Origin of the sequence: Limnohabitans sp., from assembly GCF_030158565.1 — a bacterium.
GTDB lineage: Bacteria > Pseudomonadota > Gammaproteobacteria > Burkholderiales > Burkholderiaceae_C > Limnohabitans_A.
The window spans coordinates 1-55,533 of the sequence record NZ_JAOASQ010000024.1 but is presented as its reverse complement, the minus strand read 5'-3'; the positions used below and the strand labels follow the sequence as shown (position 1 = coordinate 55,533).

General features: G+C 62.1%; 52 protein-coding genes and 2 pseudogenes (1 of these 54 only partly in view). 34 read left to right on the top strand and 20 right to left on the bottom strand.

Translation table 11 applies throughout. From position 1 onward, the window contains the following. On the bottom strand, positions 1–108 hold the 5' portion of the coding sequence (locus Q1W40_RS04935) for a MerR family transcriptional regulator (RefSeq protein WP_300709495.1). 894 nt of this gene lie to the left of the window's left edge; 108 of the gene's 1,002 nt are visible here — the first part of the coding sequence; the start codon lies at positions 106–108; its stop codon lies off the left edge, out of view. Positions 109–221: 113 nt separating this feature from the next. Between Q1W40_RS04935 and Q1W40_RS04930 the strand changes: the two genes are divergently transcribed. The 3 genes from Q1W40_RS04930 to Q1W40_RS04920 are packed head-to-tail and all read left to right on the top strand — an operon-like array spanning position 222 to position 1,297. Beyond that, the gene (locus Q1W40_RS04930) at positions 222–746 is read left to right on the top strand and encodes an Rrf2 family transcriptional regulator (RefSeq protein ID WP_300709493.1); all 525 of its coding nucleotides are present in this window, start codon (positions 222–224) and stop codon (positions 744–746) included. A 10-nt stretch (positions 747–756) separates the two neighbouring features. Then, entirely contained in the window at positions 757–927 is a 171-nt protein-coding gene (locus Q1W40_RS04925; protein WP_300709492.1) for a DUF2256 domain-containing protein, read from the top strand. Between the two features lie 22 nt (positions 928–949). After that, entirely contained in the window at positions 950–1,297 is a 348-nt protein-coding gene (locus Q1W40_RS04920) for an HNH endonuclease signature motif containing protein (RefSeq protein ID WP_315169507.1), read from the top strand. Between the two features lie 67 nt (positions 1,298–1,364). Here Q1W40_RS04920 and actP read toward each other — a convergent pair. Both actP and Q1W40_RS04910 read right to left on the bottom strand, forming a co-directional pair. Continuing rightward, positions 1,365–1,751: pseudogene (gene actP, locus Q1W40_RS04915) on the bottom strand (cation acetate symporter); the annotation flags it as partial. Between the two features lie 106 nt (positions 1,752–1,857). Continuing rightward, a complete protein-coding gene (locus Q1W40_RS04910) occupies positions 1,858–2,874 on the bottom strand; it encodes an AraC family transcriptional regulator (RefSeq protein ID WP_300709491.1) in 1,017 nt (338 codons plus the stop codon). A gap of 100 nt (positions 2,875–2,974) precedes the next feature. Here Q1W40_RS04910 and Q1W40_RS04905 point away from each other — a divergent pair, with 100 nt between their 5' ends. The 12 genes from Q1W40_RS04905 to Q1W40_RS04850 all read left to right on the top strand — a co-directional run bounded on the left by Q1W40_RS04905 (position 2,975) and on the right by Q1W40_RS04850 (position 14,057). Then, entirely contained in the window at positions 2,975–4,582 is a 1,608-nt protein-coding gene (locus tag Q1W40_RS04905) for a carboxyl transferase domain-containing protein (RefSeq protein WP_300709490.1), read from the top strand. 44 nt (positions 4,583–4,626) lie between these two features. Continuing rightward, positions 4,627–4,950 carry a type II toxin-antitoxin system VapB family antitoxin gene (locus Q1W40_RS04900; RefSeq protein WP_300709488.1) on the top strand — a complete coding sequence of 108 codons (324 nt, stop codon included), beginning with the start codon at positions 4,627–4,629 and terminating at the stop codon, positions 4,948–4,950. Then, on the top strand, positions 4,947–5,357 hold the full coding sequence (locus Q1W40_RS04895; RefSeq protein WP_108326724.1) for a PIN domain nuclease: 411 nt from the start codon (positions 4,947–4,949) through the stop codon (positions 5,355–5,357). Before Q1W40_RS04900 ends, Q1W40_RS04895 begins: the two co-directional genes overlap by 4 nt. Before the next feature lie 27 nt (positions 5,358–5,384). Continuing rightward, positions 5,385–6,167, top strand: a complete 783-nt coding sequence (locus Q1W40_RS04890; RefSeq protein ID WP_300709484.1) for an enoyl-CoA hydratase/isomerase family protein — start codon at positions 5,385–5,387, stop codon at positions 6,165–6,167. 97 nt (positions 6,168–6,264) lie between these two features. Beyond that, entirely contained in the window at positions 6,265–8,262 is a 1,998-nt protein-coding gene (locus Q1W40_RS04885; RefSeq protein ID WP_300709481.1) for an acetyl/propionyl/methylcrotonyl-CoA carboxylase subunit alpha, read from the top strand. A gap of 204 nt (positions 8,263–8,466) precedes the next feature. Beyond that, positions 8,467–9,387, top strand: a complete 921-nt coding sequence (locus tag Q1W40_RS04880) for a glyoxylate/hydroxypyruvate reductase A (RefSeq protein ID WP_300709479.1) — start codon at positions 8,467–8,469, stop codon at positions 9,385–9,387. 9 nt (positions 9,388–9,396) lie between these two features. Further along, the gene (locus Q1W40_RS04875) at positions 9,397–10,305 is read left to right on the top strand and encodes a hydroxymethylglutaryl-CoA lyase (RefSeq protein WP_300709477.1); all 909 of its coding nucleotides are present in this window, start codon (positions 9,397–9,399) and stop codon (positions 10,303–10,305) included. Positions 10,306–10,308: 3 nt separating this feature from the next. After that, entirely contained in the window at positions 10,309–10,821 is a 513-nt protein-coding gene (locus Q1W40_RS04870) for a YbaK/EbsC family protein (protein WP_300709475.1), read from the top strand. Then, positions 10,818–11,075 (top strand): DUF1289 domain-containing protein, encoded by a 258-nt coding sequence (locus tag Q1W40_RS04865; protein WP_300709472.1) that lies wholly within the window; start codon positions 10,818–10,820, stop codon positions 11,073–11,075. Before Q1W40_RS04870 ends, Q1W40_RS04865 begins: the two co-directional genes overlap by 4 nt. A 2-nt stretch (positions 11,076–11,077) precedes the next feature. After that, on the top strand, positions 11,078–11,719 hold the full coding sequence (locus Q1W40_RS04860) for a 2-hydroxychromene-2-carboxylate isomerase (RefSeq protein WP_300709470.1): 642 nt from the start codon (positions 11,078–11,080) through the stop codon (positions 11,717–11,719). A 140-nt stretch (positions 11,720–11,859) separates the two neighbouring features. After that, complete coding sequence (locus Q1W40_RS04855) at positions 11,860–12,615, top strand: metallophosphoesterase family protein (RefSeq protein ID WP_300709468.1); 756 nt, start codon at positions 11,860–11,862, stop codon at positions 12,613–12,615. Then, complete coding sequence (locus tag Q1W40_RS04850; RefSeq protein WP_300709466.1) at positions 12,612–14,057, top strand: bifunctional serine/threonine-protein kinase/universal stress protein; 1,446 nt, start codon at positions 12,612–12,614, stop codon at positions 14,055–14,057. Before Q1W40_RS04855 ends, Q1W40_RS04850 begins: the two co-directional genes overlap by 4 nt. Positions 14,058–14,063: 6 nt before the next feature. On the opposite strand, the gene Q1W40_RS04845 is transcribed toward Q1W40_RS04850, so the two are convergent. After that, on the bottom strand, positions 14,064–14,336 hold the full coding sequence (locus Q1W40_RS04845; protein WP_300709464.1) for a sodium/substrate symporter small subunit: 273 nt from the start codon (positions 14,334–14,336) through the stop codon (positions 14,064–14,066). A gap of 225 nt (positions 14,337–14,561) precedes the next feature. Between Q1W40_RS04845 and Q1W40_RS04840 the strand changes: the two genes are divergently transcribed. The 3 genes from Q1W40_RS04840 (at position 14,562) to uvrA (ending at position 22,627) form a co-directional block, all read left to right on the top strand. Then, positions 14,562–16,322, top strand: coding sequence for an MFS transporter (locus Q1W40_RS04840; RefSeq protein WP_300709462.1), 1,761 nt, complete (start codon positions 14,562–14,564; stop codon positions 16,320–16,322). A gap of 90 nt (positions 16,323–16,412) precedes the next feature. Then, entirely contained in the window at positions 16,413–16,622 is a 210-nt protein-coding gene (locus Q1W40_RS04835) for a hypothetical protein (RefSeq protein ID WP_300709460.1), read from the top strand. 131 nt (positions 16,623–16,753) lie between these two features. Beyond that, positions 16,754–22,627: an excinuclease ABC subunit UvrA gene (uvrA, locus tag Q1W40_RS04830; protein WP_300709458.1), complete on the top strand. Its 5,874-nt coding sequence runs from the start codon at positions 16,754–16,756 to the stop codon at positions 22,625–22,627. Positions 22,628–23,032: 405 nt separating this feature from the next. On the opposite strand, the gene Q1W40_RS04825 is transcribed toward uvrA, so the two are convergent. From Q1W40_RS04825 to Q1W40_RS04815, 3 genes are all read right to left on the bottom strand, one after another. Beyond that, positions 23,033–24,190 (bottom strand): class I SAM-dependent methyltransferase, encoded by a 1,158-nt coding sequence (locus Q1W40_RS04825; RefSeq protein ID WP_300709454.1) that lies wholly within the window; start codon positions 24,188–24,190, stop codon positions 23,033–23,035. Next, entirely contained in the window at positions 24,187–24,981 is a 795-nt protein-coding gene (locus tag Q1W40_RS04820; RefSeq protein ID WP_300709452.1) for an HAD-IIB family hydrolase, read from the bottom strand. The genes Q1W40_RS04825 and Q1W40_RS04820 overlap by 4 nt, the downstream gene beginning before the upstream one ends. Before the next feature lie 92 nt (positions 24,982–25,073). Then, on the bottom strand, positions 25,074–26,270 hold the full coding sequence (locus tag Q1W40_RS04815) for an SPOR domain-containing protein (RefSeq protein ID WP_300709451.1): 1,197 nt from the start codon (positions 26,268–26,270) through the stop codon (positions 25,074–25,076). Positions 26,271–26,459: 189 nt separating this feature from the next. Here Q1W40_RS04815 and Q1W40_RS04810 point away from each other — a divergent pair, with 189 nt between their 5' ends. The 6 genes from Q1W40_RS04810 to Q1W40_RS04785 all read left to right on the top strand — a co-directional run bounded on the left by Q1W40_RS04810 (position 26,460) and on the right by Q1W40_RS04785 (position 32,248). Then, positions 26,460–27,461, top strand: coding sequence for a tripartite tricarboxylate transporter substrate binding protein (locus Q1W40_RS04810; RefSeq protein WP_300709449.1), 1,002 nt, complete (start codon positions 26,460–26,462; stop codon positions 27,459–27,461). Between the two features lie 429 nt (positions 27,462–27,890). Further along, the gene (locus Q1W40_RS04805; protein ID WP_300709447.1) at positions 27,891–28,172 is read left to right on the top strand and encodes a type II toxin-antitoxin system RelE/ParE family toxin; all 282 of its coding nucleotides are present in this window, start codon (positions 27,891–27,893) and stop codon (positions 28,170–28,172) included. 59 nt (positions 28,173–28,231) lie between these two features. Further along, positions 28,232–28,570 carry an XRE family transcriptional regulator gene (locus Q1W40_RS04800; protein WP_300709445.1) on the top strand — a complete coding sequence of 113 codons (339 nt, stop codon included), beginning with the start codon at positions 28,232–28,234 and terminating at the stop codon, positions 28,568–28,570. A gap of 392 nt (positions 28,571–28,962) precedes the next feature. Further along, a complete protein-coding gene (locus Q1W40_RS04795) occupies positions 28,963–29,247 on the top strand; it encodes a GIY-YIG nuclease family protein (protein ID WP_108326743.1) in 285 nt (94 codons plus the stop codon). 464 nt (positions 29,248–29,711) lie between these two features. Further along, entirely contained in the window at positions 29,712–30,701 is a 990-nt protein-coding gene (locus tag Q1W40_RS04790) for an SLBB domain-containing protein (RefSeq protein ID WP_300709443.1), read from the top strand. A gap of 158 nt (positions 30,702–30,859) precedes the next feature. Beyond that, positions 30,860–32,248 carry an RNA-binding domain-containing protein gene (locus Q1W40_RS04785; RefSeq protein WP_300709441.1) on the top strand — a complete coding sequence of 463 codons (1,389 nt, stop codon included), beginning with the start codon at positions 30,860–30,862 and terminating at the stop codon, positions 32,246–32,248. On the opposite strand, the gene Q1W40_RS04780 is transcribed toward Q1W40_RS04785, so the two are convergent. From Q1W40_RS04780 to argS, 11 genes are all read right to left on the bottom strand, one after another. After that, complete coding sequence (locus Q1W40_RS04780; RefSeq protein WP_300709439.1) at positions 32,245–33,621, bottom strand: ABC transporter transmembrane domain-containing protein; 1,377 nt, start codon at positions 33,619–33,621, stop codon at positions 32,245–32,247. The genes Q1W40_RS04785 and Q1W40_RS04780 overlap by 4 nt on opposite strands. A 19-nt stretch (positions 33,622–33,640) precedes the next feature. Next, a complete protein-coding gene (locus tag Q1W40_RS04775; RefSeq protein WP_300709437.1) occupies positions 33,641–34,915 on the bottom strand; it encodes a TolC family protein in 1,275 nt (424 codons plus the stop codon). 615 nt (positions 34,916–35,530) lie between these two features. Next, complete coding sequence (locus Q1W40_RS04770) at positions 35,531–36,304, bottom strand: YecA family protein (RefSeq protein WP_108326773.1); 774 nt, start codon at positions 36,302–36,304, stop codon at positions 35,531–35,533. A gap of 15 nt (positions 36,305–36,319) precedes the next feature. Beyond that, positions 36,320–36,727 carry a PIN domain-containing protein gene (locus Q1W40_RS04765; protein ID WP_300709433.1) on the bottom strand — a complete coding sequence of 136 codons (408 nt, stop codon included), beginning with the start codon at positions 36,725–36,727 and terminating at the stop codon, positions 36,320–36,322. Beyond that, a complete protein-coding gene (locus tag Q1W40_RS04760) occupies positions 36,724–37,998 on the bottom strand; it encodes a THUMP domain-containing protein (protein ID WP_300709431.1) in 1,275 nt (424 codons plus the stop codon). The genes Q1W40_RS04765 and Q1W40_RS04760 overlap by 4 nt, the downstream gene beginning before the upstream one ends. Before the next feature lie 10 nt (positions 37,999–38,008). After that, complete coding sequence (locus Q1W40_RS04755) at positions 38,009–39,547, bottom strand: RNA polymerase factor sigma-54 (RefSeq protein ID WP_300709429.1); 1,539 nt, start codon at positions 39,545–39,547, stop codon at positions 38,009–38,011. 37 nt (positions 39,548–39,584) lie between these two features. Next, positions 39,585–40,340 (bottom strand): LPS export ABC transporter ATP-binding protein, encoded by a 756-nt coding sequence (gene lptB / locus Q1W40_RS04750; RefSeq protein WP_300709427.1) that lies wholly within the window; start codon positions 40,338–40,340, stop codon positions 39,585–39,587. Further along, complete coding sequence (lptA, locus tag Q1W40_RS04745) at positions 40,337–40,960, bottom strand: lipopolysaccharide transport periplasmic protein LptA (protein WP_300709425.1); 624 nt, start codon at positions 40,958–40,960, stop codon at positions 40,337–40,339. Before lptA ends, lptB begins: the two co-directional genes overlap by 4 nt. Positions 40,961–41,098: 138 nt before the next feature. Then, the gene (locus Q1W40_RS04740; protein ID WP_300709423.1) at positions 41,099–41,740 is read right to left on the bottom strand and encodes a thiol:disulfide interchange protein DsbA/DsbL; all 642 of its coding nucleotides are present in this window, start codon (positions 41,738–41,740) and stop codon (positions 41,099–41,101) included. Positions 41,741–41,777: 37 nt separating this feature from the next. After that, on the bottom strand, positions 41,778–42,422 hold the full coding sequence (locus tag Q1W40_RS04735) for an SPOR domain-containing protein (protein ID WP_300709420.1): 645 nt from the start codon (positions 42,420–42,422) through the stop codon (positions 41,778–41,780). Positions 42,423–42,428: 6 nt separating this feature from the next. Then, positions 42,429–44,102 (bottom strand): arginine--tRNA ligase, encoded by a 1,674-nt coding sequence (gene argS, locus Q1W40_RS04730; RefSeq protein ID WP_300709418.1) that lies wholly within the window; start codon positions 44,100–44,102, stop codon positions 42,429–42,431. 178 nt (positions 44,103–44,280) lie between these two features. Here argS and Q1W40_RS04725 point away from each other — a divergent pair, with 178 nt between their 5' ends. Further along, entirely contained in the window at positions 44,281–44,568 is a 288-nt protein-coding gene (locus Q1W40_RS04725) for a PsiF family protein (protein ID WP_300709505.1), read from the top strand. 84 nt (positions 44,569–44,652) lie between these two features. On the opposite strand, the gene Q1W40_RS04720 is transcribed toward Q1W40_RS04725, so the two are convergent. Then, positions 44,653–45,576: a LysR family transcriptional regulator gene (locus Q1W40_RS04720; protein WP_300709416.1), complete on the bottom strand. Its 924-nt coding sequence runs from the start codon at positions 45,574–45,576 to the stop codon at positions 44,653–44,655. Between the two features lie 183 nt (positions 45,577–45,759). On the opposite strand from Q1W40_RS04720, the gene Q1W40_RS04715 reads away from it, so the two are divergent. The 8 genes from Q1W40_RS04715 to Q1W40_RS04680 all read left to right on the top strand — a co-directional run bounded on the left by Q1W40_RS04715 (position 45,760) and on the right by Q1W40_RS04680 (position 54,161). Next, positions 45,760–47,991 (top strand): malate synthase G, encoded by a 2,232-nt coding sequence (locus Q1W40_RS04715; RefSeq protein WP_300709414.1) that lies wholly within the window; start codon positions 45,760–45,762, stop codon positions 47,989–47,991. A gap of 141 nt (positions 47,992–48,132) precedes the next feature. Next, on the top strand, positions 48,133–49,776 hold the full coding sequence (locus Q1W40_RS04710) for an acyl-CoA dehydrogenase family protein (RefSeq protein WP_300709412.1): 1,644 nt from the start codon (positions 48,133–48,135) through the stop codon (positions 49,774–49,776). Between the two features lie 10 nt (positions 49,777–49,786). Then, positions 49,787–50,590 (top strand): crotonase/enoyl-CoA hydratase family protein, encoded by an 804-nt coding sequence (locus Q1W40_RS04705; protein WP_300709410.1) that lies wholly within the window; start codon positions 49,787–49,789, stop codon positions 50,588–50,590. A gap of 61 nt (positions 50,591–50,651) precedes the next feature. Next, entirely contained in the window at positions 50,652–50,915 is a 264-nt protein-coding gene (locus Q1W40_RS04700) for a hypothetical protein (protein WP_300709408.1), read from the top strand. A gap of 30 nt (positions 50,916–50,945) precedes the next feature. Further along, on the top strand, positions 50,946–51,161 hold the full coding sequence (locus Q1W40_RS04695; RefSeq protein ID WP_300709406.1) for a cysteine-rich CWC family protein: 216 nt from the start codon (positions 50,946–50,948) through the stop codon (positions 51,159–51,161). Then, positions 51,158–52,642, top strand: coding sequence for a DHA2 family efflux MFS transporter permease subunit (locus Q1W40_RS04690; RefSeq protein WP_300709404.1), 1,485 nt, complete (start codon positions 51,158–51,160; stop codon positions 52,640–52,642). Before Q1W40_RS04695 ends, Q1W40_RS04690 begins: the two co-directional genes overlap by 4 nt. 3 nt (positions 52,643–52,645) lie before the next feature. Next, positions 52,646–53,413, top strand: a complete 768-nt coding sequence (locus Q1W40_RS04685; RefSeq protein WP_300709402.1) for a class II glutamine amidotransferase — start codon at positions 52,646–52,648, stop codon at positions 53,411–53,413. 43 nt (positions 53,414–53,456) lie between these two features. Beyond that, positions 53,457–54,161, top strand: coding sequence for a hypothetical protein (locus Q1W40_RS04680; protein WP_300709400.1), 705 nt, complete (start codon positions 53,457–53,459; stop codon positions 54,159–54,161). A gap of 1 nt (position 54,162) precedes the next feature. Here Q1W40_RS04680 and gshB read toward each other — a convergent pair whose 3' ends face one another. Continuing rightward, entirely contained in the window at positions 54,163–55,110 is a 948-nt protein-coding gene (gene gshB / locus Q1W40_RS04675; RefSeq protein ID WP_300709397.1) for a glutathione synthase, read from the bottom strand. 194 nt (positions 55,111–55,304) lie between these two features. Here gshB and Q1W40_RS04670 point away from each other — a divergent pair. Further along, a pseudogene (locus Q1W40_RS04670) lies at positions 55,305–55,533 on the top strand (MBL fold metallo-hydrolase); the annotation flags it as partial.

Here is a 55,533-nt window from a genome sequence, read left to right as displayed (position 1 = left end):
CGGTGTGAATGCGCCGTGCCGCACCTCCCAAACCCGAAGTGTGGAGACAGGCACACCGCTGAGTGCCGAGATGGCGCCGATGCGGTGGTTGGCAATGGGTGAGCTCATGGCGGATGTTTTGAGTAGATATTGAACTGAATTTTATGTATAAATTAAAAATTGAGTAGATATTGGGGTGATGGGTGGTAGATTCAGCACCCAGAAGTGGAGGACATCCCTGTATGTTGAGCAAAAAAGTGTTTCATGCCGTCAATGCCCTGGTGGTCATGGCGGGGCTGCCCACAGGCAACACCATCACCACCGCCGATTTGGCTGCTCAGGTGGGCTTGTCGGTGTCCTACGTAGAAAGCCTGCTCAAAGCGCTGCGTGAGCATGGTTTTGTCCGTGCCACCCGTGGGCCTGGCGGCGGCTACGACCTGGCCCACAGTGCCGAGAGCATGAGCGTCTGGTCGGTGGTGGCGGCGCTGGACCCTTACCAAGAGCCAGCAGCTGTGCAGGGCGACTTGCAAATCGATCTGGAGCAAGCCATCGGCCAGTCTCTGGAGCGCGAATTGCAAGCCTTTTTGAGCGCCACCTTCATCGCCGATCATGTGAGCGAGGCCACCACCTTGTCGCTGCCCCGCAAAGCCAAGGTCTGGGACTTCGGCTTCAAGCCGATGGCGCCCCCATGGCGACCCGAAGCCCCCAACTCGGTGTTCCAGTTGTCGCAATTCATCGCCGAGCCTGTGGCAGCCTGGCGCACTTGACTTTCACGGTATGCGCAGCGGATTCAAAGGCAACAAGGCAAGCCTGCCCAGCAAGCCTTGCCATGTCTGTCAGCGCGACATGACCTGGCGCAAGGCCTGGGCCAAGAATTGGGACGAGGTCAAATACTGCTGCGACGCCTGCCGCAGCGCGGCCAAGCGTCGGCAGCCGCCTGCGGCCTGATCCCTGCCGCAAAGCGCTGCTTGTGTTGGGCAAGATCAAACGACAGCAACGATGGGCGCTGGATTTGGCACGCCAGCCCGTCGCGCTGCCGGTCTGCCCTTTGTGCGGCCGCGAGATTCCGCCTGCCGAGCAAGACGCGCATCACTTTGTACCCAAGTCCAAAGGCGGGCGCGAGACCCAGCTGCTGCACCGCATCTGCCACCGGCAAATCCATGCGCTCTTGTCCGAGAACGAACTGGCGCGGCAGTTCAACACCCCGCAAGCTTTGCTGGCGCACCCGGATGTGCTCAAGTTTGTGACCTGGGTCCAGCGCAAGCCGCCTGATTTTTTTGAGAAAAGCCGAAAAAGCGCCCAACGGCGACGTGCGTGAACATCCCGATCGACCATGAAAAAGGGCGCCGAAGCGCCCTTTGGGTTTTTCAATCGAAACTGAAAAATCAGTGGTCCGAAGCCGCGGCAGCGCCGTAGCCGGTTTCAGAGCGCACTTGCTGAGCCGGGAAGGCCGCGCGTTCTTTTTGGGCTTGTTCGCTCTTGTCCAAAATCGAGAACAACCAGATGCCCACGAAACCGATGGTCATCGAGAACAAAGCGGGCGAGCTGTACTGGAACCAGGCTGAGCCCTTGGGGTTGCCCAAGGTCACTTCCCACACCGCAGGCGACACCACCGTGAGGCCCACCGAATAAATCAGGCCCAGGAAGCCGCCAATCACCGCGCCACGTGTCGTGCAGTCTTTCCACAGCACCGACAAGAACAGCACCGGGAAGTTGGCCGAAGCCGCGATCGCAAAAGCCAGCGACACCATGAAGGCGATGATCTGCTTTTGCGCATCTTTCACGTTCTATGCCGGGGCCATCTTTTGCGTGATTGCAGGGCTGGGCTTGCTGCTTCAACCGCGATCCGCGTTGACAACGCCGCAAGAAACTTGACCGTCATCGTCCGGAGCGGAATTCATCGGGCGTTAGCCCCGTCCAGCTTTTGAAGGCCCGCATGAAGCTCTTCTCATTTTGAAACCCCACTTCGGCGGCCACTTGCTTGATGGGCCGCGTGCTGCGCAACAGTAAATCGCTGGCCATATCGCGGCGCACCGCATCCTTGAGTGCTTGCAGGCTTGCGCCTTCTTCTTTGAGTTGCCGGTGGAGTGTGCGCGGTGACAAGTTGAGCCATGCCGCCAGATCGTCGGCATTGCGGTTGTGCTCGGGGTGCTCGGCCAGTGACTGGCGCACTTTTTCGACCAGCAGGCGGTCGCGTCGGTAGGGGCGCACCGTCAGCAGCAGGGCGCGTTGCAGCATGCGTTGCAGGGCCGCTTCGTCGCGTCGAATGGGCAGCTGAAGGTAGCCCGCGTCAAAGCTCAGCTGGCTGTGCGGAGCCTCAAAGCGCACCGGCCCGTCAAACAGCACGCGGTAGCTGTCGGCATGGCGCGGTGGCGCAAATTGCAGGTCGGTGGCGCTCAGCGGGATGCGCGAGTCGGTCAGCCAGCAGGCCACGCCCAGTGCGTTGCGCAGCACCGACACGGTGCAGAACTCGCGCAGGTCTTTCAGGTCGTGCTCTTCGTGCAGCTCGATGTGAGCTTTCCCGTTCGATGTGCTCAGGGTCAGACGGATGTCATCGGTCAACAGGTTGTGGTGGCGGCACCAGCGGGCCAGCGCCACGCCCAGGTTGGGGGCTGTCAGCGAGGCGCGCACCAGCATGCCGTAGCTGCCCCAGGGCAGGCGGCGGCGAAACCAGCCCAGCGCCTCGTCGTCCAGCTCGCGCATGGCGGCCTCACTCATCCACTCCATCTGCAGTGCGGTCACGCGGGCGTTGGCCTGGCGCAGTAAGTTTGGCGCAATTTGTGCCGTTTTCAAGGCGCCTGACGGGTCCATGCCGCGGGCCTCATAGGCCGAAACCATCGCCTGAATGAAGGCAATCGGGGTCTCGGCGCGTGAGGAGCGGGTGTTGGGGCTCATGTTGTGGTGTATTTTGGCAGGATTTGCAACCTGTCTGGCATGCCGACCTTGGGGCAGGGACTTATGCTGGCGACTGCCCGTGTTTCCACCGGAAGACCCCATGACCGTTTTGCAAACCCAACTCAATTCCCGCTCGGCCGAATTTGTGGCCAACGCCGCCGCCATGCAGGCCGTGGTCGATGACCTGCGCACCCACCTGGAGCGTGTGGCCCAGGGCGGTGGCGAAGCCGCCCGCGCCAAGCACACCGCCCGCGGCAAGCTGTTGCCGCGTGACCGCGTGCAGATGCTGCTCGATCCCGGCACACCTTTCCTTGAAGTCGCGCCGCTGGCGGCTCTGAACATGTACAACAACGACGCGCCCAGCTCGGGCGTGATCGTGGGCATTGGGCGTGTGAACGGTGTGGACTGCATGATCGTCTGCAACGACGCCACCGTGAAGGGCGGCACCTACTACCCCATGACTGTCAAGAAGCACCTGCGCGCGCAAGAGATCGCACAGCAAAACCGCTTGCCCTGCATCTACCTGGTGGACTCGGGCGGTGCCAACCTGCCGAATCAGGACGAGGTCTTCCCCGACCGCGACCACTTCGGCCGCATCTTCTTCAACCAGGCCAACATGAGCGCGCAGGGTATCGCGCAGATCGCGGTGGTCATGGGCAGTTGCACAGCGGGCGGCGCTTATGTGCCCGCCATGAGCGACGAGACCATCATCGTCAAGAACCAGGGCACCATCTTTTTGGGTGGGCCGCCCTTGGTGAAGGCCGCCACCGGCGAGGTGGTGAGCGCCGAAGACTTGGGCGGCGGCGATGTGCACACGCGCCTCTCGGGCGTGGCCGATCACCTCGCGCAAAACGATTTGCATGCGCTGTCTTTGGCGCGTCAGGCGGTCAAGAACCTGAACGCGCAAAAGGCCCCCAACATCGCGACGCATGCGCCCGTGCTACCCAAGTACGAGGCCAAAGAGCTGTACGGTGTGATCCCGACCGACACGCGCAAGCCCTTCGATGTGCGCGAGATCATCGCTCGCATCGTCGACGGCTCCGAGTTCGATGAATTCAAATCGCGCTTTGGCACCACCCTGGTCTGCGGCTTTGCCCGCATCGAAGGCATGCCGGTGGGCATCATCGCCAACAACGGCATCCTGTTCAGCGAGTCGGCGCTCAAGGGCGCGCACTTCATCGAGCTGTGCTGCCAGCGCAAGATCCCGCTGGTGTTTTTGCAGAACATCACCGGCTTCATGGTGGGCCGCAAATACGAAAACGAAGGCATCGCCCGCAACGGCGCCAAGATGGTCACGGCTGTGGCCACGGCCGCTGTGCCCAAGTTCACCATCATCATTGGCGGCAGCTTTGGCGCGGGTAACTACGGCATGTGCGGCCGTGCTTACTCGCCACGTTTCTTGTGGATGTGGCCCAACGCCCGCATCTCCGTCATGGGCGGCGAGCAGGCCGCCAGTGTGCTGGCCACGGTCAAGCGCGACGGCATCGAAGCCAAGGGCGGCCAGTGGAGCGCCGACGAAGAAGCCGCTTTCAAGGCCCCCATCAAAGAGCAATACGAAGTACAAGGCCACCCTTACTACGCCACCGCCCGCCTGTGGGACGACGGCGTGATCGACCCCGCCGACACCCGCCGCGTGCTGGCGCTGGGCCTGAGCGCATCGCTCAATGCGCCGATCCCCGAGACGAAATTTGGACTTTTCCGCATGTGATGTGTATGATTTTATAAATTCATACACATTAAGAGGCCAAGACCATGCGAACCAACATTGAAATCGACGACGACTTGATGGCCGCAGCCATGGAAGCGGGCGGCTTCAAGACCAAGAAAGAAGCGGTCGAAGAGGGCTTGCGCTTGGTGCGTCGCCGTCAGGTCTACAACGGTTTGTTGGCCTTGCGCGGCAAGTTGCAATGGGACGATACGGACGCGGCATGGGCACAGGCCCACACTGAAGAAACGCCTGCGATGGCCGTGCAGGAGCCCAAAGCCGCCTATTCGGTGCCCAAAAAGGCGGCTGCCAAAGCGCGCACCACCCAAGCCAAAAAGCCTGCGAAAGCAGCACGGAGCAAAGCCAAATGATCCTGGTGGACTCCAGCGTCTGGATCGACTTCTTCCGTGATGGACGAAGCGCGCAAAGCCAGACCTTGGCCCGATGCCTGGGCGACTCCAGCATCGAAGTCGGCATGGCCGATTTGGTGCTGTTCGAGGTGATGCGTGGCTTTCGTGAGGGCACATTGATGCGACAAGCCCAAACACTGCTCAGCGCATTGCCCCAGGTCGAGATCGGAGGCACAGCCCCTGCGCTCAAGGCTGCCGAGCGCTACCGGAAGCTGCGTCAATCAGGCCGTACCGTGCGCAGCCCCATCGACGTGCTGCTGGCCAGCTACTGCATCACGAACGGCCACACTTTGCTGCACCGCGATGCGGACTTTGAATCACTCCAAACATTGGGCGGGCTGCACACCTGGCCACACCCAACCACCTGAAAAAACCTTCAACCGAGCCCAAGCACCATGTACCAAACCCTCGAAATTGAACGCCACAACCGCGTTGCCACCGTGTGGATGAACCGCCCCGATGTGCACAACGCTTTTGACGAAGCTCTGATCGCCGAACTCACGGCCGCTTGCGAAGCCTTGGATGCCGACGACAGCGTGCGCGTGGTGGTGCTGGCCGGTCGCGGCAAGAGCTTTTCGGCCGGCGCTGACCTGAACTGGATGAAGCGCGCCGCACAAAACGGCGTGGACGACAACCTGCGCGACGCCCGGGCTCTAGCCCGCATGCTGCGCGTGTTGGCTGAGATGAAGAAGCCCACCATTGCCCGCGTGCAAGGCGCTGCGCTGGGTGGCGGCACCGGACTCACGGCCGCGTGCGACATCGCCGTTGCTTCAACCAAGGCGGTGTTTGCCACATCCGAAGTGAAGTTCGGCATCATCCCTGCCGCCATCAGCCCCTATGTGGTGCGGGCCATCGGCGCACGTCAGAGCTACCGTTACTTTCAGTCGGCCGAGCGCATCGACGCCGTGCGCGCCCGTGAGCTGGGTCTGGTGCACGAAGCGGTGGAGCCCGAGCAGCTGGATGCCAAGGTACAGGACATCGTGGACGCGCTGATTCAAGGCGGCCCGCTCTCGCAAGCCGCCGCCAAAGATTTGATCCGCGCCGTCGACAACAAGCCGATCAACGACGTCGTGGTGGAAGACACCGCCCAGCGCATCGCAGGTCTGCGCGCCACGCCTGAAGCGCAGGATGGCCTGTCGGCCTTTTTGGATAAGCGTCAGCCGGGTTGGATGCTGTGATGCTTTTTTTGGAGTCGTCATCGCCAGCGTTGCGTGGTGACCCATGGACTGCCGCGTCGCTGCGCTCCTCGCAGTGACGGCTTAACAGGAGTTGAGGATGTTTACAAAAATTTTGATCGCCAACCGTGGCGAAATTGCTTGCCGCGTGGCAGCCACTGCACGCCGCATGGGCATCCAAACCGTGGCGGTTTATTCCGATGCCGACGCCGGTGCCAAGCACGTGCAAGCCTGCGACGAAGCCGTGCACGTGGGCGGCTCTGCGCCCAAGGACAGCTATCTGCGCTGGGAGCGGATTCTGGAAGCCGCCAAGGCCACAGGCGCCGAGGCGGTGCACCCGGGCTATGGCTTTTTGAGCGAGAACGAAGACTTCGCCAAAGCCTGCGCTGCTGCGGGCTTGGTGTTCATCGGCCCGCCTGCCTCGGCCATTTTGGCGATGGGACTCAAAGCCGAGTCCAAGCGCTTGATGGAATCTGCTGGCGTGCCGCTGGTGCCTGGTTACCACGGGGCTGACCAAGACCCGGCGCTGTTGCAGCGCGAAGCCGACCGCATCGGTTATCCCGCCCTCATCAAGGCCAGCGCGGGTGGCGGCGGCAAAGGCATGCGCGTGGTCGAGAAGCCCGAAGATTTTGCTGCGGCGCTCGCATCGTGCAAACGCGAGGCCATCAACAGCTTTGGCAGCGACGCGGTGCTGATCGAAAAGTATTTGCAGCGCCCTCGCCACATCGAGATCCAGGTGTTTGGCGACACGCAAGGCAACTGCGTGTATTTGTTCGAGCGCGACTGCTCGGTGCAGCGCCGCCACCAAAAAGTGCTCGAAGAAGCCCCAGCCCCCGGCATGACCGAAAGCCTGCGTGCACAGATGGGCGCAGCCGCTGTGGCCGCTGCCAAGGCGGTGAACTACGTGGGTGCGGGCACGGTGGAATTCATCGTCGAGCAAACGGCCTACGATCAGCCCGAGTCCATGAAGTTCTTCTTCATGGAGATGAACACCCGACTGCAGGTGGAGCACCCCGTGACCGAAGCCATCACTGGTTTGGACCTGGTGGAGTGGCAACTGCGCGTCGCCAGCGGCGAGCCGCTGCCTTTGGCGCAAGACCAGATCCGCATTCAGGGTCATGCCATCGAAGCGCGCATTTGCGCCGAGAACCCCGACAACAACTTCTTGCCCGCCACCGGCACTTTGCAGGTTTACCGCAAGCCGCAAGCCAGCAGCTTTGAGCGCAACACCGTGCGCATCGACGATGGCGTGCGCGAGGGCGACACCATCAGCCCGTTTTACGACTCCATGGTGGCCAAGCTGATCGTGCACGGCGACACCCGCGAGCAAGCGCTGGCGCGCCTGGACACCGCGCTGGCCCAAACCCATATCGTCGGCCTGAACACCAACGTGCAGTTCTTGCGCCATGTGGTGCGCTCGCCCGCGTTTGCCAAGGCCCAGCTCGACACCGCGCTCATTCAGCGAGAAAGCGCCGTGCTGTTCAAGCAAGACCCGGTCGGTCTGGAGCCCGCAGCCGCTGCCGTGATCGCCGATGCCCTGCAATCGGAAGCCGCGGTGCAGGGCGCTGACCCCTTCAGCCGCCGCGACGGCTGGCAGTCGCACGGCACCACACGCCGCCGCTTTGAACTCGAATACGACGGCCAGCCCGTGCGTGCGGTGCTGACCTATGGCTCGCAGCTGTTGTTGCAAGTGGGCGAGGGCGCAGAAAGCGCTCTGCAGTTCACGCCCCAAGGCGATGGCTTGTGGGTGCAGTTCAATGGCCAGCGCATCCACAGCACAGTCCACGCGCAAGGCGAAACCCGCCATGTGTTTACCCCGCAAGGCGCGGCCCGCATCAGCCTGCTTGACCCACTGGCCCACGCTGGCGAAGCCGCCCAAGAGGGCGGGCGCCTCACGGCCCCCATGCCCGGCAAAGTCGTGTCCTTTGCCGTCAAGGCGGGTGACAATGTCAAGGCCGGTCAGCCGCTGGCGGTCATGGAAGCCATGAAGATGGAACACACCATCAGTGCCCCCAAAGACGGCACCGTGGCCGAGCTGCTGTACGCGCCTGGCGACCAAGTGACCGAAGGGGCCGAGCTGCTCAAGCTCGCGGCGTGATGGGCATGTTGGCGCAAGTCAAGCGCCTCTGCCGTCATCGCGAGCGCAGCGTGGCTATCCAGTGCCTGCATGGGCATCGTTGCTGGATGGTCACGTCACTTCGTTCCTCGCCATGACGCAAGTGGCTCCAATGGGCGCCATGTCATGACTTCTTGGCACCCTGAGTGACAGCAGGGGCTTGGCCTTGCTGACAAAATCGCCTTCATGAACATCACCATCTGCTTTGAAAAGCTCGATCCGACGCCTTGGGTGCAGGGCTTGCAACAAGCTTTCCCTGAGGCCGCTGTTTCCGCCTGGACGCCGGGCGCGCCGCAGGCCGACCACGCCATCGTCTGGGCGCCGCCCCAGCAGTTCATCGACGAGCAGCCTGGCCTGCAAACCCTGTTCAACATCGGTGCGGGCGTCGATGCCTTGTTGCAGCTGAAGCTGCCGTCCAGCCTCAAGGTGGTACGGCTTGACGATGCCGGCATGTCGGTGCAGATGGCCGAATACGTGTGCCACGCGGTGATCCGCCACTTCCGCGAATTCGACGGCTACGACGCCGACACCGGGGCGGGCAAATGGTCCTACCGCAAGCCGCGCAGCCGCGCCGACTTTGCTGTGGGCGTCATGGGTCTGGGCGTGCTGGGTGAGCGCGTGGCCAAAGCGCTGCAGGTGTTTGAGTTCCCGGTCAACGGCTACAGCCGCAGCGCGAAAGATCTGCCCGGCATCCGCTGTTTCAGCGGAGCACAAGGCCTGCCCGGGTTTCTGGCCGCTTCGCGCGTGCTGGTCAACCTCATGCCGCTCACGCCCGAGACCGAAAACATCCTGAACCACGCCACCTTGTCGCAGCTGCCCCAAGGCGGCTACCTCATCAACGTGGCACGCGGCAAACATTTGGTCGAAGAAGCCCTGATCACCCTGATCGACAGCGGCCACATGGCCGGTGCCACGCTCGACGTGTTCCGCACCGAGCCGCTGCCCGCCGATCACCCTTTCTGGCAACACCCGAAAATCACCGTCACCCCGCACACCTCGGCCCGCACCTTGCGTGAAGAAAGCATCGCGCAAATCGTGGGCAAAATTCAGGCTTTGCAGCGCGGTGATGCGATCAATGGTGTGGTCGACCACCAGCGCGGTTATTGAAAGCAAACCATGTCCCTTCCCTCACGCGTTCAACTCATCGACGTCGGCCCCCGCGACGGCTTGCAAAACGAAAAGCAGCCGGTGCCTGCCTCGGTCAAGATCGAGCTGGTGCACCGCCTGCAAGCCGCAGGCCTGACCGAAATCGAAGTCACCAGCTTTGTGAGCCCCAAATGGGTGCCGCAAATGGCCGACAACGCCGAGGTCATGAACGGCATCCAGCGCCAAGCCGGTGTGCGCTATTCGGTGCTCACGCCCAACGCGCAGGGCTTTGAAGCCGCCCGCGTGACGAAGCCCGACGAGATCGTTGTCTTTGGCGCCGCCAGCGAAGCCTTCAGCCAGAAGAACATCAACTGCTCCATTGCTGAGAGCATCGAGCGCTTTGCCCCGGTGGTGCAGGCCGCGCTGGCCGCTGGCATCGCGGTGCGCGGCGCCATGAGCTGCACCGTGGGCTGCCCTTACGAGGGCGACATCGCGCCCGAGCGCGTGGCGTATCTGGCGGGTCTGATGAAGCAGATCGGCGTGCAGCGCGTGGATGTGGCTGACACGATTGGTGCCGGCACCCCGCTCAAGGTGCAAAAGGCCATCGAGGCCACGTTGCCGTACTTCGATGTGGACCACATCTGCGGGCATTTCCATGACACCTACGGTCAGGCCCTCGCCAACACGCTGGCTTCGCTGCAAATGGGCGTGTGGAACTTTCAGTCCTCGGTGGCGGGTCTGGGCGGCTGCCCTTATGCCAAGGGCGCCACCGGCAACGTGTCCACCGAAGACGTGGTCTACATGTTGCACGGCATGGGCATCGCCACAGGCATTGATCTGGACAAGCTGGTCGATGCGGGTGCCTTCATCAGCGACTTTCTGGGCCGCAAGCCCAACTCCAACGTGGCCAAAGCCATCCTCAACAAGCGGGCAGGCTGAGCCATGTGCGGCGCTGAACTTCACACCCTGCCCGAAGGCGTGCAACGCGTGGCGCGTGCGCTGCAAGATGCGGCACATCCGCACACGCCGGTCATGCTCGACGGCGCTGCCCGTACCGCGCAAGAGGCCGCTGACGGCCTGGGCGTGCAGCTTGGCCAGATCGCCAAGAGCGTGATCTTCAAGCGCAAGCAAGACGGCGTGGCCGTGTTGGTGGTGGCCTCGGGCGACCGCCGCGTGGACGAGAAAAAAGTCTCGGCGCTTGTCGGCAAGATCGGCCGCGCTGATGCCGACTTCGTCAAAGCGCAAACGGGCTTTGCGATCGGCGGCGTCTCGCCCGTGGCGCACCTGAATGCGCCTGTGACCCTGCTTGACCAAGACCTCTGGCGCTTTGATGACGTCTGGGCCGCAGCCGGGCACCCGCATGGCGTGTTCCAGTTGAAACCTGACGATCTAAAGCACCTCACCGGTGCACCTGTGGCCGATGTGGCCCAGGCCATGCAAGAGGTGTCCGCATGAGCCAGTTTTATTGGAAGAAATTGGCCGAGCGCGCAGCGCAGGTGTTGGCCGAGCCCACGCCGCCTGCGCCCAATTCGGTGCCGTCACCCTGTGTGTCGCTGTGCCTGATGCACCCCAGCGCTGGCTGGTGCGACGGTTGCCTGCGCACACTGCCCGAGATCGGCAGCTGGAGCCGCGCCACCGACGAAGAAAAACGACGCGTATGGGAACTCATCCCCGAGCGCCTGCGCCAACGCCAAGCCCTGGAAGGCTGAACATGAAAACCATCCACTTTTATCTGGACTTCATCTCGCCTTATGCCTGGCTGGCCTTTGACGCCCTGCCCAAGGCCTTGGAAGGCATCAGCCACCGCGTGGTGCACAAACCGGTGGTGTTTGGCGCCATGCTCAAACACCATGGGCAGTTGGGCCCCGCTGAGATCCCGTCCAAGCGCGACTGGACTTACCGGCAGGTGCAGTGGCAGGCGCGTGCGCAAGGCACGCCCTTGCAATTGCCCGCCAGCCACCCGTTCAATTCGCTCGCTTTGTTGCGGCTGGCCACCGCCTGCGATGCCGAGGGCACGCCCAATCGCTTCGTGTGCGAAAAAATCTTCCGCCATGTTTGGTGCAGCGGCCAAGACGCGGCAGATACAGAGCGTTTGGCGGCATTGAGTGCAGACCTCCAACCGGTGGCCGATGTGACCAGCGCTGAAGTCAAACAACAACTCAAGGCCCACACCGACGAGGCCATCGCCCTGAACCTGTTCGGCGTGCCCAGCTTTGTGGTCGACGGTCAGGCTTTTTGGGGCAACGATGCGCTGCCCATGTTACGCGCTTATCTGCAAGGCGATCCGTGGTTCCAGTCGCCCGACTGGACGGGTGTGGCCCAGCTGCCCGTGGGCGTGCAGCGCAAGGCCTGATGCTTGAATGGCTGCAAAGCAGCCAACCGCGATATTTCGACTTTTTTGTCATCGCGAGCAAAGCGTGGCGATCCCGTGAAGTTTGATCTACTGCAAGCTGCGCATCAGCCAGTCCTGCCATCATGGTGCAGGAGACAAACATGCGACTGGCCCTGATTTCGGACATCCACGCCAACCGGCAGGCTTTGCAGGCCTGCTTGGCACACGCGCGCCAGCAGGGGGTGGACCAGTGGGCTTTTTTGGGCGATCTGGTGGGCTATGGCGGTGAGCCTGTGGCGGTGCTCGACCAGGTGATGGATTTGGCCGCGCAAGGGGCTTGGGTCCTGAAAGGCAACCACGACGCGATGGCCCTCAACCCGCCCGCACCAGGCGGTGAAGCGACACAAGGCGCTCAGGGCGCGCAGTGGACGCACGACCAACTCAGCACGGCGCACCGCACGTTTTTGGCGGCATTGCCTGTGACGATCCAGCGCGAAGCCTTGCTGCTGGTGCATGCCAGCGCCGACAAGCCCGAGGCCTGGCGTTATGTCGACAGCGAGCGTGCCGCCGGCCATTGCCTGGATGCCGCGCAGGCACAAGGCGCGTCGCATGTGTTGGTGGGGCATGTGCACCATCAGACCTTGTATTACCAGGGGGCTGGCCGTTTGCTGATGAGGTTCGAGCCCAAGCCCGGCATGGCCGTGCCCATGTCACTGCACAGGCCGTTGGTGGCCTGTGTGGGTTCGTGTGGCCAGCCCCGAGATGGCGACCCCCGCGCCATGTACACGGTGTATGACGGGGGGGCACGAAAAATCACTTTTCACCGTGTGCCCTACAACCATTCAGAAGCGGCTGCAGCCATCCGACAGGCTGCGCTGCCCGAATCATTTGCCCAACGATTGGAGCGTGGACGTTGAAACTGCTGGACCCTGGTCACGAGATCGATGGTTTCGAAATCGAAGCGTGCTTGCATGCCGGCGGCATGGCGCATATCTACAAGGTGGTTTACGCCGCTGCCGAAGACGGCACGCGCAGGACCAGCGAGTTCCCCATGGCCATGAAAATTCCGCGCATGACGGCGGGCGACGGTGCTGAAAACATCATCAGCTTTGAAGTCGAGCAGCAGATCCTGAGCGAACTCAAAGGGACACACGTGCCCCGCTTTGTTGCTGCGGGTGATTTGTTGCGCGTGCCCTACCTGGTCATGGAGTATGTGACCGGACAAACCTTGCAGCATTGGCTGGATCGTCGAGAAAGCCTGACTTTCAACGAGGTGGCCCGTTTGGGCGAAGCCATGGCCCGTGCCGCGCACAGCTTGCATCAGCAAAACGTGTGTCACCTCGATCTCAAGCCCGCCAACGTGCTGATTCGCCCCGATGGCAGTGCGGTGATGCTGGATTTTGGCTTGTCTTGCCACGCCAACTATCCCGACTTGCTGGCCGAAGAGTTGCGCAAGGCGGTGGGTTCACCGGTCTGGATTTCACCGGAGCAGGTGGTGGGCGTGCGGGGCGATCCTCGCAGCGATATTTTTGCCATGGGGGTCATGCTCTATGAGTTGGTAACCGGCGAATTGCCATTTGGTGAGCCGGCCACGGCAGGCGGCTTGCGGCAGCGTTTGTGGATGGATCCAGTCCCGCCGCGCCAACACAGGGCCGACGTGCCCGAATGGCTGCAGGAAGTGATCTTGCGCTGCCTGGAGGCGGTCGCTGACCAGCGCTATCCGTCGGCCTCGCATTTGGCGTTTGACCTCAGCCACCCTGATCAGGTCAAGGTGACTGCGCGCGGGCGAAGGACGGTGGGGACGGGTTTTTGGGCACATTTCAAGCGCTGGGTTCGAGCCGCAGGCATGTCCTACCAGCCCAGCCCAGTGCCTTCGCAGCAAATTGAGCAAGTGCCCATCATCATGGTGGCGGTGCCGCATCACGATGTGAGCGATGCCACGTTGTACTCATTGCGCGAAGCCGTGGCGCGATCGCTGGGGATCCGGCCGGGTGCACGCCTGGCCTGCGTCACCGTGATTTCACCCAGCCAGACCAGCAGCACCGAGTCTGAAAAAAGTGAAACCCGTGTCCACAGCTGGCATCTGAGCCGCCTGCAGCAATGGGCGCAGCCTTTGGATCTGGCAGACCACCAGACCTCCTTCCATGTGCTGGAGTCGGGTGACGTGGCCAGTGCCTTGCTCGCCTATGCCCAGGGCAATCAGGTCAATATGGTCATCATGGGCGCGGCCACGCATGGTGTGCAGATGCAGCGCTTTGTGGCCACGGTGCCGATCAAGGTGGCGATGGAGGCTTCTTGCACGGTGATTTTGGTCAAGCAAGCTTTGCCGTTTGAGCACTTGGCGGCTGTGACCGTCTGACGCGTGTCAGCTCTCGGGCGAGTCGGTTGTTTCTTCCAAGGTGGCCAGTTCTTTTTCCCAGTGGTTCATCAGCCAGGCATTCACAACGGTCATCAGCAGAAATATCAAAACACTGCCTTGTGCGGCCATCCAGAAATTGAACTTCCAAGCGAAGAAATTGAAGTTCAAATCGCGCGCAAAAGGCAGCCAGGCAAAACTCACCAATCCCCACACCGACATGAGCACCCAGGTGCTGTGTCGGATTCTTTGACGCAAAACGAGGGCTCGGCGGGTGTTCACGGTGGTTTGGCGTGCTTCAGGCGTATGTGGTGAAAAGATTATCCGTGGAAAGATCGCTAGGGATTACCCGTGGAAAAGCGTCATTTCTCACCATGCGAGATGAAAACAAAGGGTTTGCCCCCGGGTTGTAAGCCTTTGTTGGCAAGTTGTCAGAACACGGAAAGTGGGACCTCCAAGAATCGCGACAAGTTTCCGTGTCGGAGACTCTTTTTTGGAGACAGCTTTATGGCTACAGCAGCACCCCGTCCGATGTCGGCGGAAGAGAAGAAGGTGATTTTTGCCTCTTCTCTGGGTACCGTTTTCGAATGGTATGACTTCTACTTGTACGGTTCTTTGGCAGCGATCATTGCCAAGCAATTCTTCAGCGGTCTGGACGAAGGCTCTGCTTTCATCTTCGCGCTGTTGGCGTTTGCTGCCGGTTTCATCGTGCGTCCTTTCGGCGCGCTGGTGTTCGGTCGTCTGGGTGACATGATCGGTCGCAAGTACACCTTCCTGGTGACCATCCTGATCATGGGCGCATCGACTTTCATCGTCGGTATCTTGCCCAACTACGCCAGCATTGGCGTGGCCGCTCCCGTCATCCTGATCTGCCTGCGCTTGTTGCAAGGTTTGGCTTTGGGTGGTGAGTACGGTGGTGCAGCCACTTACGTGGCCGAGCACGCTCCTCACGGCAAGCGCGGTGCCTACACCGCCTGGATCCAGACCACCGCGACTTTGGGCTTGTTCCTGTCGCTGATGGTGATTCTGGGTACACGTACCGCCATCGGTGAAGAAGCCTTCGCTGATTGGGGCTGGCGCGTGCCGTTCATCGTCTCCATCATCATGTTGATCATCTCGGTCTACATCCGTTTGAGCATGAACGAATCGCCTGCTTTCGTGAAAATGAAAGCCGAAGGCAAGACCTCCAAGGCCCCTCTGACCGAAGCTTTCGGCCAGTGGAAAAACCTGAAGATCGTGATCTTGGCCCTGATCGGTTTGACCGCTGGTCAAGCCGTGGTCTGGTACTCCGGTCAGTTCTACGCCCTGTTCTTCCTGACCCAAGCGTTGAAAGTGGACGGCGCCACCGCCAACATCATGGTGGCCGTGTCCCTGATCATCGGTACACCGTTCTTCATCGTGTTCGGTTCGCTGTCTGACAAGATTGGCCGCAAGCCAATCATCCTGGCTGGTTGCTTGCTGGCTGTGGTGACTTACTTCCCCGTGTTCAAGGCCTTGACCAAGGCTGCCAACCCCGAGTTGGCCGCTGCTCAAGCCACATCCAAAGTGGTGGTGATTGCTGATCCAGCCGAGTGCTCGTTCCAGTTCAACCCCACAGGCACCAAGAAGTTCACCTCTTCTTGCGACATCGCCAAACAACGTCTGGCTGGCGCTTCGGTGAGCTACTCCAACGAAGTGGCCGCTGCCGGTACAGCTGCCATCATCAAAGTGGGTGAGACCACCGTGCAGGTCAAGTACTCTGCTGAAGACGTCGCCGCTGCCAAGGCCAAGGCCGAGGAAAAGCTGGCTGCCCTGAACGCGGCTGAACCCAAGGATGCCAAGGCCATCGAAGCTGCCACCAAGTCTGTCAAGGACCTGAGCAACGAGAAGACCGCTGGTGCGACCTTGCTGGGCTCCAACCTGGGCGCTGCCCTGAAAGCCGCTGGCTACCCCGCCAAAGCTGACATGGCCAAGTTCGACAAAGTCACCGTCATCGCCATCCTCACCTACCTGGTGATCCTGGTGACCATGGTGTACGGTCCTATCGCCGCCATGCTGGTCGAGATGTTCCCCACCCGTATCCGTTACACATCGATGTCCTTGCCTTACCACATCGGTAACGGCTGGTTCGGTGGCCTGTTGCCTACCACCGCTTTCGCGATCGTGGCGCAGACCGGTAACATGTACAACGGCTTGTGGTACCCCATCATCATCGCTGGTGCAACCGTCGTGATCGGTGGCTTGTTCATCAAAGAAACCAAAGACGTGGACATCTACGCTGAAGACTGATCTTCACTTGTAAGCAACCCGAGGGGACTCGGGTGCTACATTCTGGGCCTTCCCTCTGTGGAGGGCCTTTTTCATTATTGGAGATGAACTATGTGGAAAATTGCTGTTGGATTTGTGGTGTTTGCCGCCATCGCTTTGTACGTGATCGGTAAAGGTGGCGACAGCCTGGACATGAGTGGCGAGAAACACGGCGCTGACGCTGTGCACACCGAGCCCGCCAAGGCCGATGCCGCGCCTGCTGCTGCACCTGTCGCTGCACCTGCACCTGCACCTGCACCTGCTGCCAGCGCTGCCAAATAAGCGCAACGGTTGAGCGCCCTCAAGGGGCGCTGGACACAAAGCCACGCACCAGCGTGGCTTTTCTTTTGGGCGCCTGAAATGTCACGGCCCGCGCCCTAGAATGTTTGGCCTTCACCCGATAAAGCCAACCCATGTCCCAAGGTCTCATCCGCATCCGTGGCGCCCGCCAGCACAACCTCAAAAACCTTGACCTGGACATCCGCACCGGCGAGTTGACGGTGGTCACCGGCCCCAGCGGCTCGGGCAAATCGAGCCTGGTGTTTGACACCTTGTACGCCGAAGGCCAGCGCCGCTATGTGGAGACCTTCAGCGCCTATGCCCGCCAGTTTCTCGACCGCATGGACAAACCTGCGGTGGACAAGGTCGAAGGCGTGCCCCCGGCGATTGCGATCGACCAGACCAACCCGGTGCGCAGTTCGCGCTCCACGGTGGGCACCATGACGGAGCTGAACGACCACCTCAAGCTTTCGTTTGCGCGGCTGGGGCAGTTGTTTGACAAAGAGACGGCGCAGCCTGTGCGCCACGACACGCCCGAGACGGTGTATGCCGAGCTGGCGCTGCGCGCCGCCCAGGCACAAGACCCTCGCTTGTATTTGACTTTTCCGGTGGAGTTGCCGGCCAACACCAGTGCCGAGCAGGTCGAGCAATGGCTGTCGGCCAGCGGCTTCACCAAGGTGCAGGCTGAACGCGAAGTGGCCACCCCCACCGGCCCGCGCAAGGTTCTGGATGTGGTGGCCGACCGCTTCCGCTTGGGCAGCGCTGAAAAGATCCGCGTGATCGAGGCCATCGAAGTCGCCTTGAAGCGCGGCAGTGGCCGCCTCAATGTGTACGTGGAAAGTGACGCGGGCCAGGACCTGTGGCGCTTTTCCACCGGCCTGCATTGCCCCGACAGCGACCTGCGCTACACCGACCCGATCCCGTCGATGTTCTCGTTCAACTCGGCCGTGGGCGCCTGCGACACCTGCCGGGGCTTTGGCCGCGTGATCGGGGTGGACTACGGCCTGGTCATCCCCAACGACAAACTCACCTTGCGCGCAGGCGCCATCAAGACCATCCAGACCCCCGCCTGGAAAGAGTGCCAGGACGACCTGATGCGCCATGCCGAGACCGAAGGCATCCCGCGCGACACCGCCTGGGCGCAGCTGTCTGAAGAGCACAAGCACTGGGTCATCCACGGCTCGCCCTTGTGGAAGGGCAAGTGGAACCAGCAGTGGTACGGCATCAAGCGCTTCTTTGAGTACCTTGAAAGCAAGGCCTACAAGATGCACATCCGCGTGCTCTTGTCCAAATACCGCAGCTACACCGAGTGCCCGAGTTGCGGTGGCGCGCGCCTGAAGCTTGAGAGCCTGCTGTGGCGCCTGGGCACGAAGGCCCAGGCCGACGCGGTGCTGAAGCCGGCGAAGCGTTATTTGCCGTTGGGGGTGAAGTGGAGCCGCGCGCAAGTGGAGGCCTTGCCCGGCCTGTGCCTGCACGATCTGATGTTGCTGCCTCTGGACAAACTGCGCACGTTCTTCGCCTCTCTGGCTCCCTCCGTGGCGCAAGTCCCCGGCATCGCCCATGGCGGGAAGGAGCCGAGCACGGGCCAGGCGCAGGCCCTCAAACTCCTCCTCGACGAAATCAACACCCGCATCCGCTACCTCTGCGAGGTCGGCATCGGCTACCTCACGCTGGACCGCCAGAGCCGCACGCTCAGCGGCGGCGAGGTGCAGCGCATCAACCTCACCACGGCGCTGGGCACCTCGCTGGTGAACACGCTGTTTGTGCTCGACGAGCCCAGCATCGGCCTGCACCCGCGCGACATGGCGCGCATCAACGACGCGATGCTGCGCCTGCGCGACGCGGGCAACACGCTGGTGGTGGTCGAGCACGACCCGGCCGTGATGATGGCCGCTGACCGCATGATCGACATGGGCCCTGGCCCGGGTGAGCGCGGCGGCCAGATCGTGTTCGATGGCAGCACTGCCGACCTGCGCAACGCCGACACGCTGACCGGCGCCTATTTGGGTGGGCGCAAGCAAGTGGGCCTGGGTTTCAAGCGCATGGTCACCGACAGCACGCCGCGTTTGATTTTGGAAGGCGCACGCGAGCACAACCTGCAAAACATCAGCGTGGACTTTCCGCTGCAACGCCTGGTCACCATCACCGGTGTCAGCGGTTCGGGCAAGTCGAGTTTGATCCAGGACGTGCTGGCCCCGGCGCTGATGCGCCACTTTGGCAAAGCCACCGAAACGCCCGGCGCACACGACCGCCTGCTGGGCGCAGACCACCTGAGCGATGTGGTGTTTGTCGACCAGTCGCCGATTGGCAAAACGGCCCGCTCCAACCCGGTGAGCTATGTGGGCGCGTGGGACGCGATCCGCGAGATTTTTGCCACCGCGCCAGAGGCGCGCCAGCGCGGTTACACCGCCAGCAAGTTCAGCTTCAACAGCGGCGATGGCCGTTGCCCCACCTGCGGCGGCTCGGGCTTTGAGCACGTCGAGATGCAGTTTTTGAGCGATGTGTATTTGCGCTGCCCCGACTGCAACGGCCAACGCTACCGCCCTGAAATCCTCGAGATCAAAATCGAACGCCAAGCCATCGGTGGCCAGCCGCGTTTGTTGAATGTGGCCGACATTCTGGAGCTGACCGTGAGCGAAGCGGCAGCCCTGTTCGCGCAAGACCGCGACGTGATCCGCGCCTTGCAGCCCATCGTTGATGTGGGTCTGGAATACGTGCGCCTGGGCCAGCCTGTGCCCACACTGTCGGGCGGCGAGGCGCAGCGCCTCAAACTCGCGGGCTTTCTGGCCGAGGCGGCCAAAAGTGCGTCCAAGAGCCGCCAGAGTTTGGCCCGCAAAGGCACGCTGTTTTTGTTCGACGAACCGACCACTGGCCTGCACTTTGACGACATTGCCAAGCTCATGCGCGCCCTGCGCAAGTTGCTCGAAGCCGGGCATTCGCTCATCGTCATCGAGCACAACCTCGACGTGATCCGCGCCAGCGACTGGTTGATCGACCTGGGCCCCGAAGGCGGTTATGCCGGTGGTCTGATCGTGGCCCAGGGCACGCCCGAAGAGGTGCGCCAGCACGCCAGCTCGCACACTGGGCTGGCGCTGCGTGAATATGCCGAGGCCATGGGGGAGGTGCATGGTGCTCAAGAGGGCGTGGCCGCTTATCTGGCGGCGGTGAAAACCGGGGGCATGGATCCTCGGGTCAAGCCCGAGGATGACAAGAAGAAAAAACCTGCTCAGAACAACAACATCCAGATCGTCAACGCCAAAGAGCACAACCTCAAAAACCTGAGCGTCGACATTCCACGCGGCAAGTTCAACGTGGTCACGGGCGTCAGCGGCTCGGGCAAGTCCACGTTGGCGTTTGACATCCTGTTCAACGAAGGCCAGCGACGCTACCTGGAAAGCCTGAACGCCTACGCCCGAAGCATCGTGCAGCCCGCAGGTCGCCCCGAGGTGGATGCGGTCTATGGCATCCCGCCTACGGTGGCGATCGAGCAGCGCCTGTCTCGCGGTGGCCGCAAATCCACCGTGGGCACCACCACCGAGGTCTGGCATTTCTTGCGCCTGCTGTACGTCAAGCTGGGCATTCAGCACTGTGTGCACGACGACACCCCGGTGCAGCCGCAAACGCCCGACAGCATCGCTGCGCAGTTGATGACGCAGTTCCGAGGGCAGCACATTGGCCTCTTGTCGCCGTTGGTGGTCAACCGAAAAGGCGTGTACACCGAGCTGGCCGACTGGGCGCGGCCACGCGGCTACACCCACTTGCGCGTCGACGGCGAGTTTTTGCCCACGCAAGGCTTTCCGCGCATCGACCGTTTCAAGGAGCACAACATCGAGCTGCCTGTGGCCAGCCTCGATGTGGTGCCGGGCAATGAAACCGCCTTGCGCCAGGCGCTGGGCAAAGCGCTGGAGCATGGCAAAGGCGTGATGCATGTGCTGAGCGATCTGGGCAATTTGCGCGAAGCCATGTTCAACGGCGAGTCCACTGCCCGCATTGGCCAGCACCGGGTGTTTTCCACGCTGCGTGCCTGCCCCGCTTGCGCCACGTCTTATGCCGAACTCGACCCGCGCTTGTTCTCGTACAACAGCAAACACGGCTGGTGCCCCGACTGCGTGGGCACGGGCGTCAAGCTCAGCAAGGACGAGCGCAAGGTGTTCGACGACTCGGTGCGTGACGACAAGGAAAAAGGCCGCGAACAAACCTTTGCCGAGCCCGAGATCGAAGACCTGGCCGATGTGGCTTGCCCCTGCTGCGAAGGGACCCGCCTCAACGCCACGGCCCGCGCCGTGCGCCTGAGTGCGGCCAACGGCGAGGCTTGGCGCATCACCGACATCGCCAGCCTGTCGGTCAGCGATGTGCGCCAATGGGTGGACAAGCTGCAGCTCGTGGGCCGCGATGCCGACATCGCCCGCGACCTGGTGCCCGAGATCAAGAGCCGCCTGGAGTTTCTGGAAGAGGTCGGCCTGGGCTACCTCACGCTCGACCGGGGTGCGCCCACGCTGTCGGGTGGCGAGGCGCAACGCATCCGCCTGGCCGCACAGTTGGGCAGCAACCTGCAAGGCGTTTGCTATGTGCTGGATGAACCGACCATTGGCTTGCATGCGCGAGACAACCAGATCCTGCTGAACGCCCTGCACAAGCTGGGCGACAAGGGCAACACCCTGGTGGTGGTGGAGCACGACGAAGACACCATCCGCCGCGCCGACCACATCATCGACATCGGCCCGAGTGCGGGCAAACGCGGCGGGCGCGTGGTGGCGCAGGGTTCGGTGGACGATTTGTCGGCGAATCCCGAATCTGTGACCGGCCGGTATCTGTTGCATGCGATGAAGCATCCGTTGCAGGCCAGACGGCCCGTGTTGCCCCTCACCCCAGCCCTCTCGCCAGAGGGGCGAGGGAGCGCAAAACCCCCTCTCCCGCTTGCGGGAGAGGGCGGGGGTGAGGGTCCCCCGTGGCTCCACGTCCACCGCGCACAACTCCACAACCTCAACCAGCTCGACGCGGCGGTCCCCCTGCAGCGCCTGGTGGTCATCACCGGCGTGTCCGGCTCCGGCAAGTCCACGCTGGCGCGCGACGTGTTGCTGACCAACGTCGCCGCGGCCGTCGCCCAGCGCAGCACCAAGGCCGGCCGCGACGCCATGGACAAGGGTCAGTACCCCGCGTGGTCGGGCTGCGCCAGCGTGAGCGGATACGAGACCGTGGACCGCGTGCTCGAAGTCGACCAGACGCCCATCGGCAAAACACCGCGCAGCTGCCCGGCCACCTACATCGGTTTCTGGGACACGGTGCGCAAGCTGTTCGCCGACACGCTGGAAGCGAAGGCGCGCGGCTACGGCCCGGGCCGCTTCAGCTTCAACACCGGCGAAGGCCGCTGCCCGGGCTGCGAAGGCCAGGGCATGCGCACCATCGAGATGAGCTTTTTGCCCGACGTGAAAGTGCCTTGCGAAACCTGCCGGGGTGCCCGCTTCAGCCCCGAGACCCTGGCGGTCACTTGGCGCGGCAAGAGCATTGGCGATGTGTTGCAGATGGAAGTGGACGAAGCCGTCGAATTCTTCGCCACCATGCCCAGCATCGCGCACCCGCTGCAACTGCTCAAAGATGTGGGCCTGGGTTACCTCACGCTGGGGCAGCCTTCACCCACGCTCAGCGGTGGCGAGGCGCAGCGCATCAAGCTGGTGACCGAACTCACCAAAGTGCGTGACGAAGTGGGCAAGCGCGGCAACAAGGCGCCGCACACCCTGTATGTGCTGGACGAGCCCACCGTGGGCCTGCACATGGCCGACGTGGACAAGCTCATCAGCGTGCTGCACCGCCTGGTCAACGCCGGTCACAGCGTGATCGTGATCGAACACGATCTGGACGTGATCGCCGAAGCGGACTGGGTGATTGACCTGGGGCCCGAAGGCGGCAACGCCGGCGGCCGCATCGTCGCCGCCACGACGCCTGAAGCTTTGGTGCTTTTGGGCACCCACACCGGCAAGGCGCTGGCGCCGGTGTTGGCGCGTGTTTGACGATATGTGAGTGTCGCCAAGATGGACCCCGGGTCTTCGCCCGGGGTGACAAGTTATGAGCAGAGGCACAGGGGTGACAAGTTATCCCATCTCAAACGTCATCCCGGGCTCGACCCGGGACCCACGCCCCCTTACGTCATCCCGAGCTCGACCCGGGATCCACGCCCCCTTGCGTCATCCCGAGCTCGATCCGGGACTCACGCCCCCTTACGTCATCCCGAGCTCGACCCGGGACCCACGCTCCCTTGCGTCATCCCGAGCTCGACCCGGGACCCACGCCCCCTTACGTCATCCCGGGCTTGACCCGGGATCCATGTCCCCTTGCGTCATCCCGGACGTGATCCGGGATCCATGTCTGTCCCCTTGTGTCATCCCGGACTAGATCCGGGATCCATGCCCGCTGGACTACAGGCTTCCCAAGCGCCACAGCGAAGTCACCTCCGCCGCCCGTGCCGCATGCAGCGGGTCTGATGCGTCCTGCGCTTTGCCGTGCACGGGCTTCACGTCCATGCGGCCCAGCACCTGCAGGCCTGCGTCGGCGATCCAGCCCAGCAAGGCTTCGCGGGTGCGCAAGCCCAAATGCTCGGCCAGGTCCGACAGGATCAGCCAGCCTTCACCGCCTTCGCACAGGTGCGCTTTCAAGCCGCCCAAAAAGCCCTTGAGCATCTGGCTGCCTTCGTCGTAGACGGCCTGCTCCAGCACCGAGGTGGGGCGGGCCGGCAACCACGGTGGGTTGCACACCACCAGCGCGGCTTGGCCGGGCGGGAACAAATCGGCTTGCAGCAGCTGCACCTGGTTTTGCAGGCCCAGGCGTTGCAGGTTGTCGCGGGCGCAGGCCAGCGCACGCTCGGCCATGTCGGTGGCCACCACTTGGCTTGCCCCCCGCCGCGCCAGCACGGCCGACAGCACGCCGGTGCCCACGCCAATGTCAAAAGCCACCGAGTGTTCTTTCAGGGCCGCAGGCAGTGGCGCCTTCGTCACCAAGGCCACATACTCGCCGCGCACCGGCGAGAACACGCCGTAATGAGGGTGGATGCGCAGGCCTTCGCCCAATGCGGGCACTTCGACGCCGTTTTTGCGCCACTCAAAAGCACCGATCACGCCCTGCAAGGCGCGCAGCGAGATCACCGAAGACTGCCCATTGGCGGGGCCAAAGGCTTGCGCACACGCTTGCTTGGCATCGGGTGCGCGGCGCAGCGTGATGCCGTAGTCGCCGTTCAACTCGATCAGGATCTGGCTCAGCACACGCGTGCGCTGGGCTTGCGCCTGGCGGTGGGTGTGAAAAGCCGCGCCGGGCACAGGCGCGGTTGCATCGGCTTTTTTGCGTTTGACTTTTTGTGGCTTGTCGATGCGCCGTGCCATCGCTTGCAGCAATTGGCGGGCGTTTTGAAAGTCGCCGCGCCACAGCAAGCCCGTGCCCTCGCAAGCCAGACGGTAAGCCGCATCGGCGGTCAAGGTGTCGTCGGCCAGCACCACGCGGGCGGGCAAGTTTTGGTCAGAGCGCCACAGAGCCGAGCGTTCGTTGTCTTTTTCAGACCAAGTCAAAAGGGTGGGGGTGTTCATGTGTGTGCGATGCCGTTCAGCAGGTGTTGTGCCAATTCGGCAAAGCCCGCACCACGTTCACCGGTGGTGATGTAGCGGGGAGGGTGTGTCAGCTGCGCTTCAAAGCGCCGGATGTTGGCCACGCCCACGCTGTGCGGGAAGCGTTCAAACATCACTTGGTCATTGGTGGAGTCTCCCACATAAACCCAGCGCTCGATCTCGGTGTCCAGATCGCGGCCCCATAGTTCGCGCACGATCCAGCGTGCGCCCGAAAGCTTGCTGTGCTCGCCAAACCAGCCGTTGATGTGGATGCTGCTCACGGTGGCGCTCATGCCTTCGCTGCGCATGATCTGCACCACCGCGTCGATGGCGCTTTGCGGCAGGTGGCTGAACTCGCTGTGGTCGATGGCGATGTCGGTCTCGCGGCCCGCATGGTCTTGCGACAACTGTGCACCGGGCACCTCGCGCAGCACGCGTTGGCCAACAGCCTGCATGCGCGCCAAGTTGCGCTCACGTGTGGCGGCGTCTTGCTGGTAAATCTTGCGCAGCCCATGCGCCGGGGTGGCAAGCAAACCCACCGCGCCGTTTTCGGCCACGATCGCGTCCACCGGCCAGCGGTTCACAAAAGGCGCGCTCCAGCCCACCGGGCGACCGGTGATCGGCACCACCTGCAAGCCAGCGGCTTTCAGGTCGGCCAGAGCCTGCAAGGCATTGGGCGTGATGGCGCCTTCGGTGGTCAGGGTGTCGTCGATGTCGGTGAACACGCCGATGGGGCGCAGGCCGCGTGTGGACCAAGAGGGGAGTTTCAGCATGGTGAAGGCTTCAGGTCAAACGACAACAAGTGGCTGACCCGGGTTGAATGGACGGCGCCGCTGAAGCGCCGGTCCATTTTGCCTCAATGCCTTCAGGGCGCGGAGGCCACCAGTGGCTTGAGTTTGTCGGTGGCCCGGATGCGCGTGCTCGACTTCCAGTCCAGCCGCGACACATAGGTCTTGGCCCGATCTTCCGAGCGGAACGGACCCGTCACCACGCTGTATTGCCATTCGTCTGCGTTGGGTGCTTTGCGCACGGCAATGATGCGTGCCGTGCCCAGCTCCTTGTATTTGGCCTTGAGTTTTTGGGCCTGCTCTGCGCTGCTGAACGTGCCGTGCTCAACCACCAGCGTGTCGGCGGGCAGTGCCTTGAGCCAGCGGCCGCCTGTGCGTGCCACTTCGGGCAGGGCCTTGCGGACAGCCGTGGGCGCGGCCATTGGGGCCGGTACGGCTTGGGGCGCTGCGCTGGCCTTTTGAGGAGCCTCTGGCTTGGCCACTTCCGGCGCAGCAGCCTTGGGGCCGGCGGGTGCTGCAAGGGCAGCGGCCTCACTGGCCGCCACGGCAGCAGGTGCAGCGGCGCTCTCAGATGCCGCACTTGCCGCAGCCTGTTCAGGGGCGCGGGTGTCCGGTCCTGACGGTGCAGGGGTGGATGTCGACCACCAAGCCAGTGCGGCCAAAACAACGGCCCCCGCCAAACCTGCAGCGACCTTCATGTTCTGACCTGTGCCATATGCCGGCCAATGCATCGCCGCGCTGGCGGCCTGAGGCATGTCGCGGGTCTCAGTGAGTGCATCGTCCAGGGGGTCTGGCGTCATGTTGGGCGCATCGGCTGCGGCACCCTGCAGAGGCGTTGCATCCAGATCCAGCAAGAGGCTTTCGCTGTTGGCATGGTCTTCCCACGCTTGCAGTGGGCGATTGCTCAGCCAGATCACCCGGAAGGGCAGGGCAGGGAACAACTCAATCAGTCGGAAAATGATCGATTGTTGCTCCGCCGAAAGTCGCTCGGCTTCGTCGATCACCCAAATGTGAATCGGGCCCAGCTTGTCCGTCGGCTTGGCCTGCTGCTCCAGGTAAGGCGCGACGGCTTGGTTGAGCCGGCTGATCAGACTCAGAAACTCGTTGCCGTTGTATTTGTCGATCTGTACCTGGGCATCCAGGGTCTTCGCACTGGCCAGGACCCGGTGCGAAAAAGCCTTCAGGGTGGTGGCGTCCTGGCTAACCAGACCCAAGCTGCGCACATCCTCCATCAAATCCTGAGCCAGGTCGATCGGTGAGTCAAAGAGGGTCATGTGTGCAAGCTCCGGGGCAACAGATGGCGTTAGAAGATTTGAGGCTTTCCATTGTAGAGTCTACAAAAGAAGTCTTTTGAGGCGGCGAGCATGCTCGCAATCCCTGATGCGCTTGATTGCACGGGTGACATGCTTTTGGCCAGTCGCATGGCATCATGTGACCCATTAAATCAACAAATGGAGTCAAGCATGCACCCCCTCAATCGCCGCACCGTCTTGAGCGCTGTTGCCGCACTGGCCTTGTCGCTTGGCAGCTTCACGGCATCTGCCCAGACCACCTGGCCCACCAAACCCGTCAAGATCGTGGTGCCCTTTGCGCCCGGTGGCACCACCGACATCCTGGCCCGAGCCATCGCCCCTGACCTGTCCAAAGCCTTTGGCCAACAGTTCGTGATCGAGAACAAAGGCGGCGCAGGCGGCAACCTGGGCGCCGAAATCGTGGCCAAGTCGGCAGGCGACGGCTACACCCTGCTCATGGGCACCGTGGGCACGCACGGCATCAACCGCGCCTTGTATGCCAAGCTGCCCTACGACCCCTTCAAGGACTTCGCGCCCATCACGCTCGTCGCGGGTGTGCCCAACGTGATGGTGATCAATGCCGAAAAAGCCGTCGCCAACAAGATCAACAACGTCAACGACTTCGTCAAATACGCCAAAGCCAACCCCGGCAAGCTCAACATGGCCTCCAGTGGCAATGGCACCTCCATTCACCTGGCGGGCGAATTGTTCAAGTCCAAGACCGGTATTTTCATGGCCCACATTCCCTATCGGGGTTCGGGTCCCGCCCTGCTGGACTTGTCGGGCGGCAACATGGACGTGATGTTTGACAACCTGCCCTCCGCCATCCCGCTGATCAAAGGCGGCAAACTCAAGGCCCTGGCCGTGACCAGCGCGCAACGCTCTGCGGCCATGCCCGAGCTGCCCACCATCGAAGAAGCAGCTGGCCTCAAAGGTTTTGAAGCCAGCAGCTGGTTCGGCCTGTTGGCCCCCGCAGGCACACCGCCCGATGTGGTCTCCCGCATCCAGCAAGAAGTGGCCAAGTCCCTGGCCAGCCCCGCCTTGAAAGAGCGCCTGGCCACCTTGGGCGCCATTCCCAGCGGCAACACACCTGCTCAATTTGCAGCGCTCATCGAGAGCGAGCACAAGAAGTGGGCCGAAGTTGTCAAAGTCTCTGGCGCCAAGGTCGATTAACCCCCCCGACTGGAAGGGGCTCAGCGCAAGCCCCCCCGTCTTCAATGTTTAACGTCATCCCGGGCACTTTTAAATGTCATCCCGTGCGCCAGTAAATGTCATCTCGGGCACTTTTAAATGTCATCCCGGGCTTGACCCGGGATCCATGACTTCGAGTGCGCTTCGCGAGGGCTAAAGAGTGGACCCCGGATCAAGTCCGGGGTGACAAATGTGCTTCGCAAGGGCTGAGGAAGTGCGCTTCGCAAGGGCTGTGAAGTGGACCCCGGCTCGGGGGCCGGGGTGACAACTTCCTTATGTCATCCCGTGCGCCAGTAAATGTCATCTCGGGCGCCATTGACTGTCATCCCGGGCTTGACCCGGGATCCATGACTCCCTTTTCAGTTTTGTACAAGTTTTGATACAATTCAGACCGCGCTCAGGGAGACAAAAATGAACAAGCCAATTGATTGGCGGGGGTCTTCGCTCAAGGACATCAAAGATGATGCAGTTTTCAGCGTAGACGCCCGCAAAGAAGCAGGGCATCAACTCAGTCAAGTTCAAGCAGGGTTAGAGCCCGATGACTGGAAGCCATTTGACGCCGTTGGCGCGGGCACCAAAGAGATACGCATCAACTTGGATGATGGCTGGTTCAGGGTCATGTATGTGGCCAAGTTCCCGGAGGCTGTTTATGTGCTGCACTGCTTCAAGAAGAAAACCAGCACGACCAGCTAGCACGACAAAGATATAGCGACCGCACGATACAAGGCGGTCATTCAAGAAAGGAAATTGCAATGACCTCAGCCGTCGGTTCCGCACATAAAACACCGGCAGGTGGTAATGTTTTTGCCGATCTGGGTTTTGAACCTGACCAGGCCAGAGCATTGCAATTGCAATCCAAGCGGATCATTTCAGAAAAGCTGGCCATCAAGGAAGCGTTGATGAGTGAGTTGTCTTTGTGGATCGACCAGAATCAATTAAAGCAAGTGCAGGCCGCACAGATTCTGGGTGTGACGCGTCCCCGTGTCTCGGATGTCATCCATAAAAAAACGGTGAAGTTCACCATCGACGCCCTGGTGGATATGCTGGCCAGAACAGGCAAGCACGTGCGCTTGTCTGTGCAAAGCACTTGAATCAGCCGCTCGAGGTTTAAAAGATAGACCCCGGATCAAGTCCGGGGTGACAACTCCCTAACGTCATCCCGTGCGCCAGTAAATGTCATCCCGTGCGCCAGTAAATGTCATCCCGTGCACCAGTAAATGTCATCCCGGGCACTTTTAAATGTCATCCCGGGCTTGACCCGGGATCCATGACTTCGAGTGCGCTTCGCGAGGGCTAAAAAGTGGACCCCGGATCAAGTCCGGGGTGACAGTTGTTGTGCGGGGTGACAAGCCTCCAACCACTTCTCAAGTTCAAACCACTTCTCAAGTTCAAACCACATCGCAAGCCCGTGGCCGTTACAAACGCTCACGTTTGAGTTTGTCAAAAGGCATGACAAAAGTGGTGGTGGCTTTTAGCCTTGGGCATGGCTTACTTTGTCTACATCCTCGCCAGCCAGCGCCACGGCACGCTTTATGTGGGCGTGACCAACAACCTGGTGCGGCGCATTCATGAGCACCGCGAAAAACTCATTGAGGGTTTCACGTCGCAATACAACGTGACGCGGCTGGTCTGGTTCGATCAAACCGACAGCATCGAAGAAGCCATCACCCACGAAAAACGCCTCAAGCGCTGGCGTCGTGAATGGAAGATCGAGCTGATCGAAAAGACCAATCCGGCTTGGGATGATTTGTACGACGGGATCTTGTGAGGTGTGCGCTGCGCGGGAGAGGGCGTGGACCCCGGCTCGGGGGCCGGGGTGACATTTGTGCTGCGCAAGGGCTATGAAGTGGACCCCGGATCAAGTCCGGGGTGACAGTTGTTGTGCGGGGTGACAGCTGCCTAACGTCACCACGTGCGCCAGTAAATGTCATCCCGGGCTTGACCCGGGATCCATGTTTTTGAGGGCGCTGGCAAGCTTACCGGCACGCCTCAAAAATCACAAAATTAATAATAAAAACGTTGCAAACGTCAAAAGTAACACATATGTAAAAAACGTTAATCAGATAATCACAAATACACTGTTTATTTAATCGTAAGAATTATAAAAAGACGATTCTAATTACATGTTAACCAGTAGAATTCGGCCACTTCACAGCGCCATGCAAGGCGCTGTTTTTGTGCCCATTTCTGGTTCAGCGCAACCACCGGGCACTGCGGTAGCCTGAACGAGTTGTGAACGACGTCAAAAGCCAGCTGACCGAAATCAACTGGGACTACGCCTCCATCGAACGCCTGGACCCCCAAGCCGTCAAAACCACCTTGATCCCCTTCAACCTGGGCAAGGCCATCAAAGACAAAGACCCCGCCAACAACATCGAGCTCATGCCCGGTGACGTGGTCACCATCTTTGGCGTGGACGACATCCCCGTGCCACTGGAAAAGCGCACCCAGTTTGTGCGCCTGGGCGGCGAAGTCAAAGTGCCCGGCATCTACCAAGTCAGCCCCGGCGAAACACTGCCCCAACTGGTGCAACGCGCAGGTGGCCTGAGCCGCGATGCCTATCTGTATGGCACCGTTTTCAGTCGCGAATCCACACGGGTGCAGCAGCAAGAAAACCTCAACCAAGCCATCCGCCGCATGGAAGCCCAAGTGCAGGCCCAAGCCGCCACCACGGTGCAAAACGTCTACGACAAAGACAGCATCAGCAACTCCCAAGCCCAAGCCGCAGGCCAACGCATGATGCTCGAGCGCCTGCGCAACCTCAAGGCCAGTGGCCGCATCGCCCTGGAGATGGACGCCGACCGCCCCGAGCTGCCCGCCCTGACCCTGCAAGACGGCGACAGCATCACCGTGCCCAGCAAGCCCAGCTTTGTGGCCGTGTTTGGCGCTGTGTTGGCCGAGAACTCTTTCATCCACCGCAGCAACGGCACAGTGGCCGACTACATCGATAAAGCCGGCCCCACCCGCGAAGCCGACCTCGAAGCCGCCATGCTCATCCGTGGCGACGGCACCGTCCTGTCCAACCGCGCCCAACGCAGCTGGGTGGGCTTTGGCAACATGAGCTTCATGAACACCCGCCTGCAACCGGGCGACTCCATCTTCATCCCCGAAGTCGTCGACCGCCGCAGCGCCTACACCCAATTCATCCAAGGCGCCAAAGACTGGACCGCCATCCTCTACCAATTCGGCATAGGCGCCGCCGCCCTCAAAACCCTGAAGTAACGTCCAGACCCGTCATTGCGAGGAGCGAAGCGACGTGGCAATCCAGCCCAAGCAGCCCCATCGTCATTGCCCCCCTGACCCGTCATCCCGGGCCGCAAGTCGTCATCCCGGGCTTGACCCGGGATCCAGTCCACGTCGCCGCAATCCACCCCCAACACATGCCCCCAAACCCCCTCCATCACTGGATCGAGTCAGGCGAAACCCAAACGCAGGAATTCAAAACCTCGTTTGACAAAGCCTGCATCGAAACCCTGGTGGCGTTTGCCAACGCCAAGGGCGGCCGCGTGCTCGTGGGCGTGACAGACCGGGGCACCGTGCAAGGTGCCACGCTTGGCAAAGAAAGCCTCAACGAATGGCTGGGCAAAATCAAAGACGCCACCAGCCCGACGTTGATCCCCGACATCCAGGCCCACAGCCTTGACGGCAAAACCATCGTCGAAATCAGCATTGCCGAATACCCGATCAAGCCGGTCAACACACGCGGGCGTTATTACAAACGCATCGCCAGCTCCAACCACGCGCTGAACACCGGTGAAATCGCCGACCTCTACATGCAGGCCCTGCAACTCTCGTGGGATGCTTACGAGGCCCAAGGCCACCGAGCAGAACAACTCTCATCAGAAAAAATCCGTCGCTTCATTCGGCTTGTCAACCAGCACGGACGATTTGAACTCGACGAAACCAACCCCCACGCTGCACTGGAAAAGCTCAACTACCTGAAAAATGGCCAGCCCACCTGGGCCGCCATGCTGTTGTTTGCGCAAGAGCCCCTGCGGCACAACGTCCACATCGGCCGCTTCAAAACGCCCAGCCTGATCATTGACGACCGCCAATTCACCGACACCCTGTTTGAAGTGGTCGAGCAGGCGATGAAATTCATCGTCTCGCACATCAGTGTGGCATTTGAGTTTGACGGCAGCATCCAGCGCAAAGAGCGTTTTGCCTACCCGCTGCCCGCCATGCGCGAAGCGTTGCTCAACGCCGTGGTGCACCGCAGCTACACCGACCCCAGCGACATCCAAATCAAAATCTTTGACGACCAGATCACCATCTTCAGCCCAGGTACCTTTTATGGTGGCCTGACCGTGGCCGAAGTCCAGGCCGACAGCTACCGCTCCAGCCTGCGTAACAAACTGGTGGCCGAAGGCTTCTACCTCGTCAACGCCATCGAAAAATACGGCAGCGGCTTCATCCGCATCCGCAAAGCCCTGCAGGACTACCCGGAAGTCCAGTTCGACATCGCCGAAAAGTTTGGCGGCGTCATGGCCACGTTTTCACTCAAGGCTGAATCACCCCTGGCCGTATCCGATGAGGCAGGGTATGTCGTAGTCAATGAGGGAGTAAGTGGCGGAGTAAGTGGCGGAGTAAGTGGCGGAGTAAATAGTCCAGAAGCCTTGCGCCTGATCGTTGCTGAGTCTCCCGGCTTGAACACAGCAGCACTTGTTGCGCGAAGTGACAAACCGCAGCGAACCATCGAACGCTGGCTCAAACAACTCAAAGACCAAGGTCACATCGAATTCCGTGGCGCCCCCAAAACCGGCGGCTAGTCGCCTCGCACGTTGCTCAGCACAATCGGGTGGTCGATGCCGTGGTGGTCGTCTTGCAGGGCCCACAGCTGTTCCAGCGATTTGAGTGCGGCTTTGGCGTGCGCCCATTGTGTGATCTGGCTGGGCAGTTGGCTGACGGGGGTGAGGATGCGGCCCGACAAAATGGTGCAGGCGATCAGTGCGCCCATGGTCATTTCGCCGTGCGAGACCCACAGCGCACCCATGGCCACCATGAGCACATAAGACAGTTGCTGCATGGCGGCGATCAGGTATTGGTTGTGTTCGCCAAGTTGCCGCATCTGGTTTTCTTCGACCCGGGCTTGGTCCACGTTTTGCATCCAGCGGGTCAGCATGCGCCAGCCGCTTTGCCCGGATTTGATGGTCTCGGCGCCTTCGATGGCTTCCACCAGCAGGCCTGTTTTGCGGTGGCTGGCTTGTTGTGCCTGCACGCCCAGTTGTTCGATGCGGCGGTGTGACCACAGGCCCAGCGCCACCGATGCGGCCAGGAACGCGAGCGGGATCGCTGCCAGCGCGCCACCCAACATGACCACGATGCCGGTGAACACCAGGGCGAAGGGGATTTCCACCAGCCATTGGGTGGCGCTGGCGGTCAGAAACTGGCGGATGGTTTCGTAGCCTCTGAGCTGGGAGGCCAAGGCGCCGACTTTGCGGGGCATTTGGTCAAGCCGAATGGCCAGGAACTTGGCATAGACGGCGCGTGCCAGGTGTTGGTCAACGTGGTCGACCACGTTTTCGTACAGCCGCGAGCGCGTCCATTTGGCCAACAGTTCAAAGCCGGTGGCGCCGATCACGCCCAGCGTCAAGACCCACAGCGTTTGGCTGGCTGAGGTGGGGATGACGCGGTCGTACACCTGCATGCTGTACATCGATGCGGCCAGGGCGACGAGGTTGATCATCACGCTGCCGGCGAGGGCTTCGAGCAGTTCTTTGCGGCGTGTGCCCAGGGCTCTTTTGATTTGCGCCACAACGGGGCTGGCGTCGTTGGATTTTTCAAAACGCAGTTGCGCCACCAGCACGTCGTCGAGCGTGGGCAGTGTGATTTCTTGCCAACCCGATTGGGCTGTGCTCCAGCTCTCCAGCACCCATTGGCCTTGGGCGGCTTGGCTGTGCAAGACGGCCCAGCCGGTTTGCGGGCGATGCACCAGGCAGGGCAGGCATGTGGGGTCGACCTGGCGTGGCTGCGGCCACAGCAAGTGCAATGACGGCCAGTGTTGGGCAAACGCTTGCAGTTGCTTGTGTGGGTCGGTTTGCTTTTGGGCGCTGTCGGTCATGGTGACCAGGACCGCGTTTTTGTCGAGGAATTGGCCTTGTCGTTGTGCCAGGCGCAGCAGTGCGGGGAACAGTGTGATCATGTGTGTAGGGGCCGGTCTCTCAGGGCGTGTGCGACAGGTGTGCCAGGCCTTGCGTGAAGATGTGCAATCGCCAGGCACTGGTCAGGGCGGTGGCTTGTGCGTCGGACAGCTGGAGGTGTGCCTGGGTCAATTCGCGTGCTGCATTCATCACGTCGATCCAGGTTTTGCGGCCTGCATTGAATTGCCGGGCATAGGCTTCGTTGATGGCCTGGTTCGCTTGCGCATGCGCTGCCAGACTGGCCAGGCGATCCTGGCTGGTGCGCAGCCATTGCACATCGGTGCTGATTTGTTCTTGCAGGCTCAGGTGTGCGGCGGCGATGTCGGCTTCGAGGGCCTTTTCCCGTTGCTGCAGGATTTCCATTTGCTGGATCAGGCTCAGACCCGCGCCTGTGGAGGCGCTCAAACCGACGAACATGCGGTTGGTGGAGAACGGTTGGGTGGTGTAGGGGCTGCCCGATTGGTGTTCTGCGCGCACATAAACCTCGGGCCAGCGTGCAGCTTCTTTTTCTTCCCGCTCGTGGCTCAGAATGGCTTGTTGTGCTTGCAGGCGTTGCAGTGTGGGGGCATGGTTGACCGCTTGCGCATACAGCGCGTCTTCGGCCTGGGTGTTGATGGCGGGCGGCGGCGTGGTGCTGCTTTGCAGATGTTGAGTCTCCAGTGGCTGGTGGCTCAGTTGCTGCAGTTTGGCCAAAGCCACTGCGGTTTGCATGCGCGTGTTTTGCAGCTCGGCACGGGTTTGTTCCAGCCGTGCTGTGCTGAGGGTCACTTCGCCTTGCGCGGAGGCGCCTTCTTGGGCACGGTGGCTGATTTGCCGCTTGAGCTCGGCGTGAACGGCCAGGCTGTCGTTCAGTGCCTGGGTTTTTTGTTGGGCGGCCCACCACTCTCCATAGGCTTGAACGACGCGCAAGCTCAGTTGCCATTGCGCTTCGCCAAGTTGGGCCATGGCCAGTCTGTTTTGTGCACGCGCTTTGTCCAGGCTCGCTGTGAGGCGACCGCCGGTCCACAGCGGTTGCTGCAAGCGCGCCAAAGCCACCGGGCGACCGCTGGCGTAGGCGCTGTCCATGGGGCTGTTGCTTTGTGCTTTTTCCCAGCTCAGTGAGAAGGTGGGCAAAAACTGTTGCTGTGCCAGCGTGATCTCTGATTCGCTGGCCTGCAGTTGAGCTTGTTGTGCCCGGATGCTGGGGTGACTTTCGAGGCTGGCCGCAATGAGCTGATGCAGACTTTGTGCATGGAGCCATTGGGGCCACAAAAAAATCAGCAATACCGATGCAGGCAGCTGGATAAAAAACTTCATGGTGTCGCCGCCGATGTCCTGTATTTCTTCAACCGATCTCGTTTTTGTAAACAATCAAAATGTTATTTTTGATTTATTCGATTAATCAAATATCAGGACTTGTAAATTTGAGCGGTGCGGACGTCACTGATCCCTTCCTAGGCGGTCCTGGCGACCCCCATTCCGTCATCGCGAGGAGCGAAGCGACGTGGCGATCCAGGAGCCGCAGCAATCCATATCAAAACAAGTCATCAGGCGGCACACTGGACATGCTTGACCGTTACCCATCGCCCTTCGTCACGCCGGGTTTGACCCGGTATCTACGCCCCTTTGTCATACCGGACTTGATCCGGCATCCATGCAGCTGCAGATGGACCCCGGGTCTTCGCCCGGGGTGACATTGGGGGCGCGGGGTGAAATTGGATGGGCTGGGGGTGACAGCGCTCTTTCCGTCATCCCGGGCCTGACCCGGGATCCATTTCCCTTCGGTCATGCCGGGCTTGACCCGGGATCCATCCCCTTTACGGCTGGATTGCCGCGCTTCGCTCGCAAGGACAAGAGGGGGCTGGATTGCCGCGCTTCGCTCGCGATGACGCTTATGTCGTCATCGCGAGCGAAGCGACGTGGTGATCCAGTTCAGGCGCCGCAGCACTTTTTGTATTTCTTGCCGCTGCCGCACGAGCAAGGGTCGTTGCGGCCGGGGGTGGCGGCTTTGATGACTTGTTCCACGCGGGGGCCGATGTTGCGCCAGATTTCGCGCAGGTCGTACACGGCCCACAGGGCTTCGCCGTAGGCGTTGAGGCGGTTTTCGCTCACGCTGGGGGGGCCGTCTTCGGACAGGGCGGACAAGGTGGGGGTGTCGGCGTCGTCTTCGGTCAGGGCCACGATGGCTTCGAGCGACAGGTCGTGCCACTTGGCGGCGTCTTTGTCTTTGGGGGCGGCCCATTCGTCGGACCAGTTTTCGACCGCGAACATGAAGCCCAGTGCCCAGACTTGCGCAAAGGCGGGGATTTCGTTGTCGTCGATTTCGGCGCGTTCTTCTTCGGGCAGCGTGGCGATCGCACCGCGCACGTCCATCACTTCGGGGGCGTAGGCCTTGTCGTCGTCCAGTGCTTCCACGGGGGTGTCGAGCGACAGCTGGATCTCGTCAAAGCGGCGTTGCCACAAGGCCAGAAATTGCTGGCGCTGGGCATCGTCGGCAAAGCTGCCGCCTTCTTCGCCTTCGTCCACGCCCAGCAGCATGGGCAGCCATTCGCCTTCAGGGATGGGGCGGCGGCAGCAGACCATGGCGGCCATGAAGCCTTCGCAGAACTCCCATTGCGGCGTTTCTTCAAAACGCTCGCGCAGGTCGTCGAGGATGTTGTCCAGGGTGTCGAAGTCTTCGGCTTGCAAGCCAGCGGTGGTGTTCATGGGGTGTTCCGGTGATCAGGCGAGGATTGTAGGGTTGAGCGCCACGCCGCAGCGCTCGAGCCGTTTGCGCATGCACAGCACCTGCGCGTCTTTGCTGTGCAAGCTGGCGGTGTGGGCCACGGCCAGGTCGATGAATTTTTGGTCGTCCGGGTCTTTGCAGGCGTATTCGGCTTTGGGCGCGTCGGGCTGCAATTGGGCCCAGCGGTCAAAGTGGCCGAGCACGGCGCTGGCAGGCAGTTCGCGGTGCGTCAGGCGTTTGGCGATTTGCGGGTAGGCCAGCACGCGGGCCAGCTCTTCGCGCATGGCGGCGGTGGCCAGCCACTGCGTGCTGCCGCTCTCCACGCTGGTGCGCAGGGCTTCGGCCTTGGGTTCGTCAAAGACCCACAGGTCGAGCACGATGTTGGTGTCCAGCACGCGCTTCATGCGGCAGGGGTCTCGCTGGCGCCTCGCTTCAAGCTGCCTTTGACCATGTCAAAGCGGAACAGGCGGCATTCGATGGGGCCGTTCCACATGGGCACGCGGCGCGATTCTTTCAGGCGCATTTTGCTGGGCAGCTTCAGGTCGGGCGTGAGCATCCAGGCGCTCCAGCCGCTGTAGTTTTTCTTCCAGTGGCTGGCCAGTTGGGCAAAGAAGTCGCCGCCGTCGTCGGTCTGGGCGGTTTCGCGGTGGTGGCTTTGCTCCGCAGCACGCGCGCTGGCCAGGGCCCCTGGCTGGAAGCTGTCGCGCCCACGCCCGGCCACACCGGCGGCGGCAATGCGCTCGCCATAGGGCGGGTTGAGCAGCATCACGCCGGGCGTTTCGCTAGGCGGCATGCGTTGCAGCGCGTCGCCGCCACGGAACTCGACCACGCCCGAGACGCCAGCGCGTTCGGCGTTGCGCTCGGCAAAGTCGACCATGCGGAAGGCCACGTCGCTGCCAAAAATTGGCGCGGTGGGTTCGTGCTCCAGGTCGCGGGCTTCTTCGATCAGGCCTTGCCAGACGTGGTTCTGGAAGGGCAGCAGTTTCTCGAAACCAAACCGCCGCTGCAAACCGGGCGCGATGCCGCAGGCGATTTGCGCCGCTTCGATCGGGATGGTGCCGCTGCCGCAGCAGGGGTCGTACAAGGGCACGGTGGCGTCCCAGCCGCTGGCCGCGATCATGGCGGCGGCCAGGGTTTCTTTCAGCGGCGCGTCGCCCTTGTCGGTGCGCCAGCCGCGCTTGAACAAAGGCTCGCCCGAGGTGTCGATGTACAGGTTGAGGGTTTCGGGTGTCACGTGCGCGTAGATGCGCACATCGGGCCAGCTGGTGTCGACGCTGGGGCGCTCGCCGCGCTTGGCGCGAAAGCGGTCGGCCACCGCGTCCTTGATTTTGAGCGCGGCAAAGTTCAGGCTGTTCAGCGGGCTGTGCTGCGCGGTGATGTCGATCTTGAAGGTCTGTTTGGGCGTGAACCAGATTTCCCAGGCCACTTCGCTGGCGGCGTTGTACAGGTCGTTTTCGTTGCGGTAGTCGGTGACCGACAGCTGCACCAGCACGCGCTGGGTCAGGCGGCTGTGCAGGTTGATGCGCATGGCGTCGCGCCAGGAGGCGCGGGCCATCACGCCGCCGCGTCCGGTCATCAGGTCGTGGCCCGTGAGGCCCGTGATGGCGTGCACCTCGTCGGCCAAAAAGCCCTCAACGCCTGCGGCGCAAGGCATGAACAGGTTCAATGAATTCACTCAAATACTCTCAAAGGGTTTTGCGCAGGTTGGCGGGCGCGATCTTCAGGGCTTCGCGGTACTTGGCCACCGTGCGGCGGGCGCAGTCGATGCCTTGCTCTTTCAGCATCTCGGAAATCTGGTTGTCCGACAGCGGCTTGGCAGGTTTTTCGGCAGCGACAAATTGCTTGATGAGCGCCCGCACGGCGGTGCTGGACGCGGCGCTGCCGCTGTCGGTGCCCAGGCCCGAGCCAAAAAAGTACTTCAGCTCAAACGTGCCTTGCGGCGTGGACATGTATTTGGCCGTGGTCACGCGGCTGATGGTGGACTCGTGCATGCCCAGCTCGTCGGCGATCTCGCGCAGCACCAGCGGGCGCATGGCCAGCTCGCCGTGCGTGAGGAAGTTTTTCTGCCGCTCCACGATGGCGGAGGACACGCGCAAGATGGTGTCAAAGCGCTGCTGGATGTTCTTGATGAACCAGCGCGCTTCTTGCAGGCGCTGCTGCAGGCCTGCGTGCGACTCGCCCTTGCCGCCGCGCAGGGCGTTGGCATAGATGTCGTGCACGCGCAGCTTGGGCATCACGTCGGGGTTGAGCTGGATGCGGAATTTGGGCGCGCCGGTCTTGCGCAGGTTGGTCACGATCACATCGGGCACGATGATGTTTTGCTCGGCCTGCACAAAGGGGCGGCCCGGCTTGGGTTCGAGCCGCGCAATGAAGGGGATGGCCGCTTTGATCAGCGCTTCGCTTTCGCCGGTCAGCCCGGCCAGGCGTTTGAAGTCGCGCTTGGCCAAAAGCTCCATGGGCTGGCCACAGACCTTGAGTGCGGCTTGCATGATGGCGTCGTTGGGCGCGTCTTGCAGCAAGGCCTTGATTTGGATGCGCAGGCACTCGGCGAGGTCGCGGGCACCCACGCCCACGGGTTCGAGCGATTGCAGCAAGCCCAGCGCCACGGTGAAGCGGTGCACCAGTTCGTCCAGCTGTTCGTAGTCCTCGCTGCCCGCCAGACTCGCGGCGAGCTCGGGCAGGGTGTCGGTCAGGTAGCCGTCGTCGTTGAGGGACTCGATCAAAAAGCGCAGGGCGGCGCGGTCGATTTCGGACAGGCGCAGCGACAGGGCCTGGCGGTGCAAGAAGTCGGTGAGCGAGCCCGTGCTGCGGGCCAGCTCGGTGGCGTCGGCGGTGTCTTCACCCTTGTTTTGGCGCGATCCGGCATCGCCGCCCCATTCGCTGTCGTCAGGGCGCATCTCGACGCTGCCGTCGCCGTCCCAGCTTTCGGCGACATCGGTCACGGCTTCGCCGGTGACTTCGCTGGGGCCATCGTCGTGGCCCGATTCGCTGGCGCTTTCGCTCACCCGGTCGCCCAGGCTCACGTGGCTGTCGGCCTGGTCCAGGCCAAAGGCCTCTTGCGGGGCCTCTTCATCGTTGCGTTCCAGGAACGGGTTTTCGTCGAGCATTTGCTCGACTTCCTGCGACAGCTCCAGCGTGGACAGCTGGAGCAGGCGGATCGATTGTTGCAACTGGGGCGTGAGCGCCAGGTGCTGCGACATGCGCAGCGACAGACCGGGTTTCATACGGCGACTCGCATGTCGGCATTCACTTCAGGGCGCATCACATTCGGAAGTGTTCGCCCAGATAGACGCGCCGCACATCGGCGTTGGCCACGATCTCTTCGGGGGTGCCTTGGGCCAGCACATGACCGTCGCTGATGATGAAAGCGTGGTCGCAAATGCCCAGCGTTTCGCGCACGTTGTGGTCGGTGATCAGCACGCCAATGCCGCGCTGCTTGAGGAAGGCGATGATGCGCTGGATCTCGATTACGGCGATCGGGTCGATGCCGGCGAACGGCTCGTCCAGCAAGATGAAGCGCGGGTCGGTGGCCAGCGCACGGGCAATCTCCACGCGGCGGCGCTCGCCGCCCGACAAGGCCACAGCCGGTGAGTCGCGCAGGTGGTCGACCCGCAAATCGGCCAGCAAAGCGTCCAGCTTGTGTTCAATCTCGGCACTGCCGAGCGGGCGTCCTTGCGCGTCGGTGTGCAGCTCCAAAATGGCACGCACATTCTCGGCCACCGACAGCTTGCGAAAGATGGAGGCTTCTTGCGGCAGGTACGACAAGCCCATGCGTGCACGTTTGTGGATGGGCATGCGGGTCACGTCTTCGCCGTCGATCAGGATCTGGCCGCCATCGGCGCGCACCAGGCCCACGATCATGTAAAACGAGGTGGTCTTGCCCGCACCGTTGGGGCCGAGCAAGCCGACCACTTCGCCTTTGGACACTTTCATCGACACGTCGTGCACGACTTTGCGGCTGCCGTAGGCTTTTTTCAGGTGTCGCGCTTCCAGGCAGCTGGTGGGGGTGTCGCTCATGGTTTTTTGCTTTCGCCCAAAGAGGGGCTGGTGCGCAGCGCCGGTGTCGAGCCTGGTGCCGTGTCTGTGCCCTCTTTGCGGGGGGTGATCACGGCACGCACGCGCTCGCCACGTCCGTTGGCGGCCTGACCTTTGGCTTGGCCATCCACGGTCATCACCTCGGTGGTGTTGTTGAAGACGATTTTCTCGCCCGTCACACGGTTGGCCACTTCGGTGCCGCGCAAGATGCGGCCTTCAGCGCGCTGCACCAGCGTCATTTGATCGGCTTGTTTGTCGTAGATGGCGGTCTCAGCCTCGCCCTCGGTGTATTCGTCGACGCCTTCACGCTTTTGGCGAAAGAACACCCGCTGTTTGGGGGCGGCCCAAAATTGCGCCAATTGCTGGCCTTTGCCGTCTTCTTGTACTTCCATGCGGTCGGCGCGTATGACCAGGGTGCCTTTGACCGCGACCACATTGCCGTTGAATTGGGTCAGTTTCAGACCTTCGTCGTGGCGCATCTTGTCCGCCTCGATGTTCATGGGCTTGTCTTTGTCGGCTTTTTCGGCGTGCACGGGCGAACAGAGCAGGCCCCAGCTCAGGGCGGCACCGGCGATCAAGTGGAGAAAAGTTTTAAAAGGCATGAATCTTGCTGTTCGAAGCTTTTTGATTGTAGGCGCAAGCGTCTGCATATCGACACCGATACCGCAGCTTGGACACAAAAAAGCCCGCGCAGGCGAGGCCTGGGCGGGCTTTGGCACCGAATGGGTGCATGCCAGAGGTCAAGTGCGTGTTCGGCTTTGTGCGATGAGCGATTCGGCCACCTTGATGGCGCGCTCCATGCTGCCGGCGATCGAGCCATCGGTGTAAAAGCGACCGGCAATGCCAAAGGAGGGCACGCCTTCGACCTTGTAGTCGTTTTGCAGTTGCACGGCGCGTTTGAGTTTGCTGGCCACGCCAAACGATTTGTAGGTTTCGCTGAACTTGGCTTTGTCCACGCCTTGCTTGGCCACCCAGTCCAGGATGGCCGCTTCGGTGTTGAGCGGCTGCTTTTCAGCATGGATGGCGGTGAACACTTTGGCGTGCAGGCTGTCCAGCAGGTTCATGGCTTCGAGTGCAAAGAACAAACGTTGTTGCGGTGCAAAGTCGTCGCGAAAAGCCACAGGCACGCGGCGCACCACCACGTCTTTGGGGGCGTTTTTGACCCATTGCGCAAATGTGGGCTCAAACGCACTGCAGTGTGGGCAGCTGTACCAAAAGAACTCGATCAGCTCGATCTTGCCCGCTGGGGCGTCGGTGCTCACGGGGCGCTCCAGCGGCAAATAGTCTTTGCCCGCTTTGAACAAGGCTTGCGCCCAAGCCGTGGATTGACTCAGCCAAGCAGAAGTGGCGAGCAAAGCGCCAGAAAAAAGACGGCGTTTCATGGGGTCTCCTCAGTGGGTGTTGGGCGGGGTGGGGCGCTCAGCGCTGTACCCGCACCAAGGTGTTTTCAATGCTGCTGCTTTCGAGGCGGGTGCGCACTTTTTCGGCGGCAGCTTTGTCATCGTAGGGGCCCAAGCGTACGCGGTAAACCGTGCGTCCGCCTTGATCCCGCTCAGAAACCTTGGCGTCCAGCCCCATGAGGGCCAGTTTGGCTTTTTGGGCATCGGCATCGGCTGAGGTGCGGTAAGCGCCTACCTGGATCACGTAGTCAAAGGGGTCGCCCGCGTTGGTGTTGGCAGCCGGTGTGGACAAGCCCGATTTGGCTTTGGCCAGGTCACCCAGCGGGTCGGCCGAGACGGCGGGCGGGCGGATATCGGGCTTGGCCGGCTCGGCTGGGGCCGCAGCAGCCTTGTCGATCGGCTTGGGCTGCATTTCTGCGCTGGGCAGGATCGGTGAAGGGGGCTGTTCGGCTGCCGGCTTGGTCTGGAGCACCGTGTTCGGATTCCAGTCCTTGTTCTTTTGCGACTCAGCCGTGTCTTGCTCGGACGAGCGGGGCTGGTTTTTGTTGGAAAACGGTGTGGGCACCTTGGTCACATAAATGGCCACAGCCAGTGACAGGCCCAAGCCCACCACCAGACCGATGATGACGCCCATGAACGTTCCGCCGCGTTGAGAGTTTTTCATGGTCATTTACATCTTGGTGGGTGCTGACACACCCAGAACTTTCAAGCCGTTTTGCAGCACTTGGGCGGTAGCCGCCACCAGCGCCAAACGGGCTTTCTTGATGGCTTCGTCGTCCACCAGAATGCGTTCGGCGTCGTAGTAGCTGTGGTACAGCGAAGCCAGGTCGCGCAGGTAGAAGGTCACATCATGAGGTGCGAAGTCGTTGGCCGCAGAGGTCAGCATCTCGGGGTACTTGGCCAGGGCCAGCATCAGCGCATGGGCCTGCGGGCTTTGCAGAGCAGACAGGTCGGCATGCGTCAGGCTGGCTTTGTCGCCACCCCAGGCCGCCAGCACCGAGCAGATGCGGGCGTGCGCGTATTGCACGTAGTAGACCGGGTTGTCGTTGTTTTGCGCCAGCGCCAAGTCGATGTCGAAGATGTATTCGGTGTCGGGCTTGCGGCTGAGCAAGAAGAAACGCACCGCGTCCTTGCTGGTCCATTCGATCAGGTCGCGCAGCGTGACGTAACTGCCAGCGCGCTTGGAGATCTTCACTTCTTCGCCCCCACGCATCACGCGCACCATGGTGTGCAGCACGTAGTCGGGGTAGCCCTCGGGGATGCCCACATTGGCCGCCTGCAGGCCTGCGCGCACGCGGGCAATGGTGCCGTGGTGGTCGGTGCCCTGGATGTTCACGACGCGCGAAAAGCCGCGTTCCCACTTGGTGATGTGGTAGGCCACATCGGGCACAAAGTAGGTGTAGGTGCCGTCGCCCTTGCGCATGACGCGGTCCTTGTCGTCACCGTAGTCGGTGGATTTCAGCCACAGCGCGCCGTCTTGCTCGTAGGTCTTGCCCGCATCCTTGAGCTTTTGCACGGCGGCGTCGACTTTGCCGCTGGTGTAAAGGCTGGACTCGAGGTAGTAGTTGTCGAACTTGACGTCGAAGGCCTTCAAGTCCAGGTCTTGCTCGTGGCGCAGGTAGGCCACGGCGAATTGGCGCATGCCGTCCAGATCGTTGACGTCGCCACTGCCGGTGAATTCGCGGTCATCGGACTTGACGGTCTTCTTGGCCAAAAAGTCGTTGGCAATGTCCTGGATGTAGTCGCCGTTGTAGGCGGCTTCTGGCCATTCGGCGTCGCCTGGCTTGAAGCCTTTGGCGCGCAGCTGGGTGGAGTTGGCCAGGGTGCCGATTTGCACACCCGCGTCGTTGTAATAGAACTCGCGGTAGACCTGCTGGCCTTGGGTGGCCAGCAAGTTGCAGATCGCGTCGCCCAAAGCGGCTTGACGGCCATGGCCCACGTGCAGAGGGCCTGTGGGGTTGGCCGAGACGAATTCGACCAGCACCTTGTCGGCTTTGGCCGCTTGCGCACCAAAGGATTCGGCCGCTTGCAGCACTTCGTGCACCACGGCTTGTTTGGCCGCGTCTTTCAGGCGGATGTTGATGAAGCCCGGGCCCGCCAGCTCGATGGCGTCGACCCAGCGCTCGAAGGCGGGGGTGGTCAGCAAGGCGGCGCGCAGCGATTCGCCCAGTTGCCGGGGGTTTTGTTTGAGGGCCTTGGCCAGCTGCATGGCGGCTGTGCAAGCCAGGTCGCCGTGGGCGGCGACCTTGGGGGATTCAAAGGCAGCACGGCTACCGGCGCCGGGCTGGAGTTTGTCGAGCTCGGCGGCCAGGGCCGCGAGCAAATGTTGTTTGGCAGAAAGCATGGGGTGGGATTTTACGGGGCATGGCCGCACCTGCACGGATGGGCGGGTGGCTGTGTGTGTTCATTTACAGTTGATTACAAGCCCACGCTGGACAAATCGCCTGCCCAAATGCCCTAATGCGCTTGGCGTTGAAGTGCATTTCGCGCCACCATTCACCTTCACCATTTGGGAGTTTCTTATGCGTAACGGTTTCACAGTTCTGGCTTTGGTTTTGGCATTGGCTTCGGGTTGGGCGCAGGCCGCAGACCCGGCACCCGCTGAAAAAACACCCCAGCAAAACAAAATGGCCACTTGCAACAAAGAGGCCGATGGCAAAAAAGGCGACGAGCGCAAGGCGTTCATGAAGGAGTGCTTGAGCGCCAAAAAAGAAACGCAGCAAAGCAAGATGAAAACCTGCAATGTCGAAGCGGCGGGCAAAAAGGGCGATGAGCGCAAGGCCTTCATGTCCGAATGCCTGAAGAAATGATGCCCGGCGGTTTGGGCGCCTGACCTGAACCGACGCTGTGCACCCCAAAGCCTGACACCCGTCAGGCTTTGGCATTGATGGGGTTCAAAGCCCCGTGCGTTGCCAGAATTCGGTCTGGCCGTAGTGCTGCTTGAGGTGGTCGATCCACAGGCGCACCCGCAAAGGCAAATGCTTGCGCTGCGGAAACACCACAAAGATCCCGTTGGGTGGTGCGGCATAGTCTTCCAGCACCGCCACCAGCTGGCCGGCCTGGATCTCGGCCTCGACCTCCCAGGTGCTGCGCCAGGCGATGCCGTAACCGGCCAGGCACCAGTCGTGCAGCACCTGACCGTCTGAGCAGTCCAGGGGGCCGCCGGGGCGCAGATGGATCACCTCGCTGCTGCCGCCCTCCGTGCGAAAGGCCCAACCCCGGGTTTGCGACGCGTCGCTCGACAAAGTCAGGCAATCGTGGTGCAGCAAATCAGAAGGTTGCTGCGGTGTGCCGCGCCTTGCCAAGTAGGCTGGTGTGGCCACGCACAAGCGGCGGTTGTCGGCCATGCGCACACTGACCAAAGACGAGTCGGGCAAATCGCCCACGCGCACCGCGCAATCAAAGCCTTCGCCCGCCAGGTCCACCACGCGGTCCGACAGGTTCAGCGAGATCGTCACATCGGGGTGCAGTTCGCGGAACTTGGGCACCAGCGGCGCCACATGCCGCCGCCCAAAGCCCGCAGGGGCCGTGATGCGCAAATGCCCACTGGCCTTGACGCCACCAGCCGAGACACTGGCTTCGGCATTGGCCACGTCTGAGAGTAGGCGCTGACAATCTTCCAGAAAGGCGCTGCCCTCGTGCGTGAGGGTGATGCGCCGCGTGGTGCGCACCAGCAGCTTGACGCCCAGGTGCTCCTCCAGCGCGTCCAGCCTGCGCCCAATGATGGCCGGGGCCACGCCTTCGCCGCGGGCAGCGGCCGTCAAGCTGCCCTTGGTGGCAACCGAGACAAAGGTGTCGAAGGCTTTGAGCTTGTCCATGGGGGCAATTATGCTTTTTTGCGGTGTATTTGTGCAAAAAAGTCATGGGTTAATGAATTTTTGCCGTCTTTATCCGCATCGAAACTTAGAATAAAGTCCTTTCCAAGCTGCAAAGTGTTCCGCACCGCAAGGCGTGGGGCTGGCAGAGCGCCCGAATTCTTTTTTTCAACATCCGAGGTTCCCATGACCGAACGCACCGCGATCCACAAGCTGCAAGTGGCCAACCCTTTGCTGAGCTTCATCAACGACACCCTGTTGCCCGCCACTGGCGTGGACAAGGACAAGTTCTGGGCTGGCTTTGACAGCATCGTGGCCGATTTGGCCCCCAAGAACATCGCCCTGCTGGCCGAGCGTGACCGCATCCAGACCGCCATGGACGAGTGGCACACCGCCAACCCCGGCCCCGTGGCCGAAGGCAAGGCCATGAAGGCCTACCGCAAATACCTGAGCCAGATCGGCTACCTGGTGCCCGAGCCCAAGAACGCGCAAGCCACCACCGCCAACGTGGACGCCGAGCTGGCCAAGCTGGCTGGTCCCCAGCTGGTGGTGCCGATCCTGAACGCCCGCTACGCCCTGAACGCCGCCAACGCCCGTTGGGGCTCTTTGTACGACGCGCTGTACGGCACCGATGCCATCAGCGAAGAAGGTGGTTGCGAAAAAGGCTCGGGCTACAACCCCAAGCGCGGCGCCAAAGTCATCGACTACTGCCGCAACGTGCTCGACCGCACTGCACCCCTGAAGACCGGCTCGCATGTGGGCAGCAAGGGCTACGCCGTCAAAGCCGGCAAGCTGGTCGTGACCCTGGCCAATGGCAAAAATTCCACCCTGGCCGATGCCAAGCAGTTTGTCGGCTACACCGGTGACGCCAAGGCCCCCGCCTCGGTGCTGTTCGTGCACAACGGCATCCACCTTGACCTGCAAATCAACAAGACCACCGCCATCGGCAAGACCGACCCGGCTGGCGTGTCCGACCTGATCGCTGAAAGCGCGCTGTCCACCATCCTCGACCTGGAAGACTCGGTGGCCGCCGTGGACGCCGACGACAAAGTGCTGGCCTATGCCAACTGGCTGGGCATCTTGCAAGGCACCCTGAGCGAAGAAGTGCAAAAGGGCGGCAAGACCTTCACCCGCACCATGAACGGTGACCGCGAGTACACCAAGCCCACGGGCAAAGGCACCGTCAAACTGCACGGCCGCTCGCTCATGTTCGTGCGCAACGTCGGTCACCTGATGACCAACCCTGCCATCCTCTACACAGCCGCCGACGGCAGCACCAAAGAGATCCCCGAAGGCATCATGGACGCCATGGTCACCGTGACCTGCGCCCTGGTCGACTTGCAGAAAAAGTCTTCGCACCCCCTGCGCAACAGCCGCACCGGCAGCGTCTACATCGTCAAGCCCAAGATGCACGGCCCCGCCGAAGTCGCGTTTGCCGACGAGCTGTTTGGTCGCGTCGAGAAGGTGCTGGGCATGAAGCCCTCCACCGTCAAGCTGGGCATCATGGACGAAGAGCGCCGCACCAGCGCCAACCTCAAGGCCTGCATTGCCGCAGCCAAGAGCCGCGTGGCCTTCATCAACACCGGCTTCCTGGACCGCACGGGCGACGAGATGCACACCTGCATGCTGGCCGGCCCCGTCATGCGCAAGGGCGACATCAAGAACAGCACTTGGCTGGGTGCTTACGAGAAGAACAACGTCAACGTGGGCCTGGCCTGCGGCTTGCGTGGTCGCGCCCAGATCGGCAAAGGCATGTGGGCCATGCCCGACCTGATGGCCGACATGCTCAAGGCCAAGATCGGTCACCCCCTGGCCGGTGCCAACACCGCCTGGGTGCCCAGCCCCACCGCTGCCACGCTGCACGCCATGCACTACCACCAGGTGGATGTGCCTGCCTTGCAAAAGCAGATGGAAAAGGCCGTGGCCAAGCAAGACCCGAAACAACTGCGCGAAGACACCCTCAATGCCTTGCTGCAGTTCCCCGTGGTGGCCAAAGATGCCGCCAACTGGTCGGAAGAAGACAAGCAAAAGGAACTCGACAACAACGCCCAAGGCATCCTGGGTTACGTGGTGCGCTGGGTGGACCAAGGCGTGGGCTGCTCCAAGGTGCCCGACATCAACGGCGTGGGCCTGATGGAAGACCGCGCCACGCTGCGCATCTCCAGCCAGCACATGGCCAACTGGCTGCACCACGGCGTGGTGACCGAAAAGCAGGTCAAAGCCACGATGGAGCGCATGGCTGCTGTGGTGGACGCGCAGAACGCGGGTGACCCCGAGTACAAAAAGATGGCGGGCAACTTCGCCAAGTCGGCCGCTTACCAGGCCGCTTGCGATCTGGTCTTCAAAGGCAAAGAGCAACCCAGCGGCTACACCGAGCCGCTGCTGCACGCCTGGCGCCTGAAGGTCAAAGCGGCCTGATCGTCCGTCCATGCCAGACGTGTTCTGGCATGTGTGAAAACGGCTCCTTCGGGAGCCGTTTTTCGTGGGGTCGTGAGCGGGCAATTCCCCTAGACTCTGGGGCATGCACAACAAGCCCCGAGGGCAAGACGGAGACGACGCATGACCTGGCACACCCACGAAATCACGAACCAGTTCGACGAGCTGCAAAACTACCAGCTCTTTGCCACCGACACGCCATTGCGCGAAGCATTGGCGCGTGCAGGGGCCGCTGGTTTTCAGGCGCAACTCGACACCTATGGCACCACCCTGGGCCAGGCCGAGACCTACGCCTTGGCCGATCAGGCCAACCGCTACACGCCTGAGCTGAAATCTTTCGACGCCCGAGGCCGCCGGGTGGATCAGGTGCAGTTTCACCCCAGCTGGCACCAATTGATGGCGCTGTACCGGAAGCAGGGCTTGATCGCCATGCCGTTTGCCGATGAGCGCCCGGGGCGCTGGTCGGCCTGGGCCGCAGGCTTTTACCTGCACGGGCAGGTGGAAGCAGGCACGCTGTGCCCCGCCACCATGACGCAAGCGGCCATTCCGCTGATTCAGCGCGAACCTGCCTTGTGGGCCGCCATGAAGGACCAGCTGCTCAGCCCCGACTACGACGAACGCGATGTGCCGCTGGCCCGCAAAAAGTCGATGTGGGTCGGCATGGGCATGACCGAAAAACAAGGCGGCTCGGATGTGCGGGCCAACACCACCACAGCCACCCCCACCGGCCAGGGCGAGCGCGAGTTCACACTGCGCGGGCACAAGTGGTTTTTCTCGGCTCCCATGTGCGACGCGCACCTGGTGGTGGCGCGCACGGCCGACGGCGGCCCCAGTTGCTTTTTTGTGCCGCGCTGGCGTCCGGATGGCCGCAAGAACCCGATTGAAATACAGCGCCTCAAGAACAAGGTGGGCAACCGCAGCAACTCCAGCAGCGAAGTCGAGTTCAAGGACGCTCACGGCATCCTGATGGGCGAGCCCGGGCGTGGCATTCCCACCATCATCGAGATGGCCACCTACACGCGCCTGAACTGCGTGGTGGGCAGCGCCGCCATGGTGCGCCAAGGCTTGGTGCAGGGCCTGGCCTACGCCCGCCAGCGCAAGGCCTTTGGTCGTCTGCTGGTCGATCAGCCCCTGATGCGCGCCGTGCTGACCGACCTGGCCCTCGAAAACGAAGCCAATGTGGTCTTGATGATGCGGCTGGCGCAGGCTTACGAGCGCGATGACAGCCCGGTCGAAAAAGCCTGGAAGCGCGTCATGACGCCTGCGGCCAAGTTCTGGGTCTGCAAGCGTGCGGTGGAGCTCACCGGCGAGGCCATGGAAATCTTTGGCGGCAACGGCTATGTGGACGACGGCGTCATGGGCCGCTTGTTTCGCGAAGCCCCGGTCAACTCCATCTGGGAAGGTGCGGGCAATGTGATGTGTCTCGACGTGATGCGGGCCATTGGCAAAGCGCCCGACGCGGCCATGGCTTTGCTGCAAGACCTGAGCCAAGGCTTGGGCGAAGATGCCCGCTTGGTGGCCGCGCAACAAAGCCTGCTGGCCATGCTGCGCGAACCGCCTGAGCAACTCGAAGCCCTGGGCCGCCGCTTTGCCGAGCGCCTGGTGCTGCTGGCCCAGGCCTGCTTGCTGCGCCGCCATGCGCCCAACGCGGTGGCCGATGCCTTCATCAACACCCGCATGGATCCGCAATGGGGCCGTGTGGTGGGCAGCATCGACATCCGAGCGCTGGCGGTCGATGCCATCCTGCAACGCGCCTTCCCGGGCTGAGGCGACACACATGTCCAACCATCCCACCGAAGTTCAGGTCACCCGGCAAGGCCCGGTGACCATCGTCACGATCAACCGTCAGCAGGCCCGCAACGCGGTGGACCGCGTGACGGCGCAGCAACTCGCCGATGCTTTTCGCGACTTTGATGCCGACCCGGATGCCGCCGTGGCCGTTTTTTATGGCGCACATGGCACCTTTTGCGCCGGGGCCGACCTCAAGGCGCTCAATGATGAAGAGCGCCGCAACCGCCTGGACCCGCAGGGCGATGGCCCCATGGGCCCTTCGCGCATGCTGCTGTCCAAGCCGGTGATCGCGGCCATCAGCGGCCATGCCGTAGCGGGCGGGCTGGAGCTGGCGCTGTGGTGCGACCTGCGCGTGGTCGAACGCTCGGCCGTGCTGGGTGTGTTTTGCCGCCGCTTTGGCGTGCCCCTGATCGACGGCGGCACGGTGCGCTTGCCCCGGCTGATCGGCTTGTCGCGGGCGCTGGATTTGATCCTCACCGGCCGGGCCGTGGCGGCGGACGAGGCGCTGGCCATGGGCCTGGCCAACCGCGTGGTGGACGAAGGCCAAGCGCTGCAGGCGGCGGTGGAACTGGCGCAGCAACTGGCCGCCTTGCCGCAGACCTGTCTGCGCAACGACCGCCGCTCGGCGTATGAACAATTTGGCATGGGTCTGGATGAGGCGCTGGCCCACGAATTTGCGCTGGGCCTGCAAACCCTGGCCAGTGGCGAAGCGTCTCGCGGGGCCCGGCTGTTCGAGTCGGGCGTGGGGCGCAGCGGACAGCGGGTGGATGGGCCCAAGGGGGCTGCTTGACCGCTGGCCTCTTGCGCTGTGTGCGGTCGAAGTGCGCGTGGAGCCTGTTTTAATACGGCGCATGACGACCCCATCTCCACACCCCCAGGACCGCATGCGCTGGATTGACCGACTTCCTTTGCTTTGGCTGGCGCTGGTGGCGCTGTACCTGGTTGTGGCCCCATTTGTGCCCGAGCCGCACCTGACCGAAAAATGGCGCATGCTCCTGCAAGGCACGCTGAGCCGGCCCATCGATATTTTTGATTTGTTTTTGCACACCACACCCCTGGTGGTGCTGGCCGTGCGGCTGTGGCGAGATGCGCAGCGCCGCCGACACAAGGCCTAAACTGGGGGCTTTATTGCCTTGACCCTTGCCATGAGCGCTTGTTCGACCGTTGACCCTTGCCTCTGCCCCCTGTGTGGGCAAGCCAACCGCTGCGCCATGGAAGCTTCACCCGGGCAAGCGACAGAGCCCTGTTGGTGCACGCGCGAGCAGTTCACGGCGGCCTTGTTGCAGCAAATTCCAGCCGCGGCCAAAGGCAAAGCCTGCATTTGCCAGGCCTGTGTCCAGAAAGCGGCGCAGACGACATGAGTCAAGACACCCACAGCCTGCAGGCCCTGCGGGCCCGTTATGGCGAGCGCCACCGCTGGCTGCTGCTCTTGTCGGTCATGCTGGGCACCATGGCCTCGGTCATGTCGTCCACCATCATGAACGTGGCCATCCCCGACATGAGCCAGCATTTCACGTTGGGCCAGACGCGGGTGCAGTGGGTCAGCTCGGGCTTCATGGTGGCCATGACCGTGTCCATGCTGACCACGCCTTGGTTGCTCTCGCGTTTTGGTTACCGCCGCACCTATGAGATGTGCATGCTCATGCTGCTGGGCGGGGGCATTGCGGGCGGCTTGGCCGACGACTACAGCTGGGTGCTGGTGGCGCGCATTGTGGAAGGCTTGGCCGCTGGTGTGGTGCAGCCGATCCCCGTGATCATCATCATGAACGCGTTCGCCCCCGAAGAGCGCGGCCGCGCCAGTGGCCTGTTTGGCACCGGTGTGGTGTTGGCCCCGGCCATCGGCCCGAGCGTGGGCGGTTTGCTGGTGGATGCTTTTGGTTGGCGCTCGATCTTTTTCATGGTCGTGCCGCTGGCGCTGGCCGCGCTGTGGCTGGCGCGGCGCTATGTGCCCACCACGGCACCGGGCGGTGTGCAGGCCAATGTCGCGTCGGGCCGCCTGGACTGGTGGGGCCTGTTGATGGCGCTGGTGGGCACGGTGCTCTTGCTCAATGGCATGGTCACTTGGCGCGAATCGGGCACAGCGCAGGGCCTGCCTGTGCTGCTGGGCGCGGCCCTCATGGCCGCTTGCTTTGTGGCCTGGCAAATGCGTTTGCAGCGGCGTTTTCAGCACCACGCCACCGGCGCACAGGCGCCTTTGATGGATTTGCGCGTGTTCAACCACCGCAGTTTCCTGATGGGGTCTTTGGTGGCCGTGACCTATGGCACCGCGCTGTTTGGCTCCACTTATCTGCTGCCGGTGTTCATGCAAAGCGGCCTGGGTTTGTCGGCCTCGTATGTGGGCTCGGCCCTCTTGCCTGCGGGCTTCATGTTGGCCATCACCATCACCTTGGTGGGGCGCTGGGCCGACCGCACCGACAAACGGTATTTGGTGTTGGTGGGCCTGGTGTTGTTGACGTGCTCGTTTGCACTCATGAGCACGGTCGACCCGGACCGGGGCCTGCTGGCGCTGTGGTTGTGGACCATCTTGGGCCGCATCGGCCTGGGCTTCATCTTGCCTTCGCTCAACCTTGGGGCCATGCAAGGCATGCCGGCGCACCTGATTCCTCAAAGTGCCAGCGTCGTCAATTTCTTGCGCATGTTGGGCGGGGCAGCGGGCGTGAGTCTGTGCGCCATCGTGCTGGAGTGGCGGCTGGGCGCCAAGGGTGTGGCTTTGCTGGGCGCTGGCGATGCCCATGCCCGCTTGCTGGCCTTTCACGACACCTTCTGGTTTTTGGCCGTGCTCACCGCGCTGGCCATCATCCCGGCCTGGCTCATGTCCGCGCCCGCCCACAAGAAAGACTGACCCATGTGCCAACTGCTCGGCATGAACTGCAACACCCCGACCGATGTGACCTTCAGCTTCAGCGGCTTTGCGCAGCGCGGCGGCGTGACCGACCACCACAGCGACGGCTGGGGCATCGCATTTTTTGAAGGGCGCGGCGTGCGCCACATGGTGGACCACCAAAGCGCCAGCACCTCGCCGGTGGCTGAGCTGGTGCGCCGCTACCCGATCAAGAGCACCAACGTCATCGCCCACATCCGCAAAGCCACGCAAGGCGAGGTGAGCCTGGAAAACTGCCACCCCTTTGTGCGCGAACTCTGGGGCCGTTACTGGGTGTTTGCGCACAACGGCAACCTGGTCGATTTCGAGCCGCGCTTGCACGGCAACTTCAAACCCGTGGGCCAGACCGACAGCGAACGCGCCTTTTGCTGGCTCATGCAAGAGCTGGCCAAGTCCCACGCCAGCGTGCCCAGCGTGCAAGAGCTGTCGCTCACCCTGCGCGAACTGGTGCCGCACATCGCCAAACACGGCACCTTCAATTTTTTGCTGTCCAACGGCCAGGCCCTGTGGGCGCATGCCAGCACGCAGCTGCACTATGTGCTGCGCCGCCACCCCTTCAGCCAAGCCACCTTGAGCGACGAAGACCTGAGCGTGAACTTTGCCGAACACACCCGCGAGACCGACCGCGTGGCCGTGGTCGTCACGCAGCCTTTGACCACCAACGAGGCCTGGGTGGCGTTTGAGCCGGGACGGGTTTACACGTTTGAAGACGGTGACCTGATGGGTTTGTGACGCTTTCATGAGGGTGTCATGGACAGCTTCCTACAATCGCCGCATGCAGGTTCAATTTTTACTTCTGGTTCTTGCCGCACTGGCCAGTGGTGTTGGCGTCGCCCATGCGGCACGCCCATTCATGACCGACGACGCCCGTTTGACCACCGAGGGCTCATGCCAGCTGGAGAGTTGGACGCGCCGCTACACAGACCGCGTGGAGTATTGGGCGCTGCCTGCCTGCAACCCCACAGGCAATTTGGAGATCACAGCTGGCGGCGGTCATTTCAATGTCGATGGTCAGCCTTCTTCGCATGACCACATCCTGCAGGCCAAAACGCTGTTCCGACCAATGCAGACCAACGATTGGGGCTGGGGACTTGCCGTGGGCCGTGCCTGGCACCCTTCTGCCCAGTCTGGCCCCAACAACATGGGCAACACGTATGTGTATGTGCCGCTGTCGGTGTCCATGCGTGATGACCGCGTGGTTTTTCATGCCAACCTCGGTTGGGTCAAGGACCAACAAAGTCGCCTGCATTCGACCACCTGGGGTGGCGGCGTCGAATACTGGCTTCACCCCAGATGGATGTTGATCGCTGAAGCCTTTGGCGATGACCGGCAAAAGCCTTTTGTGCAATCCGGGCTGCGTTTCTCAGTGGTCCCCGGCCTGTTTCAGCTGGACTTCACGCGCGGCACCCAGCCCGGTGGACCCGGCCGCAGCGCATGGACCTCATTCGGTCTGCGCTACACCCCCGACAAGCTGTTTTGATTCAGGTGGTGCAGGCTGCTTCCACCGCATCCACAAACAGCGCTGCCACATCACACCCCATCTGGTCGGTGATTTCCTGAAAGCAGGTGGGGCTGGTCACGTTGATCTCGGTCAGGCTCTCGCCGATGATGTCCAGGCCCACCAGCATCAGGCCACGGGCCATGAGGATCGGGCCCAGTGCTTCGGCAATTTCGCGGTCGCGTGCCGAAATCGGCTGGGCCACCCCCTTGCCGCCAGCGGCCAGGTTGCCACGCACCTCGCCGCCTTGCGGAATGCGGGCCAGGCAAAAGGGCACCGGCTTGCCGCCGATCAGCAGCACCCGCTTGTCGCCTTGCGCAATACCGGGCAAAAACTTTTGAACCATCACGGTTTGCGCGCCATCGCGGTTGAGCGTCTCGATGATCGCGCCCAGGTTCAGGCCATCGGCCCCCACCTTGAAGATGCCCATGCCGCCCATGCCGTCCAAGGGCTTCAAGATGATGTCGCCGTGCGTGGCGTGGAACTCGCGGATGTCCGCCTCGTTGCGCGTCACAAGGGTGGGCGCGATGAACTGGGGGAACTCCAAAATGGCCAGCTTCTCGGGGTGGTTGCGCAGCGCCGCCGGACTGTTGAAGACCTTGGCCCCTTCGCGCTCGGCCTGGCTCAGCAGGTGGGTGGCGTAGAAGTATTCGCTGTCAAACGGCGGGTCCTTGCGCATGATCACCGCACCAAAATCCTTCAATGCCGCACGTTGTTTGCCGGTCTCGATAAACCAGGCATCGGCATCGCCCGTCAGGCGAACCTCGCGCACCAGGGCCGAGACCGCCTCGCCACGCTGCCAGCGCACATCGGTCATCTCGCACGCCACCACCTGATGCCCGCGCTTTTGCGCCTCGCGCATCATGGCAAAGGTCGTGTCCTTGTAGATCTTGAACGATTCGAGGGGGTCGGCAACAAAGAGGATTTTCATGAAAGCATTGTAGGAGCTGAACCGGTTGCCTTGGGCAGGTCTGCGGCCACGGCCCCGAGGAGTGAGGAGCTTCAAACGCCGCTGTGTTGGAGTACACATTCTTTGAGCCCCTGGCGAGCAATATGCAATTTACCAATACGTAACGCATTTCGTTTAGGTAAAATTCAGCCCATTCACAGACCGGAGAACTTTCCATGTCCAAAGCACCCACCAAGGCCTTCGCCAGCCAAGCCGACTTGGCCGAGAAAAAAATCACTTTCGAGCAACTCAGCCAGCACTGCTGGGCCTACACCGCCGAGGGTGACCCCAATTCGGGCGTGATCATTGGCGACCGTTTCATCATGGTCAGCGACGCCACCGCCACCCCGGCCATGGCGCAAGACCTGATCAAGAAAATCCGCACCGTCAGCGACCTGCCCATCA

What these genes read in the sequence shown, in the direction of transcription:
- uvrA (WP_300709458.1), top strand. Translation starts at nt 16,754, where the DNA reads ATGTCCCAAGGTCTCATCCGCATCCGTGGCGCCCGCCAGCACAACCTC.
- Q1W40_RS04775 (WP_300709437.1), bottom strand. Translation starts at nt 34,915, where the DNA reads ATGAAGTTTTTTATCCAGCTGCCTGCATCGGTATTGCTGATTTTTTTG.
- Q1W40_RS04795 (WP_108326743.1), top strand. Translation starts at nt 28,963, where the DNA reads ATGGCTTACTTTGTCTACATCCTCGCCAGCCAGCGCCACGGCACGCTT.
- Q1W40_RS04875 (WP_300709477.1), top strand. Translation starts at nt 9,397, where the DNA reads ATGTCCCTTCCCTCACGCGTTCAACTCATCGACGTCGGCCCCCGCGAC.
- Q1W40_RS04710 (WP_300709412.1), top strand. Translation starts at nt 48,133, where the DNA reads ATGACCTGGCACACCCACGAAATCACGAACCAGTTCGACGAGCTGCAA.
- Q1W40_RS04930 (WP_300709493.1), top strand. Translation starts at nt 222, where the DNA reads ATGTTGAGCAAAAAAGTGTTTCATGCCGTCAATGCCCTGGTGGTCATG.
- Q1W40_RS04735 (WP_300709420.1), bottom strand. Translation starts at nt 42,422, where the DNA reads ATGAAAAACTCTCAACGCGGCGGAACGTTCATGGGCGTCATCATCGGT.
- Q1W40_RS04780 (WP_300709439.1), bottom strand. Translation starts at nt 33,621, where the DNA reads ATGATCACACTGTTCCCCGCACTGCTGCGCCTGGCACAACGACAAGGC.
- Q1W40_RS04925 (WP_300709492.1), top strand. Translation starts at nt 757, where the DNA reads ATGCGCAGCGGATTCAAAGGCAACAAGGCAAGCCTGCCCAGCAAGCCT.
- Q1W40_RS04800 (WP_300709445.1), top strand. Translation starts at nt 28,232, where the DNA reads ATGACCTCAGCCGTCGGTTCCGCACATAAAACACCGGCAGGTGGTAAT.
- Q1W40_RS04815 (WP_300709451.1), bottom strand. Translation starts at nt 26,270, where the DNA reads ATGACCCTCTTTGACTCACCGATCGACCTGGCTCAGGATTTGATGGAG.
- Q1W40_RS04770 (WP_108326773.1), bottom strand. Translation starts at nt 36,304, where the DNA reads ATGAACACCACCGCTGGCTTGCAAGCCGAAGACTTCGACACCCTGGAC.
- Q1W40_RS04855 (WP_300709468.1), top strand. Translation starts at nt 11,860, where the DNA reads ATGCGACTGGCCCTGATTTCGGACATCCACGCCAACCGGCAGGCTTTG.
- Q1W40_RS04860 (WP_300709470.1), top strand. Translation starts at nt 11,078, where the DNA reads ATGAAAACCATCCACTTTTATCTGGACTTCATCTCGCCTTATGCCTGG.
- Q1W40_RS04865 (WP_300709472.1), top strand. Translation starts at nt 10,818, where the DNA reads ATGAGCCAGTTTTATTGGAAGAAATTGGCCGAGCGCGCAGCGCAGGTG.
- Q1W40_RS04740 (WP_300709423.1), bottom strand. Translation starts at nt 41,740, where the DNA reads ATGAAACGCCGTCTTTTTTCTGGCGCTTTGCTCGCCACTTCTGCTTGG.
- Q1W40_RS04840 (WP_300709462.1), top strand. Translation starts at nt 14,562, where the DNA reads ATGGCTACAGCAGCACCCCGTCCGATGTCGGCGGAAGAGAAGAAGGTG.
- Q1W40_RS04910 (WP_300709491.1), bottom strand. Translation starts at nt 2,874, where the DNA reads ATGAGCCCCAACACCCGCTCCTCACGCGCCGAGACCCCGATTGCCTTC.
- Q1W40_RS04880 (WP_300709479.1), top strand. Translation starts at nt 8,467, where the DNA reads ATGAACATCACCATCTGCTTTGAAAAGCTCGATCCGACGCCTTGGGTG.
- Q1W40_RS04835 (WP_300709460.1), top strand. Translation starts at nt 16,413, where the DNA reads ATGTGGAAAATTGCTGTTGGATTTGTGGTGTTTGCCGCCATCGCTTTG.
- Q1W40_RS04685 (WP_300709402.1), top strand. Translation starts at nt 52,646, where the DNA reads ATGTGCCAACTGCTCGGCATGAACTGCAACACCCCGACCGATGTGACC.
- argS (WP_300709418.1), bottom strand. Translation starts at nt 44,102, where the DNA reads ATGCTTTCTGCCAAACAACATTTGCTCGCGGCCCTGGCCGCCGAGCTC.
- Q1W40_RS04705 (WP_300709410.1), top strand. Translation starts at nt 49,787, where the DNA reads ATGTCCAACCATCCCACCGAAGTTCAGGTCACCCGGCAAGGCCCGGTG.
- lptA (WP_300709425.1), bottom strand. Translation starts at nt 40,960, where the DNA reads ATGCCTTTTAAAACTTTTCTCCACTTGATCGCCGGTGCCGCCCTGAGC.
- Q1W40_RS04755 (WP_300709429.1), bottom strand. Translation starts at nt 39,547, where the DNA reads ATGAAACCCGGTCTGTCGCTGCGCATGTCGCAGCACCTGGCGCTCACG.
- Q1W40_RS04720 (WP_300709416.1), bottom strand. Translation starts at nt 45,576, where the DNA reads ATGGACAAGCTCAAAGCCTTCGACACCTTTGTCTCGGTTGCCACCAAG.
- Q1W40_RS04695 (WP_300709406.1), top strand. Translation starts at nt 50,946, where the DNA reads ATGAGCGCTTGTTCGACCGTTGACCCTTGCCTCTGCCCCCTGTGTGGG.
- gshB (WP_300709397.1), bottom strand. Translation starts at nt 55,110, where the DNA reads ATGAAAATCCTCTTTGTTGCCGACCCCCTCGAATCGTTCAAGATCTAC.
- Q1W40_RS04765 (WP_300709433.1), bottom strand. Translation starts at nt 36,727, where the DNA reads ATGAAGCGCGTGCTGGACACCAACATCGTGCTCGACCTGTGGGTCTTT.
- Q1W40_RS04715 (WP_300709414.1), top strand. Translation starts at nt 45,760, where the DNA reads ATGACCGAACGCACCGCGATCCACAAGCTGCAAGTGGCCAACCCTTTG.
- Q1W40_RS04825 (WP_300709454.1), bottom strand. Translation starts at nt 24,190, where the DNA reads ATGAACACCCCCACCCTTTTGACTTGGTCTGAAAAAGACAACGAACGC.
- Q1W40_RS04905 (WP_300709490.1), top strand. Translation starts at nt 2,975, where the DNA reads ATGACCGTTTTGCAAACCCAACTCAATTCCCGCTCGGCCGAATTTGTG.
- Q1W40_RS04785 (WP_300709441.1), top strand. Translation starts at nt 30,860, where the DNA reads ATGCCCCCAAACCCCCTCCATCACTGGATCGAGTCAGGCGAAACCCAA.
- Q1W40_RS04885 (WP_300709481.1), top strand. Translation starts at nt 6,265, where the DNA reads ATGTTTACAAAAATTTTGATCGCCAACCGTGGCGAAATTGCTTGCCGC.
- Q1W40_RS04820 (WP_300709452.1), bottom strand. Translation starts at nt 24,981, where the DNA reads ATGCTGAAACTCCCCTCTTGGTCCACACGCGGCCTGCGCCCCATCGGC.
- Q1W40_RS04690 (WP_300709404.1), top strand. Translation starts at nt 51,158, where the DNA reads ATGAGTCAAGACACCCACAGCCTGCAGGCCCTGCGGGCCCGTTATGGC.
- Q1W40_RS04810 (WP_300709449.1), top strand. Translation starts at nt 26,460, where the DNA reads ATGCACCCCCTCAATCGCCGCACCGTCTTGAGCGCTGTTGCCGCACTG.
- Q1W40_RS04680 (WP_300709400.1), top strand. Translation starts at nt 53,457, where the DNA reads ATGCAGGTTCAATTTTTACTTCTGGTTCTTGCCGCACTGGCCAGTGGT.
- Q1W40_RS04805 (WP_300709447.1), top strand. Translation starts at nt 27,891, where the DNA reads ATGAACAAGCCAATTGATTGGCGGGGGTCTTCGCTCAAGGACATCAAA.
- Q1W40_RS04890 (WP_300709484.1), top strand. Translation starts at nt 5,385, where the DNA reads ATGTACCAAACCCTCGAAATTGAACGCCACAACCGCGTTGCCACCGTG.
- Q1W40_RS04725 (WP_300709505.1), top strand. Translation starts at nt 44,281, where the DNA reads ATGCGTAACGGTTTCACAGTTCTGGCTTTGGTTTTGGCATTGGCTTCG.
- Q1W40_RS04900 (WP_300709488.1), top strand. Translation starts at nt 4,627, where the DNA reads ATGCGAACCAACATTGAAATCGACGACGACTTGATGGCCGCAGCCATG.
- Q1W40_RS04895 (WP_108326724.1), top strand. Translation starts at nt 4,947, where the DNA reads ATGATCCTGGTGGACTCCAGCGTCTGGATCGACTTCTTCCGTGATGGA.
- Q1W40_RS04870 (WP_300709475.1), top strand. Translation starts at nt 10,309, where the DNA reads ATGTGCGGCGCTGAACTTCACACCCTGCCCGAAGGCGTGCAACGCGTG.
- Q1W40_RS04700 (WP_300709408.1), top strand. Translation starts at nt 50,652, where the DNA reads ATGACGACCCCATCTCCACACCCCCAGGACCGCATGCGCTGGATTGAC.
- lptB (WP_300709427.1), bottom strand. Translation starts at nt 40,340, where the DNA reads ATGAGCGACACCCCCACCAGCTGCCTGGAAGCGCGACACCTGAAAAAA.